Origin of the sequence: Pasteurella oralis (assembly GCF_042681465.1) — a bacterium.
GTDB classification, from domain to species: Bacteria; Pseudomonadota; Gammaproteobacteria; order Enterobacterales; family Pasteurellaceae; genus Pasteurella; species Pasteurella oralis.
In genome coordinates, this window is record NZ_JBHUFP010000027.1 from 1 (window position 1) to 57671 (window position 57671).

A 57671-nucleotide genomic window follows, 5' to 3' on the forward strand; every position below is an offset into this window, starting at 1 on the left:
GGTCGTACAGTGGGTGCTGGTGTTGTAGCGAAAATTATCAAATAATTGAATTTTCAATTAGATTGAATAATAGAGGAAGGCGTATCGAGAGGTACGCCTTTTTTTTGTGGTTGAGTGTTTTTGTGTAGTATTTTTGCTTGGTTGGATAGACTGGATAGATTGGTTATACAAAACGCATGTTTTATACTGACATGCGTTTGTACTTTTAAGAATGATGGAATGTTAACTTCTTAGGCTTTTAGCTTCGGTGTTATCATGATTCAATGAGAAGTGTGATAAAACTTCACCAAAACTGACCGCACTTATATATAGATGTAATGAATTGAGATTGGTACTAACTTAATTAAAAAATGATTCTTCTATATATGCAATCATAAAATAAAGTGCTACAATCACGCGTTCAGAAACGAATCCCTATTTTTTTAGATTAAGTAATGGATTAAATTATGGCGTTAGAAATTAAGAAAAATACGCACGAAGATGATAGCTTAAAGTCAAAAGGCCTAAATAGTTTTTTATGGATTTTAGTTGTTGCTGTCATTGCAGGGGCGGCATTAGGTAATATCTACCTTGTAGAACAATTTTCTACCCCAATTCGTGTTGTTGGTGTAGTTATTTTATTGCTTGTTGCGCTCGGTATTGCGGCATTAACAAATCAAGGCACAAAAGCACGTCATTTTTTCAGCGAGTCGAAAATTGAATTAAGAAAAATTGTATGGCCTTCGCGTCAAGAAGCAACTCAGACCACTTTTATTGTTGCAGGTGTCACAATCCTTGTTTCATTAATTTTATGGGGATTAGATTCAGTTATCGTTGCATTAATTACGTTCTTAACAGATTTGAGGTTCTAATATGACAGATACCGCACCAAAAAAACGTTGGTATGTATTACAGGCTTTTTCAGGTTTTGAAGGGCGTGTGGCAGCAACTTTACGTGAATATATTAAATTACATCAAATGGAAGATCAGTTTGGTGAAGTACTTGTCCCAACAGAAGAAGTTGTTGAGAATGTGGCTGGGAAAAGACGTAAAAGTGAACGTAAATTTTTCCCTGGCTATGTATTAGTTCAGATGGAAATGAATGATGAAACTTGGCATTTAGTACGTAGTGTTCCGCGTGTAATGGGATTTATTGGTGGTACAGCCGATAAACCTGCACCGATTTCACAGCGTGAAGCGGATAGAATTTTAAACCGTTTACAAGAAAGTTCAGAAAAACCACGTCACAGAAAAGAATTCCAGCCTGGTGAAGAAGTTCGCGTCACTGAAGGACCATTCGCTGACTTTAATGGTACTGTGGAAGAAGTGGATTATGAAAAAGGTCGCTTAAAAGTGTCTGTTTCTATTTTTGGTCGTGCAACACCAGTTGAACTTGAGTTTAGTCAAGTGGAAAAAACAAACTAGATTCTGACCGTATTTTATTAATGCTTGATGTAAGCATAAAGTGCAATCATATTTTGAGTAATTTTACTTGAAGTTTGGGCTGTATTTAATTAGAATACAGCCTTTTCGTAAACAGGGGAGCTAGTAATAGCGTTATTACCCATTCTAGAGGAAGCTAAAAATGGCAAAAAAAGTACAAGCCTATGTTAAGTTGCAAGTTGCAGCTGGTATGGCTAACCCATCACCACCAGTTGGTCCTGCATTAGGTCAACAAGGTGTAAACATTATGGAATTCTGTAAAGCATTTAACGCTCGTACTGAGAGCTTAGAAAAAGGTTTACCAATTCCCGTTGTTATCACTGTATATGCAGACCGTTCATTTACTTTTATCACCAAAACACCACCTGCCGCAGTATTATTGAAAAAAGCAGCTGGTATCAAGTCTGGTTCGGGTAAACCGAACAAAGATAAAGTGGGTAAAGTCACTTTAGAGCAAATCCGTCAAATCGCTGAAACTAAAGCGGCAGATATGACTGGTGCATCTATCGAAACTAAGATGAAATCAATCGCTGGTACTGCTCGTTCAATGGGCTTAGTGGTAGAGGAATAATACGATGGCTAAATTGACTAAAAAAATGAAAGCAATCAAGGCTGGCGTAGATTCTACTAAAGCTTATGAAATCAACGAAGCAATCACTGTATTAAAACAGTTTGCAACTGCAAAATTTGTTGAGAGTGTAGATGTTGCGGTTAACTTAGGTATCGATCCTCGTAAATCTGATCAAAACGTACGTGGTGCAACAGTATTGCCACATGGTACGGGTCGTTCTGTACGTGTTGCTGTATTCACGCAAGGTGCGAATGCAGAAGCTGCTAAAGAAGCTGGTGCAGATTTAGTTGGTATGGAAGATTTAGCAGACTTAGTGAAAAAAGGTGAAATGAACTTTGACGTCGTCATTGCTTCTCCTGATGCAATGCGTGTTGTTGGTCAATTAGGTCAAATTTTAGGTCCACGTGGTTTAATGCCAAATCCTAAAGTTGGTACTGTAACACCAAACGTTGCTGAAGCTGTGAAGAATGCAAAATCAGGTCAGGTTCGTTACCGTAATGATAAAAACGGTATTATCCACACAACAATTGGTAAAGTAGATTTCAGCGAAGCACAGTTAAAAGAAAACTTACAAGCGTTATTAGCTGCATTAGCGAAAGCAAAACCGACGACATCTAAGGGTGTATTCATCAAGAAAGTAAGTATTTCTACAACTATGGGTGCTGGTGTAGCTGTTGATCAGTCTTCACTATAATTCATAGAATTAATTAAAAAAAGACCGCACTTTATGGCTATAAAGTGCGGTCTTTTCTATGAAAAATAATTATTGGTTAACTTTGATAAGTTGCCAAAGTCTTGCCACGTTTTGTGCAGTAGAAATTAGATTTTCTCTACTTTTTTTCAAAGTAGTTTCTAAATTTTCTACTTGGCGTAGTATCGGAAAAACAGCATCAATACCAATATCATATATCACTTCATAGTCTTCCTTTAAACTTCCAACAATTGCAATGACAGGTTTGTTAAAGTGTTTTGCAACTTTAGCAACTCCAGCTGGTGTTTTCCCTTGCGCTGTTTGGCTATCCATTCTGCCCTCTCCAGTAATAATTAAATTAGCACTCTCAACTTGTCTTGTTAGATTGACGGCATTAATGACAATATCTACGCCTGATTGTAGTTGGGCATTAGGAAGTAATAACAAACCCGCCCCCATTCCACCTGCTGCGCCGCTACCAGGTTGTTCACGAATGTTAAGATGATATTGCTGCTCCACAATAGAAGAAAAATGATATAGCGCATGATCAAGCTGTTGTACCATTTCTACAGTCGCCCCTTTTTGTGGACCAAAAACGGCAGAGGCTCCGTTTGTACCACACAAAGGATTAGTAACATCACAAGCAATTTGAAGTTCTACTGCTTTTAGACGTGGGTCAAGATTGGTAAGATCAATAGCAGAAAGTTGCTGCAATGCAGCTCCGCCTAATTGAATTTCTCGCTGTTCCTGATCAAAGAACTTTCCACCTAATGCTTGTAGCATACCAACACCACCATCATTGGTGGCGCTGCCACCGATGCCGAGTATGATTTTTTTTATGCCGCTTTCAAGTGCTGCTTTAATTAATTGTCCCGTCCCAAAACTAGTTGTTTTTAATGGGTTTCGCTGCTCAGGTGGTACTAAATGTAATCCTGAGGCAGCCGCCATTTCAATGAAAGCAGTGTTTCTATCTCCTGATAGTCCCCATGTGGCAGAAATAGTATTACCAAGTGGAGCTATCACAGATGTTGAGATTAAACAGCCCTGTGTAGCATCGATAAGAGATTGCACTGTACCTTCACCACCATCAGCCATTGGTACTTTAATATATTGGGCGTGGGGAAAAATTTTCTTGAAGCCCGTTTCAATAGCATTAGCGACCTCAAGTGCGGTTAAACTTTCTTTAAAAGAATCAGGTGCAATCACAATTTTCATATTAAGATCCTATTAAACTAACACTAAATACAGCAGATAGACGGTTAAGATACCAACGATCCCCATGATAAAAGTCAGCATCGTTTGAGTACGATAGCCTTGTTGTGGCGTCATTTTACTGAAATTAGTCACAACCCAGTAGTAACTGTCATTTGCATGGGATACACACATTGCACCCGCTGCAATTGCCATTACAGTTAATGAGGCTGCAATTTCAGAAGTTAAACCTAATGCACTCATTAACGAATCACTAGCGTTGAACATACCCATAATTGATGCTGTAGTAATAATTGCTACTGTTGAGCTACCTTGTGCTGTTTTTAAAATAGCAGAAATCAGGAATGGGAAGAAAATACCCGCAGTGCTGATGATATGCGCATTTTGTTTAATATATTCAACGAATCCTGCTTCAGTAATCACTTTGCCTAATACTCCACCCGCTGCGGTAATAAAGAGAATAGGCCCCACTAATTTTAAAGTGTCATTTGTTAATGTATCAAATTCTGAGCTTTTACCAGACTGAATCAATAATAAGATGGCAAAAATAACACCAATAGCAAGAGCAATAATTGGATTTCCTAAGAACTGTAGCAATATACCCAAATTACCTTCTATTGCCATGATTTTACTGATTGAGCCTAATGCCATAAGTAAAATAGGTATAAAAATAGGTGCTAAACTTAAGAAACCACTTGGTAATTGGCCATATTGTTTGAGTAGTTCATCATAGCTTTTGCTAATGATTGGATCTGAATCATCTTCAATTAAAGTAATATTTTTACTTGTCCATTTTGCAAAAAGGTAACTAGCAAATAAGACGGGAAGTGAGACAACAGTCCCCATTCCAATGACAAGTAATAAATTATGGCTTAAACCAACCGCACCTGCTGCTGCAATTGGTCCTGGAGTTGGTGGTATAAAGACATGCGCAGCATAAAGCCCTGCACTCAACGCCACTGCCATACTTACTGGATTAGCGGCAATTTTTTTACGCAGAGCTTCACGTATCGGATTGAGAACAACAAAGCCACTATCACAAAAAACAGGGATACCAACAACCCAGCCCATGATCAGCATCGCAAGTTCAGGTTTTTTCTGACCAATGATTTTGACAACCATATCAGCAAGTTTTAGTGCAGCGCCTGTTTTTTCTAAAATGGTGCCTATGATTGCTCCAAAAATAATTACAATCCCAATACTTTTAAAGGTACCACTGAAACCATCACCTACAATACTCGGGATCTTATTGAGACTAATCCCAGCGATGAGTGCTAACGAAAGTGAGATAGTCATTAATGCTAAGAAAGGATGAACTTTGAGTTTTGCGATTAACCAAATCATAATAATGATGGCAATAACAAAACTAATAATGAGTGTAATACCGCTCATAATAACCTCCTTTATGTTGTTTAGGTTCAATCATTATTATTGTGAATTTGTACTAAAAAAGCTTTGTATAAAACTACAAGAATGTACAGGATGAAACGGAATTTATTGTTAGTTTGGCTAATTTTAAGGCAATAATAATGTACCCAAATATAAGATAAATAAATCAGTTATCTTATTGAAAGATAAACTAGTTATTTGCTCTATTTTATGGAGGCGGTAGCGCAATGTATTAATATGAATGAATAGCTTTTGGCTAGTGAGAGATAGATCACAATTTGATAAAAAATATTGTTGTAATGTTTTTCTAAGTAGGTGGTTTTGATCTTGTTGAATGAGTTTTTGGATTGGCTTGAGTAATTCTTCCGCTTGCCAAGAGCGAGTTAAATTTTGTAACAGGACAGGTAGCTGATATTGTTCAAAAAAGTAAATTGTTTTTTTAGGATGATATTGTAAACCATATTCAAGGGTCGAAAGTGCGGTTTGATAAGAATAATGTATTTTAGATTCACCAGTAAAGTAACCGCCGACAGCTATGTGATAATTGTGTAATATGGCTGTTTCTGGTAATAATTTAGCCAGCTCTTTGTGCTTAATTTGTGTTTGAGGAAGTAATAGTACAATTTTATCGAGTGCTAAAATTGCTAAATGATGAGTAAAATGAGGTTGTTGAAGATAGGTGATGAGTTCTTGTAGTAATTCTGCGCTAGTTGTAGATAATTGAATGATGACAACAATGTAAGGTTGCTGTAAATCAACATCAAAGAAATGGGCTTGTTGTTTAAGTTGTGTTATTTGTTGTGTTTCATCAAGCAGTTGCAGGATGAATTCTTCTTTATATCGATGCAGCCAACGTTCTTGTTCTAATAAAATATATTGCTCAATAATTAATTCAGCGGTCATTTTGACTAGCTCGGTATAAGATCTTACTTTATCAGGTTCACCAGAAATACCTACCGCGCCTACAATATTACCCAAATAGTTGATTGGCATATTGATACCTGGTTTAGCCTCAAAGTTCCATTTTTCTGCGAGTGTTTGATCAATTTCTACCACTTTATTTTCGCGTATCGCTACAATAGCGCCAATGTGTTTTTGGTTTACACGAGAACTGTCACCTGAAGCAATAATAATTCCATTTTCATCCATTACATTGACCGAGTTTTGGATAATGTTCATTGTACGGCTGACAATTTTTTGTGCGGTTTGTTTATTAATCTTCATCTCAATATATTGCACCTGATCACTGTATAAGACGTAATGATTTTGTATTATAGATTTCGTTGTCAAATGAGTTTTATAACAAAGTAAGCTTTATTAGCAAAACCTGAGAGAAACATCATAGCAGTAGTTTATTTTTTGATAAATTATATTTACAAAACAAGAAATTCTGATTATAATCCCGCATCTGAATTTTGCCATATAAATATAGTGGTGAAAATTGATGGTGCTTGACCAATTTCAAGCCCCGTCCAAGACCGTAGGGGAAATCAAGTGTTTCTTAATTATCCTACGTAGATGGTGAACAGAATAAGAATTTTTCTTGCTTCTGTGCACCGAAGTCGTCCTCATATTATTATTTATATGAGGTAATTTAAGTCCGAGAAATCGGAGTGTATTCAGGAGCTAAAAGCCAATGGCATTAAATCTTCAAGACAAACAAGCAATTGTTGCTGAAGTAAACGAAGCAGCCAAAGGTGCCCTATCAGCTGTTATTGCGGATTCTCGTGGTGTAACAGTAGATAAAATGACTGAATTACGTAAAGCAGCTCGTGAAAACGGTGTTTCAATGCGTGTAGTACGTAATACTTTATTACGTCGTGCAGTTGAAGGTACTGATTTTGAGTGCTTAAAAGATACGTTTGTAGGTCCAACACTTATCGCATTCTCTACTGAGCATCCAGGCGCAGCAGCCCGTTTGTTCAAAGATTTTGCAAAAGCAAACGATAAGTTTGAAATTAAAGGTGCAGCCTTTGAAGGTAAGATCCAAGATGTTGAATTCTTAGCAACATTACCAACTTACGACGAAGCAATTGCACGTTTAATGGGTACAATGAAAGAAGCTGCGGCAGGCAAACTTGTTCGCACTCTTGCAGCATTACGCGACAAATTACAAGAAGCAGCTTAATTCAGCCGTTTCTTTACTCGTTTAACTTTTTTACTTTAGGAATTGATTGTTATGTCATTAACTAACGAACAAATTATTGAAGCGATCGCTTCTAAATCTGTAACTGAAATCGTAGAATTAATCACTGCGATGGAAGAAAAATTTGGTGTTTCTGCAGCAGCGGCAGCAGTAGCTGTAGCAGCAGGTCCAGCAGAACCAGCTGAAGAGAAAACTGAATTCGACGTAGTTCTTGCAGGCGCAGGTGCTAATAAAGTAGCAGTTATCAAAGCAGTACGTGGTGCAACTGGTTTAGGCTTAAAAGAAGCTAAAGACTTAGTAGAATCTGCTCCAGCAGTATTGAAAGAAGGTATCTCTAAAGCTGAAGCTGATGCACTTAAGAAAGAATTAGAAGAAGCTGGCGCACAAGTAGAAATCAAATAATTTTGGTTAACTTGTTAGCCCTTCAAGGCTCGATGGCTGGTGGTTTTTCCATCAGCCATTTTGTGCTATCAAAACAGGAATAAATTTCTCCGTTTGGTTTTTTCTGTTTTTCTCAAATTAATTAAGTTGACATAATTTGGGGTATCCGCTCATCAGAAGTAAGGTTCAGAGTGCGGTCATCTGGAAACGGTATCTTAATAACATACATCGCATACATAGTGTTTATTTCTATAACATTATGTGTTTGGTTCACTGAAACACAGCAGAGGAACCCTATGGTTTACTCATATACCGAGAAAAAACGTATTCGTAAAGACTTCGGCAAACGCCCGCAAGTTTTAAATGTACCTTATTTATTAACAATCCAACTTGACTCTTTTGATAAGTTTATCCAAAGAGATCCAGAAGGTTTGCAAGGATTAGAAGCTGCATTCCGTTCTGTTTTCCCAATTGTCAGCAATAATGGCAATACTGAATTACAATATGTCAGTTATCAATTAGGTGAGCCAGTATTTGATGTAAGAGAATGTCAAATTCGTGGTACTACTTACGCTGCGCCATTACGTGTTAAATTACGTTTAGTCAGCTATGATAAAGACGCTGCACCGGGCACAATTAAAGATATTAAAGAACAAGAAGTATATATGGGGGAAATCCCATTAATGACCGATAATGGTACCTTTGTCATTAATGGTACTGAACGTGTTATCGTGTCGCAATTACATCGTAGCCCAGGTGTATTCTTTGATTCTGACAAAGGTAAAACCCATTCTTCAGGTAAAGTTTTATATAATGCGCGCATTATTCCTTATCGTGGTTCTTGGTTAGATTTTGAGTTTGATCCAAAAGATAACTTATATGCGCGTATTGACCGTCGTCGTAAATTACCTGCAACTATTATTTTACGTGCATTAAACTACACTACAGAGCAAATCCTTGATCTTTTCTTCGATAAAGTTGTTTTTGAGATTAAAGATAACAAATTGCTTATGACATTAGTGCCAGAGAGATTACGTGGTGAGACAGCAACCTTTGATATCGAAGCAAATGGTAAAGTTTATATTGAACGTGGTCGTCGTATTACTGCACGTCATATTCGTGCATTAGAAAAAGATAATGTTACACAAGTTGAAGTACCAACGGAATATATTGTTGGTAAAGTGGCTGCTAAAGATTATGTCGATTTAGATACTGGTGAAGTCATTTGTCCTGCCAATATGGAAATTTCGTTAGAAATGTTGGCGAAATTATCACAAGCAGGCTATAAAACTATTGAAACGTTATTCACTAATGACTTAGATCATGGTCCTTATATTTCAGAAACATTGCGTGTTGATCCTTCGAATGATCGTTTAAGTGCGTTAGTTGAAATTTATCGTATGATGCGCCCAGGTGAACCACCTACGAAAGAAGCAGCAGAAAATTTATTTGATAATCTATTCTTTTCATCCGATCGTTATGATTTATCTGCAGTGGGTCGTATGAAATTTAATCGCTCTTTAGGTATTGATGAAGAGACTGGTAGCGGCATTTTAAGTAATGATGACATCATCGGTGTGATGAAGAAACTGATTGAGATCCGTAACGGTCGCGGTGAAGTGGATGATATTGACCACTTAGGTAACCGCCGTATTCGTTCAGTGGGCGAAATGGCGGAGAATCAATTCCGTATTGGTTTAGTGCGTGTTGAGAGAGCTGTGAAAGAACGCTTGTCTTTGGGCGATTTAGATGCCGTGACGCCACAAGATTTGATCAATGCAAAACCTATTTCTGCGGCGGTGAAAGAATTCTTTGGTTCTTCACAACTTTCACAATTTATGGATCAAAATAACCCGTTATCAGAAGTGACGCACAAACGTCGTATTTCTGCATTGGGTCCGGGTGGTTTAACACGTGAACGTGCAGGCTTTGAGGTGCGAGATGTTCACGCAACGCACTATGGTCGTGTCTGTCCAATCGAAACACCTGAAGGTCCAAACATTGGTTTGATTAACTCACTTTCTGTTTACGCGCGTACTAATGACTATGGATTTTTAGAAACACCATATCGTAAAGTAGTGAATGGTCAAGTGACGGAAGAAATTGAATATTTATCTGCAATTGAAGAAGGTAAGTATGTTATTGCACAGGCGAACTCAAATTTAGATGAAGATTTCCGTTTTACTGATGCTTTCGTCACTTGTCGTGGTGAACATGGTGAATCTGGTTTATACCGTCCAGACGAAATTCATTATATGGACGTTTCAACTCAACAAGTGGTTTCTGTTGCTGCGGCGTTAATCCCATTCCTTGAACATGATGATGCGAACCGTGCATTAATGGGTGCAAACATGCAACGTCAAGCAGTACCAACATTGCGTGCGGATAAACCATTAGTCGGTACTGGTATTGAAAAAGCAGTAGCAGTGGACTCTGGTGTCACTGTTATCGCGAAACGTGGTGGTACAATTCAATATGTTGATGCTTCACGTATCGTAGTAAAAGTCAATGAAGATGAAACGATCCCAGGTGAAGCAGGTATTGATATTTATAATCTTGTTAAATATACCCGTTCAAACCAAAATACTTGTATTAACCAAGTGCCTTGTGTGTCTTTAGGTGAACCTATTGGGCGTGGTGAGGTGTTAGCTGATGGTCCTTCAACGGATTTAGGTGAGCTAGCACTTGGTCAAAACATGCGTGTCGCCTTCATGCCTTGGAATGGTTATAACTTTGAAGACTCGATGTTAGTGTCTGAGCGTGTGGTACAAGAAGATCGTTTCACAACAATTCACATTCAAGAACTTTCTTGTGTGGCGCGTGACACTAAATTAGGCTCTGAAGAAATCACAGCAGATATTCCAAATGTGGGTGAAGCCGCATTAAGTAAACTGGATGAATCAGGTATTGTTTATATTGGGGCAGAAGTTAAAGGCGGAGATATTCTGGTGGGTAAAGTGACACCAAAAGGTGAAACACAATTAACTCCAGAAGAAAAATTGTTACGTGCAATCTTTGGTGAAAAAGCATCTGATGTTAAAGATTCTTCATTACGTGTACCAAACAGTGTATCGGGTACAGTTATCGACGTTCAAGTCTTTACTCGCGATGGCGTAGAAAAAGACAAACGTGCGCTTGAAATCGAAGAAATGCAGTTAAAACAAGCGAAAAAAGACCTTGTGGAAGAATTAGAAATCCTTGAAGCTGGCTTGTTTACTCGTGTACGTAATCTCCTTATCGCTGGTGGTTTTGAAGCGAAAAATTTAGATAAATTAGACCGCACTAAATGGTTAGAGCAATCATTAAGTGATGAGTCACAGCAAAATCAATTAGAGCAGCTTGCTGAACAGTACGAAGAATTACGTAAAGAATTTGAGCGTAAGCTAGAAGTTCAACGTGGCAAGATCATTCAAGGTGATGATTTAGCACCAGGCGTATTGAAAGTAGTGAAAGTATATCTTGCTGTTAAACGCCAGATTCAACCAGGTGATAAGATGGCTGGTCGCCACGGTAACAAAGGGGTTATCTCAAAAATTAATCCTGTGGAAGATATGCCATACGATGAAAACGGTCAACCAGTTGATATCGTGTTGAACCCGCTGGGTGTTCCATCACGTATGAATATCGGTCAGATCTTAGAGACGCACTTAGGTTTAGCTGCGAAAGGTATCGGTGACAAGATCAATGCCATGATCAAGCAGCAACAAGAAGTGGCGAAATTGCGTGAGTATATGCAAAAAGCCTACGACTTGGGTCACGGTTCACAAAAAGTGGATTTAAGCACTTTCACTGATGAAGAAGTGATGCGTTTAGCACAGAACTTACGTAAAGGTTTACCGCTCGCAACCCCTGTATTTGATGGTGCACACGAAAGCGAAATCAAAGGTCTATTAGAGTTAGGTGGTTTACCGACTTCAGGTCAAATTACTTTATTTGATGGTCGTACTGGTGAGAAATTTGAGCGTCCAGTAACTGTAGGTTATATGTATATGCTCAAATTGAACCATTTAGTTGACGACAAAATGCATGCGCGTTCAACGGGTTCTTATAGCTTGGTTACACAGCAGCCATTGGGTGGTAAAGCACAGTTCGGTGGTCAGCGTTTTGGTGAGATGGAGGTATGGGCTCTTGAAGCATACGGTGCAGCATATACCTTACAAGAAATGCTAACTGTGAAATCTGATGACGTGAACGGTCGTACTAAGATGTATAAAAACATCGTAGGTGGTACACATCAAATGGATCCAGGTACACCAGAATCTTTCAACGTAATTATGAAAGAAATTCGCTCGCTTGGTATCAATATTGATTTGGATGAAGATTAATCTGACATCATAGCCAAGCTTGGTGTGAAGCAATGTACGCTCAAGTGCGGTGAAAATTTTTAAAATTTCGACCGCACTTGAATAAGTTTAACTCCGACAGGAGCAAATCTGTGAAAGACTTAGTTAAGTTTTTAAAAGCACAATCAAAAACAAGTGAAGATTTTGATGTGATCAAAATTGGTTTAGCCTCACCTGACATGATCCGTTCTTGGTCATTTGGTGAAGTTAAAAAGCCTGAAACCATTAACTACCGCACATTCAAACCAGAACGTGATGGTCTTTTCTGTGCCCGTATTTTTGGACCAGTAAAAGATTATGAATGTTTATGTGGTAAATATAAACGCTTAAAGCATCGTGGTGTGATTTGTGAAAAATGTGGTGTTGAAGTTACGCAAACTAAAGTACGTCGTGAGCGCATGGGGCACATTGAACTTGCCTCACCAGTGGCGCACATTTGGTTCTTAAAATCACTGCCGTCTCGTATTGGTTTATTATTAGATATGCCATTACGTGATATTGAGCGTGTATTATATTTTGAATCATATATTGTGATTGAGCCGGGCATGACTGATTTAGAAAAAGGTCAGCTGTTAACCGAAGAGCAGTATTTAGATGCAGAAGATCGTTGGGGTGATGAGTTTGACGCAAAAATGGGTGCAGAAGCAATTCAAGCCTTATTGCGCGATATGGACTTGCCTCAAGAATGTGAAAACTTACGTGAAGAATTACAAGAAACCAACTCAGAAACGAAACGTAAGAAAATCACTAAACGCTTAAAATTATTAGAAGCCTTTATTCAATCGGGTAACAAACCAGAATGGATGGTGATGACGGTATTACCCGTATTACCGCCAGATTTGCGCCCATTAGTCCCGCTTGATGGTGGTCGTTTTGCAACTTCGGATTTGAACGATTTGTATCGTCGTGTGATTAACCGTAACAACCGTTTAAAACGCCTTTTAGACTTAATCGCACCAGATATTATCGTGCGTAACGAAAAACGTATGTTACAAGAGTCTGTCGATGCATTATTAGATAATGGACGTCGTGGTCGTGCAATTACTGGTTCTAACCGTCGCCCATTAAAATCACTTGCGGACATGATCAAAGGTAAACAGGGTCGTTTCCGTCAAAATCTATTAGGTAAACGTGTTGACTATTCAGGTCGTTCAGTAATCACCGTAGGTCCATATTTACACCTACATCAATGTGGTTTACCGAAGAAAATGGCATTGGAATTATTCCGTCCGTTTATCTATGCAAAATTAGAAAGCCGTGGCTTCGCTTCAACGATTAAAGCAGCGAAGAAAATGGTTGAGCGTGAAGATGCGATCGTATGGGATATCTTAGCTGACGTGATTCGTGAGCATCCAATTTTATTAAACCGCGCACCAACCTTGCACCGTTTGGGTATTCAAGCATTTGAACCTTTATTAATCGAAGGTAAAGCGATCCAATTACACCCACTTGTTTGTGCGGCGTTTAACGCGGACTTCGACGGTGACCAAATGGCGGTTCACGTGCCATTGACATTAGAAGCACAGTTAGAAGCCCGTGCATTAATGATGTCAACTAACAACATTTTATCACCAGCAAACGGTGAACCAATTATCGTTCCTTCACAAGATGTGGTATTAGGTCTGTATTATATGACTCGTGATAAAGTGAACGGTAAAGGCGAAGGCATGTTGCTACAAGATCCACGTGAAGCGGAAAAAGCGTATCGTACAGGTCAAGCAGAATTACATTCACGTGTGAAAGTGCGTATTACTGAATATGCGAAAAACGCAGCAGGTGAATTTGAGCCACAAACAAACTTAGTGGATACCACTATTGGACGCGCTATCCTATGGATGATTGCACCAAAAGGTATGCCGTTTAGCTTGTTTAACCAAACCTTAGGTAAAAAAGCAATTTCTAAATTGATTAATGAAAGCTATCGCCGTTTAGGGATGAAACCGAGTGTGCTTTTCGCTGACCAAATTATGTATACTGGTTTTGCTTATGCAGCACGTTCTGGTTCATCAGTGGGTATCGATGATATGGTGATCCCAGCGAAGAAATATGAAATTATTTCTGCAGCAGAAGAAGAAGTCGCGGAAATTCAAGAACAGTTCCAATCAGGTCTAGTGACAGCAGGTGAACGCTATAACAAAGTGATCGATATTTGGGCTGCAGCAAATGAACGCGTAGCAAAAGCGATGATGGAAAATCTGTCTACAGAAGAAGTCATTAACCGTGAGGGTCAGCCAGAAAAACAAGCTTCATTTAACAGTATCTTTATGATGGCAGATTCTGGTGCGCGTGGTTCTGCAGCACAGATTCGTCAGCTAGCGGGTATGCGTGGCTTGATGGCACGTCCAGATGGTTCGATCATTGAAACACCAATTACCGCAAACTTCCGTGAAGGTTTGAACGTATTACAGTACTTTATTTCAACTCACGGTGCGCGTAAAGGTCTTGCGGATACAGCATTAAAAACAGCAAACTCTGGTTACTTAACCCGTCGTTTAGTGGACGTGGCACAAGATTTAGTGATCATCGAAGATGACTGTGGTACACACGAAGGTATCGTGATGACCCCATTAATTGAGGGCGGTGATGTTAAAGAAGCATTACGTGATCGTGTATTAGGGCGTGTTGTTGCAGAAGATGTATTAAAACCAGGTACTGAAGATGTATTAATCCCACGTAATACTTTATTAGATGAGAAGTTATGTGATGTGATTGATGAAAACTCAGTCGATAGCATTAAAGTACGTTCAGTTGTAACTTGTAATACAGACTTTGGAGTGTGTGCAAAATGTTATGGACGTGATCTTGCACGTGGTCACTTAATTAACCAAGGTGAAGCGGTGGGTGTGATTGCAGCACAATCAATCGGTGAACCAGGTACACAGTTGACCATGCGTACGTTCCATATCGGTGGTGCGGCATCTGCGGCAGCGAAAGAATCCAGTGTTCAAGTGAAAAATACAGGTACATTACGTTTAGCTAATGTGAAATTCGTGACTAACAACGAAGGTAAATTAGTATTAACTTCACGTAACACAGAACTAACGATTATTGATGCTTTTGGTCGTACAAAAGAACATTATAAAGTGCCTTACGGTGCGATCCTAAGCAAAGCTGATGGCCAAGAAGTCAATGCAGGTGAAACGGTTGCAAATTGGGATCCACATACTATGCCAGTTGTTTCTGAGGTAAGTGGTTTCGTGAAATTCATGGATATCATTGATGGCTTAACTGTAACCCGTCAAACGGATGAATTAACTGGTTTATCATCAATTGTTGTACAAGATGTAGGTGAGCGTGCAACGGCTGGTAAAGATTTACGTCCAGCGATTAAACTTGTTGATACAAAAGGCAATGATATTTTAATCCCAGGCACAGATGTAGTTGCTCAATACTTCTTACCAGGTAAAGCAATTGTGACTTTAGATGATGGTGCAGAAGTACACATTGGTGATCCATTAGCACGTATTCCACAAGAATCTGTGGGTACGAAAGATATTACTGGTGGTCTTCCTCGCGTTGCAGATTTATTTGAAGCGCGTAAACCGAAAGAACCAGCTATCTTAGCTGAGATCTCTGGTATCGTATCATTTGGTAAAGAAACTAAGGGTAAACGCCGTTTATTAATTACACCAGCGGAAGGCGAAACTTACGAAGAAATGATTCCTAAATGGCGTCAGCTCAACGTATTTGAAGGTGAAATGGTTGAGCGTGGTGACTTGATTTCTGATGGCGCAGAGACTCCGCATGATATTTTACGTTTACGTGGTGTACATGCAGTTACTGACTACATTGTGAATGAAGTTCAAGAAGTTTACCGCTTACAAGGGGTAAAAATTAACGATAAACACATCGAAGTTATTGTGCGCCAGATGTTACGTAAAGCAATTATCACCAAAGCTTATGACTCTGAGTTCTTAGAAGGTGAACAAGTTGAAGTTGCGCGTATTAAGATCGTAAATCGTAAACGCGAAGCTGAAGGTAAACCATTAGTTGAATTTGAGCGTGAATTACTTGGTATTACTAAAGCATCTCTTGCAACCGAGTCATTTATCTCAGCTGCATCATTCCAAGAAACAACACGTGTGTTAACGGAAGCTGCAGTTGCTGGTAAGCGTGATGAATTACGTGGCTTGAAAGAAAATGTCATCGTTGGTCGTTTAATTCCAGCAGGTACAGGTTTTGCTTATCACCAAAATCGCCAGAAGAAAGTCATTATGTCTGATGATGTTCCAGTCAAACTTTCTGCAGCAGATGAAGAAGAGATTGCTTCAGAATTTGTGATGACTTCTGAGGATGCAAGTGCAAGTTTAGCTGAAATGCTAAATATGGTTGAAGTTGATGATGCACAATAAGCACTAATAGCTCAAAACCCCGAACAAATGTTCGGGGTTTTTTATTCGCTAAATGACCAAATTCCTTTTATAATGACCGCACTTTATTCAGTTATTATCGCCAAAAGAGCGGTCAGTTTTTTCAAAATTTTGTGAGTTTATATGAAACCAATTCAACCTAATGACACTGGATTTTGGCTGTTAACACAAGGGTCATCTTTGCATCTCATTGAAGGTCAGCTACCACAGGGAAAAGCGCTTGATTTTAATTTACAAGGTTTAAATGCGATGGTGATTGGTGAACTAGCACGACAACCAGTGTATTTAGTTGAAGAAAAGTTATCTGATTCAAGGCAATATTTCTCTTTACGTGATCAGTTATTCTTACCTGAAGATGTATTTAATGTGTTGAGTTGCGGTGTTGAACTGAATTATTTTCTTAATACACATCGCTTTTGTGGTAAATGTGGTTCCCCCACTCAAATTACAGAAAATGAATGGGCAGTAGAATGTCAAAATATGCATTGCACATACCGTACTTACCCTGTGATTCATCCTTGTATTATTGTGGCTGTACGCCGTGGACGTGAGATTTTATTAGCTAACCATTTACGTCATAAAGGTGGAATTTATACTACATTGGCTGGGTTTGTCGAAGTTGGGGAAACCTTTGAACAAGCAGTACATCGCGAAGTTTTTGAGGAAACAGGTATTAAAATTAATAATCTACGTTATTTTGGTAGTCAGCCATGGGCATTTCCAAATTCGGTAATGGTTGGGTTTTTAGCTGACTATGAAAGTGGGGAAATTTGTTTACAAGAGGCTGAGATTTGTGATGCAAAATGGTTTCGTTATGATAGCGTTTTACCAGAGCTTCCACCACGAGGGACTATTGCATTGAAATTAATTGAGCATACATTAAAGCTTTGTGCGGAAGAAGAAAGGAAAATAAAATGACAACATTAAAAAATGATCGTTATTTACGCGCATTATTGCGCCAGCCAGTAGACATGACACCAGTTTGGATGATGCGACAAGCGGGACGTTATTTACCTGAATATAAGGCAACGCGCGCAATGGCAGGTGATTTTATGTCTTTATGTCGTCATGCAGAATTAGCTTGTGAAGTGACATTACAACCGCTGCGTCGCTACGCACTTGATGCGGCAATTTTATTCTCCGATATTTTAACTATTCCTGATGCAATGGGGCTGGGTTTGAGTTTTGGTGCTGGCGAGGGACCTAAGTTCGCACATCCTATTGAAAGTAAAAGTGCGGTTGATAATTTACCGATTCCAGATCCAGAGGGGGAATTGCAATATGTAATGAATGCGGTACGTACTATTCGCCACGAACTAAAAGGTGAAGTGCCATTGATAGGCTTTTCTGGTAGCCCATGGACATTAGCAACTTATATGGTTGAAGGTGGAAGCAGTAAGGCATTTACTAAAATTAAAAGAATGATGTATGCCGAACCGCAATTGTTGTATCGCTTATTAGATAAATTAGCAAAGGCAGTAATACTCTATTTAAATGCTCAGATTAAAGCTGGTGCACAGTCAGTGATGGTTTTTGATACATGGGGCGGCGTTCTTGGACATCGTGAGTATTTAGATTTTTCATTGCAGTACATGCATAAAATTGTTGATGGTTTGATTCGTGAAAATGAAGGTCGTAAAGTCCCTGTAACTTTATTTACTAAGGGGGGAGGTCTATGGCTGGAGGCAATGGCTGAGACGGGTTGTGATGCTTTAGGATTAGATTGGACCGTCAATCTAGCAGAAGCGAAAGCTCGAGTTGGACATAAAGTTGCTTTACAGGGTAATATGGATCCTTCTGTGTTATATGCTTCTCCTGACCGTATTGAACAAGAAGTGCGGTCGATTTTAGCCGATTTTGGACAAGGAAGTGGGCATGTGTTCAATTTAGGACATGGTATTCACCAAGATGTACCTGAGAGCAGCCCAAAAGTGTTTGTTGATGCTATTCATCACTATTCTAAAAATTACCATAAATAAAGTACGATAAATCATGAGAAATCCGATTCATAAACGTTTAGAAAATCTTGAAGCTTGGCAGCATGTCACTTTTATGGTTTGCTTATGTGAACGTATGTTGCCTAATTTTCAGTTATTTTGCCAAGTGACTGAACAAGATAGTAACGCAAAAATATATCAGAATATTCTTAATCTGGTATGGGAACATTTAACTGTGAAAGGAGCTAAAATCAACTTTGAAAGCCAATTGGAAAAATTGGAACACATCATTCCAGATGTGAATGATTATAAATTTTATGGGGTGTTACCAGCTATTGATGCTTGTGAGGGGCTTTCTGAATTGCTGCATGCTATTATTGCGGGTGCTACGCTAGAACAAGCGATTAAATTGAGCCAACTTTCTTTATATACGATTAGTACATTATTAGAAACGCAAAATGAAAGTGAATTAAGCGAGAAAGAACTCAAAGAAAGTGAGGACATACAACAAGAATTAGATGTGCAATGGCAGATATATCGTAGTTTAAAAGAGTGTGAAGAACGCGATGTATCCCTCATATTAAGTTTAAAAAATGAGTTGAGAGATAGTGGAATCTCCAATATTGGTATAAAAATTGAGCAATAATGTGATGTTTATTACAATTTTTAAAAATCTTGCTTTGTTTTATCGTTAACTTAGATTAAGCTTGCTATTGCTGTAGTTACAGTGATGATAGTTATCGGAAACACACAATGTTTTTCCTTACAATTTGAATAAAAGTAGAAGGTATTTATTTATGAATAAAACGGACTTAATCGATGCAATTGCAAGTGCAGCTGATTTAAATAAGAAGCAAGCTAAAGCAGCATTAGAAGCAACTTTAGAAGCGATTTCTGGCAGTTTAAAAGCTGGTGAGCCAGTGCAATTAATCGGCTTTGGTACATTCAAAGTAAACGCACGTAAAGCGCGTACAGGTCGTAACCCACAAACTGGTGCAGAAATCAAAATTGCTGCATCTAAAGTGCCTGCGTTCGTTGCTGGTAAAGCATTAAAAGACGCTGTAAAATAATTAAGTAATCCTTTTTACACTTTGAAAGCTCTGTGAATTATCACAGAGCTTTTTATATTGTTCTCTCACTCCAAATGATAAATTAATTTACATTTTATCGCCAACTCTATAACATGCTACTCTTCGTGATTAAATTTTTAAATTAGCAAATGTACTTATTTTATTGACAGGAAATTTAGTGTATTAGCTTTGTATTACTAAAAGAGGAAAAGCAATGTGTGGTATTGTTGGTGCGGTAGCACAGCGTGATATAGCAGATATTCTAGTTAATGGTTTACATCGTTTGGAGTATAGAGGGTATGATTCAGCAGGGATTGCAATTGTTAATGAGCAACAACAGCTACAGCGTTTACGCTGTTTAGGTAAAGTAAATACATTAGAACAGGCAATTATGATGCACCCATTGCGTGGTGGAACAGGAATTGCGCATACTCGCTGGGCGACTCATGGCGAACCTTCGGAAAATAATGCTCATCCCCATGTTTCTGCAAATTTTGCAGTTGTACATAATGGCATTATTGAAAACTATCAAGCACTACGTACTATGTTGCAAGATAAAGGTTATTTCTTTCAATCACAAACGGATACTGAGGTTATCGCGCATCTAGTCGCGTGGGAAATGCGTACTGCAGCCTCTTTACTACATGCAGTACAGTCTGTTGTGAAGCAGCTTAAAGGTGCTTATGCCATTGTGGTCATGGATTGTGAAAATCCACGTCATCTTATTGCAGCACGATCAGGTAGTCCATTAGTGATTGGGTTGGGAAACAATGAAAACTTTTTTGCTTCAGATCAGATTGCGTTAGTTAATGTAGCGAGTCATTTTATTTTTTTACAAGAAGGTGATATTGCCGAAATAACTTCTGATTCAGCGCAAATTTATGATTTAAGCGGAAAAGTGGTTTTGCGTGAAAGTCAGCACATCATTTTGACAAGTGAAACTATTGAAAAGGGCGCATTTCGTCATTTTATGCAGAAAGAAATTTTTGAGCAGCCTACCGCATTAATTAATACGATGAATGGACGAATAAGCCATGAACATATCTTATTAGAAAGTATCGGGCATAATGCAGTCGCGCTGTTAGAAAAAGTTGAACATATTCAAATTGTGGCTTGTGGTACCTCTTATCATGCGGGGATGGTTGCGCGTTATTGGTTTGAAGACTTAGCTGGAATGAGCTGTGATGTTGAAATTGCTTCTGAATTTCGTTATCGCCAAGCTGTGACACGTCACAACAGTTTGTTTATTACACTATCACAATCTGGTGAAACGGCTGATACGCTCGCTGCGTTACGTTTAGCTAAAACAAAGGATTATCTAGGCACTATAACAATTTGTAATGTAGCAGGTTCTACATTGGTAAGAGAATCGGATTTTGCTTTTATGACGCATGCTGGTGTTGAAATTGGTGTAGCTTCAACGAAAGCCTTTACGACCCAGTTAGTTAATTTGCTTATACTTGTAAGTGCAATTGGTAAAGCCAAAGGGACTATTTTGACTCAACAAGAACAGAATATTGTGCAAGCACTAAAATCGTTACCAACAGAAATTGAGAATGCATTGGCATTTGCACCAGTCATTGAAAGATTCGCGCAAGATTTTGTTGAAAAGCAACATGCCTTATTTTTAGGGCGTGGTGAATATTATCCTATTATGTTGGAAGCAGCTTTAAAGCTAAAAGAAATTTCTTATATTCATGCTGAAGCCTATGCTGCGGGTGAGTTAAAACATGGACCATTAGCTTTGGTTGATGCAGATATGCCTGTTATTGTCATTGCACCAAGTAATTTACTTTTGGAAAAAGTAAAATCGAATATTGAAGAGGTTCGGACGCGAGGTGGACAACTTTATATTTTTACAGATGAAAAGGCAGGCTTTTTCGAGAGTGAGGGGATAAAAGTTATCAGTATGCCAAAAGTGAATACGTTGACAGCACCTATTTTTTATATCGTCCCTATGCAGTTGTTAGCTTATTATGTGGCTTTGATGAAAGGGACTGATGTAGATCGACCGAGAAACTTAGCTAAAGCAGTTACTGTTGAGTAGTAAGCAATGAAATGAGCAAAACTTTGCAAAAACTGACCGCACTTTACTTCACTTTTGACTGTAATGCTGATTGACTATTGAAATCACTATTACACTCATTTAAGTTGTGATTACAATTTATCGGCATGGTGAATCATTACGAAACGTTCCCAAAGCTGCTCATTGCTTTCAATGTGTTCTGGATCCGTGATGATACAGTTGTTGATTGGACAGACTTTTTGGCAGGTCGGGATTTCATAATGCCCAACGCATTCGGTGCACAGTGCGGGGTCTATGACATAAATTTCATCGCCCATTGAAATAGCCTTATTTGGACATTCTGGCTCACACATATCGCAATTTGTGCATTTGTCAGTGATTAAAAGTGCCATGATCTTTGTCCTTTGCTATTGCTGTGTTAAAGTGAAGGCGTCTGATTATAATGAATACCGTTTAAAAGTGAAGTAGGAATTTTATGAACGAGAAAAAAACACTACAGCTTTCTATCTTTGTCGTTTGTTTTTTAATGTTTTTATTGTCTGGATGGTATTACTTTTCTAAGCAAAAACAAGCAGTTGAAATTATTGTTGATCGTAATTATGACTATGTCATGAAAAATGATCCTATTGGGCAAAATGCGAATGCACCTACTGATTATTATACTTTTGTCCTTTCTTGGTCTCCAGCCTTTTGTGAAAAACAACGTCAACGTTATGGTGAAGATTTACCTAACTCTTTGCAATATCAATGTGGTCTAACACAACAATTCGGTTGGGTGATCCATGGCTTATGGCCACAAAATGAACGTGCTAGACGAGTTTCTGATCAGCCTCGCTTTTGTAAAGGCGATTTACCTATAGTACCACAGGAAATTATTGAGCAATATTTACCAGAGTCACCAAGTGCTAGTTTACTACAGGGAGAATGGGAAAAGCATGGCGCTTGCGCTTTTATGCATGCAAAAGATTATTTTGAAAAACAGCGTGAATTATACCGCACGTTAAAGTTGCCAAATTATGAGCTTAGCCGCAATGAATTATTTCAATGGTTACGTAAAAATAATCAGCAATTGAAAAATGCATACTTAGGTGCGAGTCGTAATGAATTGTTTATTTGTTATGATTTGAATTGGAGAGTGATTGATTGCCCAAGAAGTCGAACAGGGTATTAATTTTTATTCATTAAATGATGAAAAATGTTTGATCTAACGCAGTTACACCCTAGTTAGAAAGGGGTATAATGCCAGCAGTTTTTTCGAAATTTTAATTTAACTAAATAAAAGAGGACAAGATATGTCAGTGATCAAAATGACAGACTTAGATTTAGCCGGCAAACGTGTGTTTATTCGTGCTGATCTGAATGTGCCAGTAAAAGATGGTAAAGTGACTTCTGATGCACGTATTCGTGCAACGATTCCAACTTTAAAACTTGCTTTAGAAAAAGGGGCGAAAGTTATGGTAACTTCCCATTTAGGTCGCCCGACAGAAGGTGAGTTTGATGAAGCAAGTTCTTTAAAACCTGTTGTTGATTACTTAAATACACATTTAGATGTACCTGTTCGTTTAGTGCGTGATTATTTAGATGGTGTTGAGGTTAAAGAAGGCGAAATTGTTGTATTAGAAAACGTACGCATTAACAAAGGCGAGAAGAAAAATGATCCTGAATTAGGTAAAAAATATGCGGCACTTTGTGATGTTTTTGTGATGGATGCTTTTGGTACAGCTCACCGAGCTCAAGCATCAACTTATGGCGTAGCAGAATATGCGCCAGTTGCTTGTGCTGGTCCATTGTTAGCGGCAGAATTAGATGCATTAGGTAAAGCATTAAAAGAACCAGCGCGTCCAATGGTTGCAATTGTTGGTGGTTCAAAAGTATCAACTAAATTAGAAGTATTAAATTCATTATCAAAAATTGCAGATCAAATCATCGTAGGTGGTGGTATTGCAAATACTTTTATTGCTGCAGCAGGACATAATGTTGGTAATTCATTGTATGAAGAGGATTTAATTCCTGTGGCAAAAAATTTAGCAGCAAGCACTGATATTCCAGTGCCAGTTGATGTGCGTGTGGGTACAGAATTTTCTGAAACAGCACCAGCAGTAGAAAAAGCAGTGAATGAAGTGCAAGATGGTGAATCTATTTTTGATATTGGCGATAAATCAGCAGAACAACTCGCTGAAATAATCAAAAATGCGAAAACTATTCTTTGGAATGGTCCTGTCGGTGTCTTTGAATTCCCTAATTTCCGTAAAGGAACTGAGATTATCTCTCATGCAATTGCAAATAGTGAAGGTTTCTCTATTGCTGGTGGTGGCGATACTTTGGCTGCAATTGATTTATTTGGTATCAAAGATAAAATCTCTTATATTTCAACAGGCGGTGGTGCATTCTTAGAATTCGTAGAAGGTAAAGTATTACCAGCAGTTGAGATTTTAGAAAAACGTGCACAAAGTTAATCTAAAAAATAACTAATAATGTTATGAATGATGCGCGAAAGCGTATCATCATGGAATGAAATTATAAAAGGGTGAGTGAGACACTTTATAACAACATAAAGGAAGCAGAAAAATGGCTAAACTATTAGATATTGTAAAACCAGGTGTGGTGACTGGTGATGATGTACAAAAAATCTTTGCTTATGCGAAAGAAAATAACTTTGCAATCCCAGCAGTAAACTGTGTTGGCTCTGACTCAGTGAATGCCGTATTAGAAACTGCGGCACGTGTTAAAGCACCTGTCATTATTCAGTTCTCAAACGGTGGTGCACAATTCTATGCCGGTAAAGGTTTAAAACCTACAAGTGGTGCACGTACTGATGTATTAGGTGCGATTGCTGGTGCAAAACATGTTCATCAATTAGCTGAAGAATATGGTATTCCTGTTATCCTTCATACAGACCATGCTGCGAAAAAACTGCTGCCTTGGATTGATGGTTTACTTGATGCAGGTGAAAAACATTTTGCCGAAACAGGTAAACCATTGTTTTCATCTCATATGATTGACCTTTCAGAAGAACCAATGGAAGAGAATATGGCTATTTGCCGTGAATATCTTGCACGTATGGACAAAATGGGGATGACACTAGAGATTGAGATTGGTATTACTGGCGGTGAAGAAGACGGTGTGGATAATTCTGATGTTGATGAGTCTAAGCTTTATACTCAACCTGAAGATGTGTTGTTTGTTTATGATCAATTAAATCCAATTAGCCCACGTTTCACCATTGCTGCTGCATTTGGTAATGTGCATGGTGTTTATAAGCCAGGTAATGTCAAATTGAAACCATCTATTTTAGGTGCATCACAAGAATTTGTTTCGAAGGAACGTAATCTACCGGCAAAATCATTAGATTTTGTTTTCCATGGCGGTTCAGGCTCAAGTCGCGAAGAAATTCGTGAAGCCATTAGTTATGGTGCAATTAAAATGAATATTGATACTGACACACAATGGGCATCTTGGGAAGGTATCTTAAATTTCTATAATGCTAATAAAGATTATCTGCAAGGGCAATTAGGAAATCCAGAAGGGTCAGATTCACCAAATAAAAAATATTATGATCCACGTGTTTGGTTACGTAAAATGGAAGAATCGATGTCTAAACGTTTAGAACAATCTTTTGAAGATTTAAATTGTGTTGATGTGCTATAACGTTTTAGATAAATAGAAAATTTGACCGCACTTTTAAAAGTGCGGTTTTTTTAGCTTTTTATTTAAGAGTTTAACATGGAGTAGTAATGGGTTTATCAAAAAAGAATATCATGTCGTTATGTGTTAACTTAACTGTTGGCTTATTTTTTATATTTATCTTAACTGTTAAAGATAGGCATAATATTGCGCCTATTTTTTGGGTTTTGATTGGCGCTGGCTATTTTATTACTTTTTTCTTAAGAAGAATGCATGGTCTATTTCATCGTTTGGTAACGTATTGATATTAAGTTATATCTTCTATTTTAGCTTGTTTTTATTTTCTTTTGTTTTCCATAACGGTAGAATTCGAGAACTTGATAATCCTAGCTGTTTACTTATTTTTTTACCTTTGTTACTTTTGTTTACCTACTATCCTATTCGTTTTAAAACTATAGCTATCAGTATTCTTTTTGGTGCTTTTCTTGCAAGTATTATTGCATTTTACGATTGTTTCATCTTGTCTTCTCCCATCGCTTATTCTGCCGGGATGATGCAGATTCAGGCTGGAGATATTGCAATGGATTTAAGTATGTTTTCTTTGGTCATGAGTTTATATTTTGCGGGATGTAAAAGATATTTCATAATGGCTTTTTGTCTTGTTTCGACTTTGTCAGCTCTATTTGGACGTTTTTTATCAACAGCAAGAGGCGGATGGATTGGCTTACCTATTATTGTACCGTTAATTTTGTATTGTTTTATCGCTATTACACTAATCACAATAGTCAGTGTTGCCACATTACCTCTGTTTAAAGCCATGCAGCGAGTATACCAAGCCCAAGATGAGATCACGGCATATTTTGTAGCGAATAATGGTAGTACTTCTGTTGGTGCTCGTTTTGATATGTGGAAAAGTGCTTTGCTGATGGCAAGAGAAAAACCAATATTAGGTTGGGGAGTTGAGGGCGTTGGTGAGGAAAGGAAAAGACAAGCAGAACAGCAAATTATTAGTCAATTTGCTGGGCAATTTAATCATGTGCATAACCAGTATTTAGATGATTTATCAAAACGAGGTGTTTTGTGATTGGTTGCACTATTATCTATATTTTATGGCGCGTTAAAAACATTTGAAGTAAGTCGAATATAAAAATAAAAATTTGTTTTTACTTTGTTCAATAGAGTAGTACGACTGTCCAAACAACTAACACATTCATCATTGAAATAAAAACAGCAGCAGAACCGAAATCTTTTGCTCGTCCAGAAAGTTCATGGTGATCTAAACCTACACGATCAACTACAGCTTCAATTGCACTATTGACTAATTCAAGCGCGAGTACTAACAGTAGTGAACCGAGCATCAGTGCAATTTCAATACCATTTTCAGCTAACCAAAATGCTAGAGGTACAAGAAACAAAGCAGCAAAAAGTTCATGGCGAAAAGCAGTTTCAAATTTGACCGCACTTTTCAATCCCTTAAGTGAATAACCAGTTGCTTTGATTAAATGAGTTAGACCTGTTGTTTTATACATTTTTATTATCCTAAGCTTGATGAGTTAGAGGCGTTTAGCTTCAATAACATCTTCTAATTTTGCTAATCGAGCCAGAATTTTACTCAAAATTTGGACATTATTCAGCTCAATTTCCATATCAATAGTTGCTAATTGTTTCTTAGTATCCGTTCGACTTGAGACACCTAATACGCTGATCTTATCATTTGCTAATACCGTGGTAATATCACGTAATAGTCCGTGACGATCGCTAGCAATAACACGAATGCTGATTTTGAATCCGCTGGCATAGTTTTCTCCCCAAATGGATTCTACAACGCGTTCTGGATGAGCATTTTGTAATTCGAGGAATTGTTCACAATCGCTACGATGAATTGAGATACCTCTGCCCATGGTAATATATCCCATAATGTGATCACCCGGAATTGGCTGACAACAACGGGCAATATGATGCATTAAGTTACCAACGCCTTCAACAATGACATAACCTTTAGGCTTTTCTTTTTGTTGGTTATGTGCGGCACTTTTATTTGCCACATGACGTAATATGCCTTCATCGACTTCTTGTGCTGTTGTTTTAATGAGTTTATTTTGTAAGAAGTTAATTAAGTGGTTAAGGCGAATATCTCCTCCGCCTAACCCTGCATATAAGTCTTCTAAATTTTTTAAGTTATAGCGCGGTAGTGCATGTTGTTCTATTTGCTTTAATGTAATATTTAAGCGCGTCATTTCGGCATCTAACATGTCTTTACCAGCGGGAATGTTTTTATCGCGATCTTGCTTTTTAAACCAAGCATGAATTTTGGCTCTAGCTTTTGCCGTATGTGTAAAGCCAAGATTAGGATTTAGCCAGTCACGACTCGGATTCGGATTTTTCTGTGTGATGATATCAATTTGATCACCCATTTGAAGTTGGTAAGTGAAAGGCACAATTCTTCCGCCAACCTTCGCTCCAATACAACGGTGCCCAATTTCGCTATGAATTGTGTAGGCGAAATCTAAAGGTGTTGAACCTGTTGGGAGATCGATAACTTCTCCTTTCGGTGTAAACACATAGACGCGATCGTCAAAAACTTGGCTACGCATTTCTGCCATAATCTCGCCTGAATCGGTAATGTCATCTTGCCATGCGAGTAGTTTACGTAACCAAGCAATTTTTTCTTCATAACCAGAACGCCCACCTACAGTACCTTCTTTATACTTCCAATGTGCGGCGACACCAAGCTCTGCATCATCATGCATTTGCTGTGTGCGAATCTGTACTTCAATCGGTTTTCCACCTTGTCCTAATACAACTGTATGAATAGATTGATAGCCGTTGGGCTTTGGATTGGCGACGTAATCATCAAATTCTTTAGGAATATGTTTAAAATGAGTATGTACAATGCCGAGTGCTGTGTAACAGTCTTGTAATTTCTGTACGATAATACGTACGGCACGGACATCATATAAGTCACTAAATTCTAAGTGTTTCTTCTGCATTTTCCGCCAAATACTATAAATATGTTTCGGGCGACCATAAACTTCTACATTATCAATATTGTGTTTTAGATAGCCACTTAGCTCAGTAACAAAATCGGCGATATATTGTTCACGATCTAAGCGGCGTTCTTGTAATAATTTTGCGATGCTACGGTATTGTTCAGGATGTAAATAACGGAAACAATAGTCTTCAAGTTCCCATTTTAGTTGTCCGATACCTAAGCGATTCGCTAATGGAGCATAAATGTTAGCGCACTCTTTCGCTGCCAGCACTTTATCTTCTTCAGAACAGTTTTGTTCAGCATCACGTAGGAAAGTAATACGTTCTGCAAGTTTAATAATGACACAGCGGAAGTCATCTACCATTGCTAATAGCATGCGGCGTACGTTATCGACTTGTGAATTATTGGCGGATTGGCTGACGTTAAGCTGGCGAATGTTGTCCATTTCCATGACACCTTTCGCTAATTTACTGATATTACTATCAAACTCTTCGCTAATTTGGGTGAGTTCAACCAATTTATGATTAATGATAGGGTACAGCATGGCAGTTAGTAGACTGTCTGTATCCATATTCAGACTATGCAGAATTTCAACCATTTCCACACCAGAATGTAACGAACAAATTGATTGTTCATTGATTTGAGCTGAAATTTGTTGTGAATAGTGCCAAGCGCGAATAAGGCTTTCTCTGGCTGGTTGTGGCAACTCCAATTGCCCACACCATGTTTCAATCACAAAATCTTTGGGATTGAGTAAATGAGAACTTCGTACTGCAACCATAATCTATCCTTATTCTTTTGCAAATAAACTGATGGATTCTAAATGTCCTGTATTAGGGAACATATCAATCATCGCGACTTTTTGGAGCCGATAGCCAAATTTTTGTAAAATTTCAGTATCTCGTATTAACGTAGCTGGATTACAAGATACATATAAGATTTTTTCTGCATTGAGTTCGCATATTGCATTAAGCGCAAATGCCGCACCACTGCGAGGCGGATCAAGTAAGATTTTATTAAATTGTTGGTTTGCCCATGCTTGATCAGCAAAGGACTTATCTAAATCTGCCTGGTAAAATTGGACATTATTGCATTGATTTTGTTCCGCATTTTTTTCAGCTTTTTGCACCATTGCCCTCACACCTTCAATCCCAACGACACGCTGGACTAAACGACTTAATGGGAGTGTAAAGTTACCCATTCCACAGAATAAATCTAACACATGATCTGTAGCTTTTAGTTCCAACCAGTCTAGTGCTATATTGATCATTTGTGCATTTAACTGTTTGTTTACTTGGATAAAATCGCGTACATCAAAGTGTAATTGGAGATTATTATTGAGCTGATAATAAGGTGAATTACCATAAACTTGTTGTACTTGATAATCATCTTGTAAAAACAACATTAGCTGTTCTTGTGCCGCAAAGTTGAGTAATAAAGTGCGGTCAGTTTTACTCAAATTTCCACTATAACGCAGTAGCATAGCAATACCATTATCTGCTTTTACTAGTTCTAGATGCCCTAAATTTTTAGGCATTGACCATTGTGTGAAAAGTGTATTCAATTTTGGTAACAATTGATTTAGTGCGATTTCCAATATATCACATTGTTGAATATGGACGATTCGCTGTGAATTCTTTTGTCGAAATCCAATCTCTAGTTGTTTATTATTCAGATTGTATTTCATGCTAAGTTTTACTCGACGTCGATAATGCCATTGTTCACCAGCTAACATAGGCATTAATACAGTATGAGGTTGTAATTTTGTTAAACGTTGAAATAATGCTTTTTGTTTTGCATCACGCTGGAGTTCAAGGGGAATATGTTGGCTTTGGCAGCCACCGCATTTACTATAATATGGGCATTTAGGTTGTTGTCTTTTGGGGCTTGTTTGTAAAAATTTGTGCACGATACCTTGTCCATATTGACGTTTTTCTTCAAGGACTTGAACTTCTACAGTTTCTTGTGGTAACGCATTTTCAATAAACCAAGTTTTGCCCTGTACTTTTGCAACACCTACACCTTGATAATCTAAATCAAGAATTTGTGTAATAAATTTTTGCGTGTGCTTTTGAGATTGTTTATGAGAATAAAGTAAAACCATAGTTTATTTCTGATATAGCATATATTGAGTAAATAATTCTCGGCTTTTCAAAGGTTTATTACCTAAATAAGGTTTCAATGCAATCCGAGTAAAACGCTTTGCCGCTTGTAAAGTTGTAGTATCATTAAACTGGCGAGCTTCAAATGCAAGTAGTTCACGTCCATAAAAAGTAAAATTGTCTTTGATTACTGAAGCAATAAATCCTTTTTCTTCACGATAACGATAGGTCATATTTTCATCTACAACCTCGCCTGAGCCAGCACAATGACAAAAGTCAACACCATAGCCTAAAGTATGTAGTAGTTGGAATTCAAAATAACGTAGACTCGGTTCGACTTGTTGTGGCGCACTTGCTAGACCAGTTAAACAATGGAGATAATCTTGAAAAAGTTGTGGGTACGCTGTTTCAGGTTCGAGTACACGACTAATTAGCTCATTAATGTAAAAACCACTATACAGTGCAGTATGTTGTAGTGGCAGAGCAATGGCGGCTGACTCAACTCGAGTTAATGTTTTTAATTCAGCTCGACCAGTCCAACGTAAAAGCAACGGAGTGAAAGGTTGTAATACGCCTTTTAACGAAGAGCGTTTTGCACGTGCACCTTTGGCAAGCACAGTTAAGCGTCCTGTTTCTTCAGTGAATAAGTCAACTAATAAGCTGGTTTCACTATAAGCTCTGCGATGTAGTACAAAACCACGTTGCCAATTTTCGATAATATGCCTCATTTCTGCTAAATTAAATCGTACGTATTTTAGCAGATTTTTGACCGTACTTTTTGCTCTTTATAATTTATTTTTAACAATAAAAAGATAATAAAAGTGCGGTAATGAATACCGCACTTGAGTTTGTTATATGAGCTTTAGTTAATCTTACCGAATTTACCGCTTTGTACATCATACATTGCTTGTACGATTTCATCGTTCGTATTCATTACGAATGGACCGTAACCAGCAATAGGTTCATTGAGTGGTTCACCTGTTAAAATGAGTAGTTTCACATCATTGTTTGCTTCAATATGAACATTTTCCTCACCTTTTTCAAAAGTGACCAATTCACCACGACGTGCGATATCTTTACCATTAATTTGTATTGTTCCGTCAAGTACTAGGATAATAAGGTTATGACTTTCTGGCACTGCATAAGTGTAAGCTTTAGCTGCATTCATTTTTATATCCCACATATTAATTGGGCTAAAAGTTGTAGCAGAACCAGTTACATCATTTAATTCACCTGCAATGATACGTGCAAAACCTGCATTATCAGCTAATTCAACGACAGGAATATTTGCAGATTTAATTGCTTGATATTTTGCTGGTGTCATTTTATGTTTCGCAGGTAAATTTATCCATAATTGTACCATTTCAAACATACCACCTTCGCGTGAGAATTTCTCTGAATGAAATTCTTCATGCATAATACCTGCTCCGGCTGTCATCCATTGGACATCTCCTGTACCAATAATGCCACCTCCACCAGTGGAGTCGGCATGTTGTACTTCGCCTTGATAAGCAATAGTGACAGTTTCAAAACCTCTATGTGGATGTTCGCCGACACCACGAAAATCACTTTTACGCCCACCATCAAAATGACGTGGAGGGTTGTAATCCATTAATAGGAAAGGATCTAAATTTTTATCTTTATCTTGATAACTAAACATCGATTGGACGTGGAAACCATTACCAACCCAATGTTTTGCTGGTGCATAGTGAACTTTTGCGACTTTTTTCATGTTGTCCTCTCTTAGTTACATTGTTAGGGCTTCTTAGCGTGATTATCCGCATAAGTGAGGCTATTATATATTTTCCTTATTTTTGATAAAGTCTTATTTTATTGAAATATTTTCAAATATAAGTTAATAATTTTTGAGGGGATGAACGATGATTTAATTCACTGAAAATGAGCTTTTCTGATATGATATTTAGCAAAATAACACGGTTAATTAACATTATGAGAATACCAAGAATTTATCACTCTACTTTATTGCAAGCAGTGAAATATTGTGCGTTAAGTGAAGAAGCCGCGAATCATGTTGGGCGTGTGCTACGTATGCAAGCAGGTCAACAATTGGAGTTGTTTGATGGTACGAACTATATTTATACAGCAGTTATTACGCAATCAAGTAAAAAAGCAGTAGAAGTTGAAATCTTAAGCCAGCAATTAGATGATCGTGAAAGCCACCTTAAAATTCACTTAGGACAAGTGATTTCACGTGGCGAACGGATGGAATTTACTATTCAAAAATCCGTCGAATTAGGTGTGAATGTGATTACGCCATTGTGGTCTGAACGTTGTGGTGTAAAGTTAGATGCAGAACGTATGGATAAAAAAATCCACCAATGGCAGAAGATTGCAATTGCTGCTTGTGAACAATGTGGGCGCAATATTGTGCCTGAAATTCGTCCAATGATGAAGTTGCAAGACTGGTGTACAGAAAAAGATGGGAGTTTAAAGTTGAATTTACATCCAAGAGCCCAATATTCAATTCGTACCCTACCTGAAATTCCAGCGGAAGGAGTACGTTTATTGATTGGCTCTGAAGGTGGGTTATCTGCGCAAGAGATTGCACAAACAGAGCAGCAAGGTTTTACTGAAGTGTTATTAGGAAAACGCGTATTACGTACTGAGACAGCCGCACTAGCAGCAATTACTGCTTTGCAAACTTGTTTCGGTGATTTAGGTTAAAAGAGAGATATGATGGAATTACAAGATCATTTTTTAATTGCAATGCCACAAATGGAAGATGAATATTTTTCTCGCTCTGTAGTTTACATTTGTGAGCATAATGATCAAGGCACAATGGGGTTAGTTCTCAACCAACCCACAGATCTGAGTATTGCAGAACTTTGTGCCAAGATGAATTTTATGATGAAAACTGACCGCACTTATGGTGATGATTTAGTGTTAGCTGGGGGACCTGTCAATATTGAGCGTGGTTTTATTCTACATACTAAAACTACTCGAGATTTCAAACACAGTTACAAAGTGACCGATCATTTATTCCTAACAACTTCTGCCGATATTATTGATACGTTCGGTACGCCAAATGAACCTGAAAAATATTTAGTTGCTTTAGGTTGTGCAAGTTGGACACCACGTCAATTAGAAGGAGAAATTGCTAATAATGATTGGTTAGTTGTACCTGCTAATGATCGTATTTTATTTGATGTATCTTACGAAGATCGTTGGTTAGAAGCCAATTTATTGTTAGGTATTCAACATCATAATTTGGCATATCAAGCAGGGCATTGCTAATGGGAATTACCGCACTGGCATTTGATTTTGGTACAAAAAGCATTGGCTGTGCAGTAGGGCAAAGCATTACTGGCACGGCTCGAGCATTGGCTGCATTCAAAGCGCAAGATGGTATTCCTAATTGGCAGCAAATTGAGAAATGTTTAACCGAGTGGAAGCCCGATATCATTGTAGTTGGTTTACCTTTAAATATGGATGGTTCAGAGCAAGAACTTAGTGTAAGAGCAAGAAAGTTTGCTAATCGTTTGCACGGACGTTTTGGTATTAGAGTTGAATTACAAGATGAACGTTTGACGACAGCACAGGCTCGTGCAGAGATTTTTACGCGTGGTGGTTATCGTGCATTAGACAAAAGTAAAGTCGATGGTATCTCAGCTTGCCTCATTTTAGAAAGTTGGTTTGCGCAGCATAGTGGCATCGAATAAAATCTAATCTATAACTCATCGTACCTTTTCTTAAATCCTTCCCCTTTGTATTTATTTTATCTAATTTGAGTTGATTTTATCAAAAAAACGTATAAAATTTGCGCCCCTTTAAATTTAAGGATAAATCTAAGGAGATACAATGAAAAGGTTTTTACCTAGTCTTTTATTGTTAGGTTTAGTTGCTTGTTCATCAAATCAACGGATATGTGACTGTTCTCAGCCTGAGTCTCAAACTGATTTAGCGACTAAATCTTCAACAACACAATTTCAACCCCTATTATCAAAAGCGCCTTCAACGCCATTTAATTTGCTTTCTTCATCTAACTCAGATGAGCAGCAAAAAGAAAAAATACCTGAACCTGTATTATTGAGTGGGTTAACAACTCCAACACCTAGTGTTAAAGGTGTTAATGAGCCAGTCCTTTCATCTGACTCATCAAATTTTATGACTTTGATGGGGCAGAATGGCACAGTACTGACGGTTTGGGCATTGGCAAAACGTAATTGGTTATGGGCTTATGCCAATATAGATTCTCAGAATTTTGGCACAATTCGTAATTGGAAAATGGAACATAGTAAACATCGTGAACATTTTCGTTTCGTTAACCAATCTTTAGGTACTTGTATTGAAGCTTATGGTAATGGGTTGATTCATGATACTTGTAATTTAAATAGATTAGCGCAAGAGTTTGAATTATTACCAACAGATAGTGGCGCTTTTGTCATTAAAAGTGTATCACAGGGACGTTGTGTGACTTATAACCCAGTGAGTACAACAGATTATTCAACGATTACATTATCAACTTGTGATGGAGCAACCGAACCATTACGTGATCAAACATGGTATCTCGCTCCTCCTCTATTAAAAGCTATGGCGGTTAATTAAACTAAGGAGTTAATATGCAATGGATAAAGCAATTAAGTATAGCTTTCTGTGCTGTGTTATTTAGCTTTTCAAGTTATGCTAATTTAAGTGATTTCAAAGTAGCGACTTGGAATTTACAAGGCTCTTCTGCCGCAAATGAAAGTAAATGGAATATTAATGTTCGTCAGTTATTATCGGGCGAACAAGGTGCAGACATTTTAATGGTACAGGAAGCAGGCTCTTTGCCGAGCACTGCGCTAAGAACTGCACGAGTGATTCAACATGGCGGAACGCCAATTGACGAATATACTTGGAATTTAGGTACTCGTTCTCGTCCAAATACGGTTTATATTTATTATTCTCGTTTAGATGTTGGTGCAAACCGAGTCAATTTGGCTATTGTGTCACGCCGCCAAGCGGATGAGGCTTTTGTGATACATTCCGACTCCTCAGTGCTTCAATCGCGTCCCGCCATAGGTATTCGTATTGGTACAGATGTATTTTTTACAGTGCATGCTTTAGCAACAGGTGGTTCTGATGCGGTAAGCTTGATCCGTAATATCTTTACTACTTTTAATCAAATGCCAGAGAGGCGAGGGTATAGCTGGATGGTTGTTGGTGACTTTAATCGTGCCCCTGTTAATCTAGAAGCCGCATTAAGACAGGAACCTTCTGTAAGTGAAAATACAGTTATTATTGCGCCAACAGAACCGACTCATCGTTCTGGTAGTATTTTAGATTATGCGATTTTGCATGACGCAAATTTACCACGTAGAGAGCAAGCGCGTGAGCGTATTGGTGCGAGTTTAATGCTAAATCAGCTACGCTCACAAATTACTTCTGATCATTTTCCTGTTAGTTTTGTACGTGATCGTTAAGGAGGATATAATGAACAAATATTTATTGAGCTTCTTATTGAATTTGATATTAGCGTTACCAAGTTATGCAGAATTAAACCCAGATCCAACAACTTATCCTGATGTTGAATTATCGCCTCCACCACGTGTTAGCTTACGTAGTTTATTTACTGGTGAGCCAATTCGAAATGATCACTATGGTACTCATAGCCCTTTAAATAAACATTGGGAGCTAGTGGAATATAAGGGACCAGAATATGAAGAGAACCGCGATGGTGGCACCTTAATACAATTTAAAGTAGTAGGTGCATCAAAATGCTTTGCCTTCCAAGGAGTGAGTAATTGCACAGATACAAATCATACAGTATTTAGTTTGATTCCAACAGATACAGGTTCTTTTATTATTAAAGATGTGTTATTAGGCTTTTGTTTAACAAGCCATGGTTTCAATGATTTAAATCTTGAACCTTGTGGACATACTGTAAGTGGTAAGACATTTTCTTTGGCATATCAATGGGGGATTCTACCACCTTTTGGACCAAGTAAAATTTTGGTACCACCTGCTAAAAAATAGTACAAACACTTTATTTCTGTTTTAAAACACATGTTGATATAAGTAAGAAATGAGTGACTAGGCTTTTGCTTATCTCATTTTAAAATTTGGATACAATAACACATGGAATGTGGCATGAATAAGCAAAAAAACACCGCACTAAAAAGTGCGGTGTTATTTTTTATCGTTTTATCAGCAATAAATTATGCTTGACCTTTAACGGCTTTTAATCCTAAGAAAGGTGCTTTATCACCTAATGCTTCTTCAATACGGATTAATTGGTTGTATTTTGCGATACGATCTGAACGGCTCATTGAACCTGTTTTGATTTGACCCGCCGCAGTACCTACTGCTAAATCTGCGATAGTTGCATCTTCAGTTTCACCAGAACGGTGTGAAATTACCGCAGTGTAACCAGCATCTTTTGCCATTTTGATTGCAGCTAATGTTTCAGTTAATGAACCAATTTGGTTAAATTTAATTAAGATAGAATTCGCGATACCTTTTTCGATACCTTCTTTTAAAATTTTAGTGTTAGTAACGAATAAGTCATCACCAACTAATTGAACTTTGTCACCTAAAACTTTAGTTTGGTATGCAAAACCTTCCCAGTCTGATTCATCTTGACCATCTTCGATAGATACGATTGGATATTCTTTGCATAACTCTTCTAAATAATGTGTGAATTCTTGTGAAGTGAATGATTTACCTTCACCTTTCATTTCATACATACCATTTTCTTTGTTATAGAACTCAGATGATGCACAGTCCATCGCGAGAGTGACATCTTTACCTAAAACATAACCCGCTTTTTCAACAGCTTCTTTAATACAAGCAAGTGCAGCTGCGTTTGATTCTAAATTAGGCGCGAAACCACCTTCATCACCAACAGCTGTACTTAAGCCTTTACCTTTTAATACTTTAGCAAGATTATGGAAAACTTCTGCACCGATACGTAGGGCTTCTTTTAATGTTTTTGCACCTACTGGTTGAATCATGAACTCTTGGATATCAACGTTGTTATCTGCGTGTTCACCACCATTAATGATGTTCATCATTGGTAACGGCATAGAGTATTGACCTGGTGTACCATTAAGTTCAGCAATCCAAGCGAATAATGGCATACCTTTCGCTGCTGCCGCTGCTTTTGCGTTGGCTAAAGAAACAGCTAAGATCGCATTTGCACCAAATTTAGATTTATTTTCAGTACCATCTAAATCGATCATGATTTGGTCGATTTCAGCTTGATTCGCCGCATCTTTACCAATTAATGCTTGAGCGATAGGACCGTTTACTGCTTCAACCGCTTTCAATACACCTTTACCTAAGAAACGTGCTTTGTCACCATCACGTAATTCTAATGCTTCACGTGAACCTGTTGATGCACCTGAGGGTGCTGCAGCTAAACCGACGAAGCCACCTTCTAAATGTACTTCTGCTTCAACAGTTGGGTTACCACGTGAGTCGATGATTTCACGGCCGATCACTTTAACGATTTTTGCCATTTTTATTTTCCTCTTAAATTGAAAGTAAACTATAACGAATGTGTCGTATCTTAAAATAATTCATTTCGTTTGTCTTGTGAAAAATGCTGATTAATTGATTTATATCTAGTTTTTTAAGCGAGGAAAAAGTCATTACAAAATTTAGTTTACAGCCTTTATTTAAGCCGCCTTCTAGCATAGACAATAGCCTAATTTTACGTTTTATCTACATAGCTTTCGTAACGTATTGATTACTAAACAGCACTGCAAAATTAAGTAAAAATAGACCGCACTTAGTTTGTTACAATCGTAGAAGAATGTGGTCATAGATTTAGTATATGTAAATGAAATAGAAAGAGATGAATAAGTTGTTAAGAGGAATTCACTGATTGACTATGCTCTGGATTTACGCAGTGAGAAAATAGCAAAAGGTACACAGATTATAATGTGAATGAGGGGAGATAGAGCGTGATCCAAACGGAATTAAGCGATGAGTAATAAGCGCCACAATGTTGTGACGCTTACTTTATCGTATTTATTTTTTTTGATTTTCTTTAGCTGCTTTGACAAAACCAGCAAATAATGGATGACCATCGCGAGGTGTAGATGTAAATTCAGGATGGAATTGGCAAGCAACAAACCAAGGATGGTTTGGTACTTCAATGATTTCCACTAATTTTTTATCTGCAGATAAACCTGTTACTTTCAAACCTGCTTGTTCAACTTGCGGGCGTAATACATTGTTTACTTCGTAACGATGGCGATGGCGTTCTTCAATGGTTTCTGCACCATAAAGCTGATAAGCTTTGCTTCCTTCGATTAGATGGCATTGTTGGGCGCCTAAACGCATAGTGCCTCCTAAATCAGATCTATCAGAACGCGTTTCAATATTACCTTCCGCATCTTGCCATTCTGTAATTAAACCGACAACGGGATAGTCGCAAGTGCGGTCGAATTCTGTTGAATTTGCATGAGTTAAACCTGCAACATTACGTGCGTATTCAATGTAAGCGACTTGCATACCTAAGCAAATACCTAAATAAGGTACATTATTTTCGCGTGCATATTTTGCTGTAAGAATTTTGCCTTCTATGCCACGATTACCAAAACCGCCAGGCACTAAAATACCATCCACACCTTCCAACACTTCGGTACCTTTAGTTTCTACATCTTGTGAATCAATATATTTGATATTCACGTTTAAACGATTTTTGAGACCTGCATGTTTTAATGCTTCATTGACTGATTTGTATGCATCGGGCAATTCAGTATATTTACCGACCATCCCAATAGTCACATCACCTGTTGGATTGGCTTCTTGATATAACACTTGTTCCCATTCTGAAAGATCAGCTTCTGGACAATCTAAATGGAAACGTTGGCAAATGAAATCATCTAAACCTTGTGATTTTAGTAATGCTGGAATTTGATAGATTGAACTGACATCTTTTAATGAAATTACGGCTCTTTCTGGCACATTACAGAACAAAGCAATTTTGGCACGTTCATTTGGTGGGATCATACGATCTGAGCGGCAAACCAGAACATCTGGCTGAATACCAATAGATAATAATTCTTTAACTGAGTGTTGGGTCGGTTTGGTTTTCACTTCACCCGCAGTTGGAATATATGGCACTAATGTTAAGTGCATAAATAAAGTCCGCTCACGACCTACTTGAACCGCTAATTGACGTAACGCTTCTAAAAACGGTAATGATTCGATATCGCCAACAGTTCCCCCAACTTCAACAATCGCAACATCATGACCCGCTGCACCATCAATAACACGAGATTTAATCTCATTAGTAATATGTGGAATGACTTGGATTGTAGCGCCTAAATAATCACCACGACGTTCTTTACGTAGTACTTCAGAATAGATTTTTCCTGTCGTAAAGTTATTACGTTTGGTCATTTTAGTACGAATAAAGCGTTCGTAATGACCTAAATCTAAATCGGTTTCTGCGCCGTCTTGGGTAACGAAAACTTCACCATGCTGAGTTGGGCTCATTGTACCTGGATCCACATTAATATAAGGATCAAGTTTTAACATGGTTACATTTAAACCACGAGCTTCTAAGATTGCTGCTAATGACGCTGCTGCAATACCTTTACCTAGGGAAGATACAACACCACCCGTTACAAAAATATAATTTGTAGCCATATGAAACCTAACTGTTGAGATGAAAAATAGATTGAATGAATAATCAAAGACGGGAGAGTAGTTTACAGCAAAGGGTCAATTAACTCAATCATTGTACGGTGTTTTCTGCTAAAGTCGCTTTAACATCAGACAGAAATGCTATTTATACCTATGTATTCGGTTAGGTAGTTATTGTAACACGTCTAAATATTGTACATTTTTTAGCACACTGTTGTAGGTGCTGTCGATTTTTTATAGTACAATGTCACATTTTTATATTCTGTATAGATTAAAAAAATTTTATTTCTTTTTACTTTTGAGGTTTTATATGAACAAAAACACCTTTGTAGTTGGCTTTATGTTATTTGCCATTTTTTTTGGCGCAGGAAATTTAATTTTTCCGCCCAAGTTAGGGTTTGAAAGTGGTCTGGGTTTTTGGCCTGCTATTCTTGGTTTTGTTACAACTGGAGTGGGATTGCCACTATTAGGTATTTTAGTTGCAACGCGTTATGAAGGCGGATATAAAAAAGCATTAGAAGATATTCATCCATGGATGTCAATTCTCTTACTCGGTGCAATTTATTTAACTATCGGTCCTTTCTTTGCTATTCCACGTACTGCCGCAACGGCATTTGATATGGCAGTGATTCCATTTATTGGTGAAATGGATCAAATAGCATTGTTCGTTTTCACTCTCGTTTATTTTGGTATCACGTTATGGGTGAGTTTGAATCCAACTAAAATGGTGGATCGCATTGGTGCTATTTTAACGCCTGTACTTTTAGTGGCGATTATGGCTTTAGTGGTTCGCATGGCGACTATTTTAATGGGCGGTGAATATGTGAATACCGCAGCAGGTATGAGCAACCCATTGGTAACGGGCTTTATTGAAGGCTATCAAACAATGGATGTATTAGCTTCTTTTGCTTTCTCTGTTGTTGTAATGAATGCTATTCGTGCGAAAAGTGATAAAAATAGTAGTTTTATTAAGCAGGCTACACTGGCAAGTATTGTTGCCGCTATTGCGCTTGCCTTTATTTATATTGCGATTGGTTGGATTGGTAATAATATGCCATTAAGTACAGGCATGCTTGCTGAAGTATCCGCCAAAGGTCAAAACTTAGGTGTGTTTATTTTAAATGAAGCGACAACGCAATCTTTTGGCGCGCTAGGTCGAAGCCTGCTTGGCTTAATCGTTACGCTTGCTTGTTTAACGACGGCGATTGGTCTGGTTGTTGCGACATCATCTTATTTTAATAGTATTTTCCCAAAAGTTTCTTATCGTAACTATGCGATTTTATTCACGTTAATTGGCTTTGGTTTAGCAAATCAAGGTTTGAATGCGGTGATTAGTAAATCTGTTCCTGTCTTACTGGTACTTTACCCAATTTCAATGACTGCTATGTTGCTTTTATTAGTCAATTTAGTCATGCCACTACCAAGATTAGCTAAAGGTGTTTCAATTGTTCTTGTGACAATTATTTCGATTCTTTCTGTTATGGGATCAACGCTAGTCGCCAATTTACCGCTTAAAGCTTATTCGATGGAGTGGTTACCATTCGCTATCTTAGGCTGTATAGCTGGTTTGATTATTGCAAAAGTGAAATCGAATCAAGCATTACGCAAAGCAACTGCGAAATAATTTCCTGTTTCTAAATAAAAGGCAGACAAATAGTCTGCTTTTTAATTAGGTAAAATTGAATTATGAATTATGCGAGTTCGTAAGGTAATGTTAACAAAGCTAAATCGGTCTGTTCGGTGAGTCTGAATTTTGTTCCCGCTTCCACCTGATTATTCATAACGACTTGTAACCATAATATGCCTTCGAAATTGACTGCATTGATAATTGCACCAGTTTTACGCCAGTGAGTGTCTAATTGCATTTCAATTTCACTGTTTAATTCAGGCGTGTCTTGGCTATTGCCAACAAAAGTGAGCATCGCTCGTTTATTTGCACCACGATATTTGGCACGTGCGACAATTTCTTGCCCAATATAGCAACCTTTTTGGAAGGAAATCGTATTTTCTAAGCATTGTAGATTTAAGGCTTGGGGAATAAATTCGCCTTGTGTTACTGTGCTTAACATTGGAATACCATCTTGAATATCTAACAGGTCCCATACAGAATGTGTTGCGTTAGTTGTGATATCTAACGAGGTTGGGTGAAGCAGTAATAGGCGAGGCTGTTGGCTGTTTAGATGGATGCGGATTTGAGCTTGAATTTCATCACACGCATTGATGAGCTGTTGACCAGCTAAACCAATAATATGCCAATTCAGTTCAGTGAAAGTCACTTTTGAAAAGACAGAGTATTTTTTGAGCTGTTCTAATGTAGTTGGTAACAGTTGTTTTTTGATTAAAAGACAGAAATGTTGTGCTTCCGTACGAATTAAACGGAATAATGAAGTGACTTTGCCTTTCGGATCACAATGAGCTGCTAGTGTTGAATCCCCTTCAGCAAGTTGGCTCACATCACAAGTTAATTGACCCTGTAAGAATTTTTCCGCATCTTCACCTTTAATTTCAATTAAAGTGTATTGTTGTAAATCGCAAGCAATAGTATCTTGCATTTGAGTTAATAATGAATAAGTCATATCCTTTTTCCTTACTCTAAGTTTTGAATTTGTTCACGCATTTGTTCAATTAACACTTTTAATTCTACCGCAGAATTTGTCACTTCAGTATTAATTGATTTTGACGCAAGGGTATTGGATTCACGGTTTAACTCTTGCATCATAAAGTCTAATTTACGACCAATTGCACCGCCTTTTTGTAAAATAGTTTGTGTTTCTTTCACGTGTAGTTGTAAGCGATCTAGCTCTTCTGCTACATCTACGCGTTGTGCCACTAAAACCATTTCTTGTTCCAGTCGTTGAGGCTCAGCCTGTAAATTAATTTCTTCAAAGCGTTGTAGTAAACGATCGCGTTGCCATTGTAAAATGTCTGGCATTTTTGACCGCACTTTATCCGCTTCAATAGAAATAGCGGTCAAGCGTTGTTCAATTAACGCTTGTACTTTTTCACCTTCTCTCGCTCGCATTGCAATAAAGTCAGTTAATAAAGCGTCAAAGCCGCTTAACAATTGCTGACTAATAAGATCTAGATCTTGCTCTGGTGCTTCTACGACCCCTGGATAGCGTAACACATCATTTAAATTAATTTCGCCTTCACCTGCTTGTTGTTTAATCCATTGTAATGATTGGATAACTTGTTGTGCTAAGGCTTTGTTTAAATTGAGTTCAGTTGCAGTTTGTTTTTTATTATCAATCCGCAGTGTACATTCAATTTTACCACGTGTGAGCTTTTGACGCAGTTTTTCACGTAACGTATTTTCAAGACCACGAAATTGTTCAGGTAAACGAAAAAAAGTTTCCAAATAACGTTGGTTTACCGAACGAATTTCCCATATGGCATCGCCCCACTCTTGTTTTATTTCAAGACGGGCGAAGGCGGTCATACTATAAATCATGTGAATTCCTTAAGTGTTACGAAAAGATGAACTGTTAAACTTGGCTATTGTACTTGTAAATTTCGTTTCTGTCAGTTTGTTTGCATGCTAAAATAGCGCGAATTTTTTATCAGAATAGCGAATAAAAAGGAATATCTTATGCGCCCAAATGCACGTGCAAATAATCAGCCCCGCCCAATTAAAATTACTCGTCACTACACAAAACACGCTGAGGGTTCGGTGCTTGTCGAATTTGGTGATACAAAAGTATTATGTACCGCAACGGTTGAGGAGTCTGTTCCGCGTTTTTTGAAAGGACAGAATCAAGGCTGGGTAACCGCAGAATATGGCATGTTACCACGCTCAACTCATAGTCGCATGCAACGTGAAGCAGCAAAAGGCAAACAAAGTGGACGAACTATGGAAATCCAGCGTTTAATTGCACGTTCATTACGCGCGATGGTGGATTTAGCAGCGTTAGGTGAGCGCTCGATTACCTTAGATTGTGATGTAATCCAAGCAGATGGTGGTACGCGTACGGCTTCGATTACAGGCGCTTGTGTTGCTTTATGTGATGCGATTAATACATTAGTTGCAAATGGTACATTAAAAACTAACCCGCTCAAAGGGTTAGTGGCGGCAATTTCCGTCGGTATTGTTGAAGGAGAAGCTGTATGTGACTTGGAATATGTTGAAGATTCAACTGCGGAAACGGATATGAATGTCGTCATGATGGAAGATGGCAGAATGATTGAGGTACAGGGGACGGCAGAAGGTGAACCATTTAGCCATGAGGAACTCTTAACGTTACTTGGATTAGCGAAACAAGGTTGTGATGTGATTTTTGCTGCCCAGCGCCAAGCGCTAGCAGAATAAAAGGGACTTGAGAGTGGAAGCTTATAAATTAGAATTTATTCAATTTGCGTTAAGTCGTCACGTATTGAAATTTGGAGAGTTCACATTGAAATCAGGTCGTATTAGCCCATATTTTTTTAATGCGGGTTTATTTAATACGGGCGCTGATTTAGCGCGTTTAGGTGAATTTTATGCCAAAGCGATTCAAGCCAATGGGTTGGATTATGATGTGATTTTTGGTCCCGCCTATAAAGGCATTCCCATTGCAACTACGTTATCTGTTGCGCTATTTAATCAATTTCAGGTTGATAAGCCCGTTTGTTTTAATCGTAAAGAAGTTAAAGATCATGGCGAAGGCGGTCATTTAATTGGTGCAGCTTTACAGGGTAACGTGTTATTAGTTGATGATGTGATTACTGCGGGTACAGCCATTCGCGAGTCAATGGCATTAATTGCTGCAAATAATGCGCAATTAAGCGCGGTACTTATCGCTTTAAACCGCAAAGAAAAAGGTCAAGGCGAGTTATCTGCGATTCAAGAGGTTGAGCGTGATTATCAATGCCAAGTATTGTCAATTGTTGATTTTGATGATTTGATTAGCTTCATTGAACAAGAAGCACAGTATCAACAATATTTACCCGCTATGCGTGCTTATCGGGAACAATATGGGGTGAAATAAGCGAAAAGTGCGGTCTGTTTTAAGAAAATTTTAAGCATTGTGCAATATTTTAGTAAAGCAGACCGCACTTTTGTCTATTTTGGAGAAAAAGAATGAGTTTTATTGGTAAATTTTTAGGACTGATTATCGGTTGGAAGTTTGGTGGCTTTTTCGGCGCAATCTGTGGCGTGATTTTAGGTCATTTGGGTGATAAAAAATTGTATGAGCTTGGTACGGTAAATTCGAGCTTTTTTAAAAGTAAAATTACTCGTCAGTCGCTTTTCATGCAAACGACTTTTGCCGTGCTAGGACATTTAAGTAAAGCAAAAGGGCGAGTGACAGAAAACGATATTCAATTAGCAACGCATTTAATGCAGCAAATGCAATTAGATGAGACTAATCGCCGTTTAGCTCAAGAGGCTTTTACGCGTGGTAAAGGGACTGATTTCCCTTTGCGTCAAGTGATTCGTGAATTTCGACTCGGTTGTGGACAACGCGCAGATTTGTTGAGAATGTTTTTACATGTACAAGTACAGGCGGCGTTTGCTGATGCGCAATTAGAGCAAAGCGAGAAAGACGTTTTGTATGTTGTTGCAGAAGAACTTGGTTTATCTCGTTTTCAGTTTGAGCAAATGTTGGCAATGGAATTTGCTGCGCGTCAATTTACTCGTAGAAGCTACCAACAGCAAAGTTACCAAAATGGTTATAGCTATCAACAACATAGCCAGCAAAATTATGGTGGTTACCAATCACATTCTGGTCCAACAGTAGAAGATGCTTATCAAGTACTGGGTGTGGCTGCCACAGATGATCAACAAACAGTTAAACGTGCATATCGCCGTTTAATGAATGAAAATCACCCAGATAAGTTAGTGGCAAAAGGGTTACCAAAAGAAATGTTAGAAATGGCTAAAGAAAAAACTCAGCAAATTCAAGCCGCGTATGATTTAATTTGTAAAACAAAAGGTTGGAAATAATGTTATTGCCAGCAAAAGATCGTTTTCCACTTTTGCTTGCAATGATCATTGTGCTGATTTTGGTATGGTCAGGCATTGAACCTTTCTCAAGAGCGGTATGGTATGCTGAAGTTTTACCAATATTGTTAATTTTAGGACTACTTGTAGTGACTTACCGCATTTTTCAATTTAGTCATCTTGCTTATTGCCTAATGAGTCTTTGGATGATCTTACATTTAATTGGTGCCCATTATACTTTTGAACATGTGCCATTTGATTGGGGTAATCGCCTCTTATCAGCTTGGTTAGGAGAGGAACGTAATCATTTTGATCGTGTTGCTCATTACGCGATTGGATTTTATAGCTTTCCAATGGCTGAGTGGCTATTACGCCGTAAATTATGTAGTCCAGCGCTTGCTGGCTTTTTTTCTTTGTTTTTTATTATGAGCGTTGCGGCAAGCTATGAATTAATTGAGTGGCAGTATGCTGTGATTGCTGGTGGTGAAGCCGGCGCGGCATTTTTGGGTTCGCAAGGCGATAGCTGGGACGCGCAAAAAGATATTTTGGCTGACATGTTAGGTGCTATTACGGCGTTAGTGTTGTTTTATTTAGTGAGAACTGACAAACAATGCGTGTAATTCTAGCGCCAATGCAAGGCGTACTTGATCCTTTTGTGCGCCAACTTCTGAGTGAAATAAACCACTATGATTTGTGCATTTCTGAATTTGTACGTGTCGTGGATCAACTCTTGCCTGCAAAAGTATTTTATCGTCTTTGTCCTGAGTTGTATCAGCAAGGTTTTACTAGTTCGGGTACCCCTGTTCGAGTACAGTTATTAGGACAACATCCAAAGTGGTTAGCTGAAAATGCACAACGTGCTATTGTTTTGGGTTCCCATGGAATTGACTTGAACTGTGGATGTCCTTCTAAAACGGTGAATGGTAGCCATGGTGGCGCTTCATTATTAAAGCAACCGGAATTAATTTATCAAGCAACAGCAGCCTTACGTCAAGCAGTACCTAAACATTTGCCAGTCAGTGTTAAAGTTCGCTTAGGCTGGGATAGTCTTGAACAAGCTTTTGAGATTGCTGATGCAGTGCAGCAGGGTGGGGCAACAGAAATGACTATTCATGGCAGAACTAAAGCGGACGGTTACCGTGCAGATCGAATCAATTGGGCGAAGATTAATGAAATTCGACAAAAACTGCGCATTCCTGTAATTGCTAATGGTGAGATTTGGAATTGGCAAGATGGACAAAATTGTTTAGCGATAACGGGTTGTAATGATTTAATGATTGGGCGCGGCGCACTTAGTATTCCTAATTTGAGTTTCGTCGTGAAATACAATCAACCTAAAATGGCATGGGCGCAAGTACAACAAATATTGCAGCAATATGCGCATACTGAAAATCAGTTTGATACTGGATTTTATCATGTTGCACGAATTAAGCAGTGGCTAGGTTATTTAAAAAAAGAATACCCTGAAGCACATGCGTTATTTGAATTAATTAAAACTTGCCATGATGGACAAGAACTTAGAATAAAAATAGATGGAGCAATGATTAAATGAAATACCAATGGCTTTTTTTTGATGCAGATGAAACGTTATTTTCTTTCGATGCATTTGCTGGTTTGCAAAAATTATTTGCTGATTATGGTGTTGATTTCCAACAGACTGATTTTGAAGAGTTTCAACGAGTTAATAAACCACTTTGGGTACAGTATCAAAATGCAGAAATTACGGCGGAACAATTGCAAGTGACGCGTTTTGCCAGTTGGGCTACTCGTTTAAATAAAAAGCCAGTGGAATTAAATGATCATTATTTAATTGCGATGGCAGATATTTGTAAGCCACTTGAACATGTAGTAGAAACTTTAGCAGTATTAAAAGAGCATACCAATTTAGGCATCATTACTAATGGATTTACAACCTTGCAACGTTTACGTTTAGAGAAGACTGGGTTAGCCGATTGGTTTCAGTTTATTACTATTTCAGAAGAAGTGGGAATCGCAAAGCCTGATTCGCGTATTTTTGAACATAGTTTAGAGCTAGCGAATGTCACGGATCGCAGCCAAGTTTTGATGGTCGGCGACAATCTGGATTCTGATATTTTAGGTGGACATAACGCGCAGTTGGATACGTGTTGGTTACATTATAATCGCGAAAATGCGACAAATGTTATACCGACTTACAGTATTGGTCGTTTTGATGAGCTATTGGAGATTGTTTTAGCCTAGTAAAAGGCATTGTGCTGTAAGAAAGTGAGTAAAAGAGCGGTCGATTTTTAGAAAGTTTTGAAATAAAAGTGATGCTTCTCAAAGAGCGGTACTGCGTACAATTTAGCGTGCTGGCGAGATACTCTGTATGAATGTGTTTGTATGAGCTTAATTATCACACTAAAAGTGCGGTCTGTTTTCTGAAGGTTTTGGTGACGAATAGCTATCTTCTGCCAAATGGTTGGTAAACATTACAAGAGCATGGAAATTGAGAGGCGGGTCTTGTGTCCGCCTTGATAATGAAAATGTCTGATTAATTGGTTTGCTTTTTGAGTGCTGCTGAAATACATTGCTACAATGAGAGCTGTTATAATCTGTGGATTGCTCCTTTAGCCTTTCATTATTGCTTAATTACACATCTAGACCAAGTACTTTACGTCCATTGATACTAGCAATATTTACCATGGCTTCTAAATCAGGAAAGCGACACCCTGCGGCTAGTAAGCTCAGTTCTTGCCACATATCGCCTTCGCATAATGGCACCATATAATCACAGATATTATCGGTACCGATTGCAACAGTAATCCCTTCTGGAATCATTTCATCTGCTGGCGTTAATGCATTATGAAATGGCATTAAATCTTCTTTACGATTACTATCGATCCATGCCATTGGGCACGCAATCATCATCATTTGTGCTTGACGCATTTTTTCATATAAACGGTAGCGGTAATCTTTCGAATGTGCGCCAATAGAAATGCCATGAATTGCAACGACGCGTCCTTCCATACCGTGTTCAATTGTTTTGTCACAAAGTTGTTCTGTTTCTTTTTCTTTAGGAGAGTTGAATTGATCTACATGGACATGACACATGATACCGCGAGATTTGGCTGTATCTAATAAAATATCCATTGCTTCTAAGCCTCGTCCATAATCTAATTCATCACGATAAGGTAAGCCGCCTATCATATCAACCATTTCCGCACCAATGTCAAACCATTGTCTTGCGGTTGGTTCAATTACACCTTTTAGTGTTTGGTTGGCAAATTTTAATGTAATGTCGTGTTTATATACTTCACGTGCCTTGTGTGCAGCAATAATCGCACGGTCTTCGCAGATAGGATCGATATCAACAAAAGTACCAAAGGCGGTGACACCTTGTGAGATCATTAATTCAATAGATTGGCAAAAACGAGCATAATAGTCATCTACACTGGATGTACGTTTGACTTCATCAACTAAATCCCATTTTTGTTGCAAATTACTGGTGTGATAAATTCCAATTTTTTCTGGAGTCATCGTGAAGGCACGATCTGCGTGTGCATGTGCATTTACCCACCCCCCTTTTTTAATGATTTCATCTCTAATATAAGTTTTAAAACTACGAACGTGGTTTTTCATAATAGCTCCGTGAAGGCATAAAGGTGAGAGATAAGTTAGGGATCGTAGAGATAAAAAAATCCCCAATAGCTGAGGATTTCTGATTAATCAAAAATAGAAATGGAATCAATACGTTAAAGCGATTGATGGAATAACTAGCAATGTTATGAAAAATTCTCTGATTTTTAATTAATAACATTATGTCTAAATCCTAAAAAATTGCTCGCTAGTATAAAGTGTTGAACCTGAAAAATATAATTGGTTTTGACTATTGGTCATAGCCAGTTTTCGATTATTTTTCAATGAACGAGCGATCTTGATTGAATACCTCAAGGAATAATCCTAACGGTGGGCGTTGAGAAGATTCTTTTTGGTAATCACGATTGTATTTTTGATAATTTCCTTGTTTATCAATATGGTATTGTGTGCCATCAGCTGCAACAATCACATTCCAACGATAGTTAGATACTAAAATCCAGCCTACATCTTGGTTTAAATTAAACAAATCTCGGCCTTGTGAATAGTCTGAAATTGGATTTTGCGCATGAAAAATATGTTTCATTACTGCGGGCAGTAAATCCATGTGGCTAGTTAACTTAGTTATTTGTTGTGCGGGTAAGGTGTGCCAATGAATGATCATTGGTACTTGGATTTCATCACGTGCAAAATAATGATTACGTTCTTTTTTATTTAAATCATTAAATTGATAGCCGTGTTCAGCTGTAATCGCAACAAAAGTATTGGTTAAGTCAATATCGGATAATATTGCGCTTAATAAACGATCGATTTCGGCTAATTCCAGTATATAGTTTTCAGGTGACAAATTTGGACGAATATCGAGACTTAAGTAGGCAGCAAAAGGCTTATTTTGTGTTTTTGCTGTTTGTAGCCAAGTTTTAAACAACGTAGTTTCTGATTGATTGTTAGTCTTGCGCGTTGAACGGCTGAGAGTCGGGAATAAGGCTTGACGGAATAATGTTGAATTAAACTGTGTACTAGAAAATAAACCTAATTGATAGTTTTCCTGTTTTAATTTTTCAACTAAGACTGAAGCTGTTTTATTACTGAGTAGGCTATCCATATAATTAGCGCTTAAACCATAAAATAAGCCAGTAAGCCCAGTGTTATTACTATTACCGCTACTATAATGATTAGTAAATTGAGTTGAATTTGCTGCAAACTGAGCCAAATGAGGCATTTTTGCTTCAGTGATAGCGTCATAGCGTAAACCGGAAATGGTAATTAAGACCATATTTGGTGTTTGGCTTGCAATAAAATTCAGTTTTTGTTTTGGATAGTTTACTTTTAGTGCATCTAATCGACCTTGTTGTTCAATAATTTGGTCGTATTCTTCTTTATTTAAGAAACCATGTTTCTCTAAGAATGAACGTGCGGTCATTGGGTAAGAGAGTGGAAAGTTAGAGCGCTGCATGGTTATCGGGCGATAAATAAACGCATCGGCCCAAGCATAAATTAAGTGGGTAGCGATAAAGGTACAGACAAAGAAAACACCGACTACTTTAAGCCATTTTTGACGTTCTAAACTACGTAATTTCTGCCAAGACCAGCGCGAGAAAACCATTTGAACTAGTAAAATAATCGGCATTGGGACAAAGAAAATTTGCCATGTACGTGATAGTTCACCGTTATCTGGGTTGACTAATAAATTCCACACAACGGTAGATAAGTGCAGATTAAAACGGGAGAATACTTCCGTATCCACCAATAGTAGTGTCGCCCCAATTGTGGTCAGGATCACAGTAATACCGCGGAAAGTTCGCTGATTTTTGATGATAAAACTCAGTGGAAAAATAATCAGCAAATAAAGCGCAAAAACGACAAAACTAAAATGACCTAAAATGCTAATGAAAAAATACAATTTACCTAATAATGTATCTGGCCAATCTATAATAAAGGCATAACGTGTGCCGATGGCGATTGCCCATAAGATATTAAAAAAAGCAAACCAATGACCCCATGAAATTTTTCGTGAGGTTTCTTCGCGATATTGTTTGCTTACTTTAATCCACATTATATTTACGATTTTTTGTCGCTAATTGAATGTAATAGAGCATCTGAAAAGGCTTTGGCTAATGCTGTGCGTTGATTGGTACCAACACTGCTGACTAATAAATTAGTGACCATATTACCGAGAACAACGAGTGATAAATCGACAGGTGCTTGATGTTTTTCTAAAACGGCGATCATGTCATTTAAAATCGCATCTACTTGTTTATCTTGATATTTTGAATTTTTTGCCATTCTAATTTTGCATTACGAAATAAAGTTTGTGCTATATCATAACCGATTATTTTGTATATCCCAGCATTTTTTCTTATTTATAGTTAAAAAAGTGCGGTTATAATATGACGAACTTTTTAAGGCAAAATAATGGATTAAATATGAGCATAAATGTGAACGAAATTGTGCTTCATCAGTTGATGAGAACCGGTGAAGGTGAGGCAGTAAAATTAAGCACTTTGTTACGTGAACAACTACTTACAATTACATCAGAAGTAGAACAAATGATGTTGCAACTACATCAAGCCTATCAAAATAAAAGTAAAGCCTATGGTGTATTTCAAGACACTTCCCTTTTTGCTCAAGATTTAAATCGTTTACTCGAAAATGACAATGGATTTCTCGAGTTTAGTCAAAAATCGACCGCACTTTTAGCCACAGAATTAAGTAAATATTCATTTGCAGACAACGGCACGCTAGTCTTTTGTCGTTATAACTTTTTAGCTACAGATTATCTTTTTATTGCTTTACTTGATAGTCGAGCCAGTATGTTAGTTGATGAACATTTAGATATTCATCGTACTGAATATCTTGATATTACACAGTTTGATATTGCAGCGCGTATTAATTTGACAGAGTTAAAATTAGATGCACAATCGAATCGTTATTTGACTTTTGTTAAAGGGCGAGTAGGACGCAAAATTGGCGATTTCTTTATGGACTTTTTAGGGGCAGATGAAGGGTTGAACCCTCAAGTACAAAATCAATGTCTATTGCAAGCAGTGAGTGATTATTGTGAGCAAGCGGATTTGAGCAAAGAACAAGCGCAAGCCGTGAAAAAGCAAGTATTTGAATATTGCAAAGGGCAGATTAATTGTGGAGAAGAGATTGAATTAACGGAACTTTCTGCCAATATGCCAACTCTAAACGAACGCGCTTTTGTGGAGTTTGCGAGTGAACAGGATTATGGCTTAGAGCCAAGCATTCCACCAGTACGTTCGGCATTAAAATCGTTAACCAAATATTCTGGCTCTGGTAAAGGTGTCACTATTAGCTTCGACGCAGAATTAATTAATCAGCGTATTTTTTGGGATGAAAGTACTGATACATTAACAATTAAAGGATTACCACCAAATTTACGTGACCAATTGCAACGGCAGTTGAAAGAACAGAATTGATTTGGCAATCCAGCAAAGTTTCGGTATTATCGTTCATCATTTGCAGTGTATAAAAAGGTAAAAACTATGCAATTTAAATCAGTTATCAGTGCTATTGTGCTGGCATTGAGTATCACCGCTTGTTCAAGTGTAGATAAAATCGTTTATCGTATTGATGTGCCACAAGGCAATTATTTAGAAGCTGCAGCGGTAAATCAATTACAGATAGGGATGAATGCTCAGCAAGTGCAGTATCTATTAGGTACACCTGTATTAATTGATCCTTTTAATAGTGACAAATGGTATTACGTATTTTTACAACAAAAAGCTTATCAAACGCCTGAACAGCATACATTGCTGGTAAATTTTGATAAGCGTGGGGTGGTAACGAGTTTTGATTTAGATAAACCTTTACCAGATGAAAACAAGCCTGCGGTTAATAATGCAATTATTCAAGCAGAAAATATTGCGCCAAAGAGCTGGTGGCAATTTTGGAAATAGTTAATTATTTGTCGCACTTTGTTGTTTGAATGTGCTCTTTTTCGGTTGATCAAAGTTGAGGATAGTCTATGCCTAAGATTTTGTTAGTGGATGATGATGTTGAATTGATAGAGCTTCTTGCTGAATTATTGACGCTAGAAGGTTTTGACATTGATATGGCAAATAATGGCTTACAAGCATTACAAAAACTCGATCTTAGTTATGATTTAGTCTTGCTAGATATTATGATGCCTGTGTTAAATGGGGTTGAAACGCTAAAAAGAATTCGTCAAGAATTTAGTGTTCCAGTCATTATGCTGACTGCACGAGGCGATGATATTGATCGTATTTTAGGTTTAGAGCTTGGTGCAGATGATTACATTCCAAAACCCTTTAATGATCGTGAACTGGTAGCACGAATTAAAGCAATTTTACGCCGCACACAACAGTCAACTCCTCTAGGTGTTGTTGAACTTAAAGATAATCGTAGTGAATTTATGTTCTGTGGTATTACCCTTTACCCAGGACGCCAACAAGCTTTTTATAATGATAAAGATTTAGAGTTAACTGGAACAGAATTTGCGTTGTTACAAAAATTAGTCTTAAACCCTGGACAAATTCTTTCAAGAGAATCTTTGAGTATTGAAATCTTAGGCAAACAATTAACACCATTTGATCGTGCTATTGATATGCATATGTCAAATCTACGTAAAAAATTACCACCTCGTACTGATGGTTCACCTTGGTTTAAAACCTTAAGAGGTCGTGGTTATTTGTTAGTGTCAGAAAGATAAATAAAAAGGCTATTATTTGATAATAGCCTTATGTTTGAGGACTGTATGCCATTTGCGAAAGAAAGTTACTTTAATACTATTTCATTCCGTATTTTCGCCTTTTTCTGGCTTACTTTTTCTTTGCTATCAATTCTTATTTTTTCGATTCCTTATTTTGATTCACGTATTTATTCAGAATTAAGTGAAAAAGAACTCTCATCTTACCAACAAGAAATTATTACCTCTATTCGGCATAATCAAATCGCACGAATTTTAGCAGGGGTACCGCTTTCTCATGCTGATCGCCTTGATGTTATTCGTCCTGTTTTAGTTGATGAAAGTGACACAAGTAATGTTTTAGGTGCATCAGCGGCTGAAATTCCACTTTTGTCACAATTTATGTATTCGTCATCAAATCCAGCTAAACCATTGAAAAAAGTATTTGGTGATGTACGTATTGTAGGACCCTTTTCAATTCATTTGGGTGGCGAAGCAAATAAATCTTATACTTTGTACTTTATTGATCGTGTGAGTGCACAAAAAGAAATTATGAGCTTTGTGTTCGCCAATCCTGCGGTATTAGTGGCATTGCTAATTTTAATTTCAACGCCATTATTGTGGTGGTTAGCACGAAGTATTGGTAAGCCAATTAAAAATTTACAAATGTCGGCAAAAGCTGTATCACTAGGCGATTTTAAAGTCAATAAAGATCTTGAAACTAAAGGTTCTCTTGAATTACGCCAAGTAGGGCAAAGTTTTAATCAGATGACAGAAGCATTAGAAGATTTGCTTTCCAGTCAACAAGTATTACTGTCTTCTATTTCTCATGAATTACGTACGCCGTTAACTCGTTTGCAGCTGGCTTTAGCGTTGTTACGTCGTCGATTTGGTGAAGAAAATACTGAAATTCATCGAATTGAAATTGAAGCACGCCGCTTAGATAAAATGATTAATGATTTATTATTGTTATCTCGTCAACAGTTAAATAGTCATGTAGTACGTGAAATCTTTCCGATTAATGAATTATGGGAAGAAGTGCTGGATGATGCCATTTTTGAGGCGGAGCATCGTCAACTTTGCTTCACAGTAAGACAAAATATTTCTCAGCCACAAAAATATTACATTAATGGCAATAAAGGATTATTAGTTAGTGCGGTGGAGAATATTGTACGTAATGCCTTGAAATATACACATAGTGAAATCAAAGTTTCGATTTTCTTGAAAAAGCAAGAATTAATGATTGTTATTGATGATAATGGCAAAGGACTAGATGAGTCTGAGTATGATAAGATTTTTCAGCCTTTTTATCGTGTTGATGAAACGAGAACGAGAGAAACTGGTGGGACCGGATTAGGGTTAGCCATTGTGGCAAATGTCGTTAAAGAGCATCATGGCGCAGTTTGGGCAAGTGCAAGCCATTTAGGCGGGTTATGCGTAAATTTACGGATTCCTTTATGGATTAATAGTTAGTAAAAATGCCACGTTGTTGTGGCATTTTTTTGTGTAATAATTAAGCTATTCTGGGTGTCGAAGCAAGTGCTTGGAGCTTACGTAAAATTAAATTTAATACCACACCATAAGCGGGTACGAATAATAAGATACCTATCACTAATTTAAATAAATAATCGACAAAGCCTAATTCCATCCAATGTGCCGCCATAAATGGATCGCTGCTCGCATAGAAAGCAATTGCAAAGAACAAGAACGTATCAGCCATTGAACCAAAAATCATCGAGCTAGTTGGCGCAATCCACCAAGTTTTTAATTGACGTAAGCGATTAAACACTAATACATCCAATAATTGACCAAAAACATAAGCAAAAAAGCTTGCAATTGCAATACGGAAGACAAACATATTGAATGTGCTCAGCGCATTTAAGCCTTGGTATTGGCTATCAGAAAATAACGTAGAAATTACATAGCTGATAATGAGTGCGGGAATCATCACAACAAAGATGATCCATCTTGCTTCTTTGGCGCCAAATACACGTACTGTTAAATCGGTGGCAAGAAAAATAAATGGAAAAGTGACAGTTCCCCAAGTGCTATGAAAGCTAAAATCTTCACTTGCACCAAACGCACTTAATGGAAGCTTAACTTCAAATGGGATTTGTACCAGATAGTTACTCGCAGCAATAATAAAAATATGAAAAAAACTCAAAATAATTAAAGCTCGACGAGTTTGTTGATCGCTAAAGATCGAAAATGAATGTTTCATTGTAATACCTTTTTGATTGTTAATTGGGGTGAGGGAACCCAAAAGTGAATAATAAATTGTTATTCGCTATTTGCGAGGTCGCCATCATACGCATTTCGGCTCAGAATGCAAGCTTGTTTATTGATTAAACGTTTGCACCTAGAAAGAATCTCGCTACAATAAGTTTGGTTTTCATATTTTAGGTCAATTATGTTTATTCTTTATACATTGATTGCGCTCGCTGCAGGTGTCGCACTTGCTTCTCAGGCGGCAATTAATTCTCAATTAGCAAAAGCAATGGGTGATGAACCTTTAATCGCAACCTTTATTTCTTTTGGTACTGGCGCCTTGCTTTTACTGGTCATTAGCTCAATTAAAACAGATTTGCTGACTCAGCTTGCTACAGTGACACAGCATTCTTGGTGGAAATTTATTGGAGGGTCTCTTGGGGTGCTAGTAGTATTCACCACTATATTGCTTTCTCCTAAAATGGGGATTACCAATATGCTGTTCTTTATCATTGTAGGTCAGTTAATTATGGCAATGATTATTGATCATTATGGTTTAATTAATATGCCTGTACGCGAAGTGAATATATTCAAGTTAATTGGCTTAGCCATTGTTGGTATTGGGCTTGTGACTTTCTTTTTTGGTGATAAGCTAATGAAGTTGTTTCATTAGCGTTGACAGCGTAAAAGTGCGGTCGATTTTGTGAGAGTTTCGTTGAGAGGCAGCATATATCATACAGCAAAATTTATATCAAGATGGAGTTAATTATGCAAAAAGTAACATTAAGAATCGAAGGAATGCATTGTGGTGGTTGTGTAAAAAGTGTCACGCGTATTTTACAAGAATTTGATGGCGTTGCTATTGCCAATGTGAATCTAGAGGCAGCTAATGCAGAGGTCACATTTGATCACACTAAAGTAAGCGTTGCTGATTTAATTGATGCAGTGGAAAATGCAGGCTTTGATGCACAACAAGCATAACACTTATGCAATAGAAATAGACTGTGTGTTCAGTCTATTTTTTTATCGAAATTAACTGTACACAAATGGAATAACGCATGCAGCAAAAAATTACTATTCAAATCGAAGGAATGACCTGTCAAGCTTGTGCAAGCCGTATAGAAAAAGTGTTAAATAAAAAACCTTTTGTGCAACAAGCTGCGGTTAATTTTGCCAGTGAGCAGGCACAAGTGATGTTCGAAGATAGTACACATTCAGTGCAGGATATTTTGCAGATTATTCAAAATACAGGTTTTGCGGGGACGCTCAAAACAGATGATGAAGTTGTGCTTGTGGAAAAGCAGGTAAGTCATTGGTGCCTATGGCTTTTGTTGTTAATTAACTTCCCTTTTGCTGTCGGCATGCTAGGTATGTTATTGGGACAACATCATTGGATGTTACCTGCATGGTGGCAATGTGCCTTAGCTTCAATTGTACAATTTT

54 protein-coding genes (1 of these 54 running past the window's edge) are annotated in these 57671 nt (G+C 37.8%); 37 read left to right on the plus strand and 17 right to left on the minus strand.

The window, feature by feature from the left end; genetic code table 11:
- Positions 1-446 precede the first annotated feature (446 nt).
- The 4 genes from secE to rplA all read left to right on the plus strand — a co-directional run bounded on the left by secE (position 447) and on the right by rplA (position 2687).
- Positions 447-851, plus strand: a complete 405-nt coding sequence (gene secE / locus ACFSAV_RS11230; RefSeq protein WP_101775172.1) for a preprotein translocase subunit SecE — start codon at positions 447-449, stop codon at positions 849-851.
- 1 nt (position 852) lies between these two features.
- Positions 853-1404 (plus strand): transcription termination/antitermination protein NusG, encoded by a 552-nt coding sequence (gene nusG, locus ACFSAV_RS11235; protein WP_101775173.1) that lies wholly within the window; start codon positions 853-855, stop codon positions 1402-1404.
- A 160-nt stretch (positions 1405-1564) separates the two neighbouring features.
- Positions 1565-1993 (plus strand): 50S ribosomal protein L11, encoded by a 429-nt coding sequence (gene rplK / locus ACFSAV_RS11240; RefSeq protein ID WP_005763439.1) that lies wholly within the window; start codon positions 1565-1567, stop codon positions 1991-1993.
- A 4-nt stretch (positions 1994-1997) separates the two neighbouring features.
- Positions 1998-2687 carry a 50S ribosomal protein L1 gene (gene rplA / locus ACFSAV_RS11245; protein ID WP_101775174.1) on the plus strand — a complete coding sequence of 230 codons (690 nt, stop codon included), beginning with the start codon at positions 1998-2000 and terminating at the stop codon, positions 2685-2687.
- A gap of 69 nt (positions 2688-2756) precedes the next feature.
- Here the strand turns inward: rplA and ACFSAV_RS11250 are convergent, their stop codons facing one another.
- From ACFSAV_RS11250 to ACFSAV_RS11260, 3 genes are all read right to left on the minus strand, one after another.
- Positions 2757-3899 carry a glycerate kinase gene (locus tag ACFSAV_RS11250; RefSeq protein ID WP_379099733.1) on the minus strand — a complete coding sequence of 381 codons (1143 nt, stop codon included), beginning with the start codon at positions 3897-3899 and terminating at the stop codon, positions 2757-2759.
- Between the two features lie 12 nt (positions 3900-3911).
- Positions 3912-5288: a GntP family permease gene (locus ACFSAV_RS11255; RefSeq protein ID WP_379099736.1), complete on the minus strand. Its 1377-nt coding sequence runs from the start codon at positions 5286-5288 to the stop codon at positions 3912-3914.
- 123 nt (positions 5289-5411) lie between these two features.
- The gene (locus ACFSAV_RS11260) at positions 5412-6509 is read right to left on the minus strand and encodes a sugar diacid recognition domain-containing protein (protein ID WP_101775177.1); all 1098 of its coding nucleotides are present in this window, start codon (positions 6507-6509) and stop codon (positions 5412-5414) included.
- A gap of 412 nt (positions 6510-6921) precedes the next feature.
- On the opposite strand from ACFSAV_RS11260, the gene rplJ reads away from it, so the two are divergent.
- The 9 genes from rplJ (at position 6922) to glmS (ending at position 21579) form a co-directional block, all read left to right on the plus strand.
- Entirely contained in the window at positions 6922-7413 is a 492-nt protein-coding gene (gene rplJ, locus ACFSAV_RS11265; protein WP_049214725.1) for a 50S ribosomal protein L10, read from the plus strand.
- A 51-nt stretch (positions 7414-7464) separates the two neighbouring features.
- Positions 7465-7833, plus strand: coding sequence for a 50S ribosomal protein L7/L12 (rplL, locus tag ACFSAV_RS11270; protein WP_379099740.1), 369 nt, complete (start codon positions 7465-7467; stop codon positions 7831-7833).
- 275 nt (positions 7834-8108) lie between these two features.
- Entirely contained in the window at positions 8109-12137 is a 4029-nt protein-coding gene (gene rpoB / locus ACFSAV_RS11275) for a DNA-directed RNA polymerase subunit beta (RefSeq protein WP_379099742.1), read from the plus strand.
- 110 nt (positions 12138-12247) lie between these two features.
- A complete protein-coding gene (gene rpoC, locus ACFSAV_RS11280; RefSeq protein WP_379099745.1) occupies positions 12248-16507 on the plus strand; it encodes a DNA-directed RNA polymerase subunit beta' in 4260 nt (1419 codons plus the stop codon).
- Positions 16508-16648: 141 nt separating this feature from the next.
- A complete protein-coding gene (nudC, locus tag ACFSAV_RS11285) occupies positions 16649-17443 on the plus strand; it encodes an NAD(+) diphosphatase (RefSeq protein ID WP_379099748.1) in 795 nt (264 codons plus the stop codon).
- The gene (gene hemE / locus ACFSAV_RS11290; protein ID WP_379099751.1) at positions 17440-18504 is read left to right on the plus strand and encodes a uroporphyrinogen decarboxylase; all 1065 of its coding nucleotides are present in this window, start codon (positions 17440-17442) and stop codon (positions 18502-18504) included. Before nudC ends, hemE begins: the two co-directional genes overlap by 4 nt.
- 13 nt (positions 18505-18517) lie before the next feature.
- On the plus strand, positions 18518-19108 hold the full coding sequence (locus ACFSAV_RS11295; RefSeq protein WP_101775182.1) for a YjaG family protein: 591 nt from the start codon (positions 18518-18520) through the stop codon (positions 19106-19108).
- Positions 19109-19259: 151 nt separating this feature from the next.
- Complete coding sequence (locus tag ACFSAV_RS11300) at positions 19260-19532, plus strand: HU family DNA-binding protein (protein ID WP_049214718.1); 273 nt, start codon at positions 19260-19262, stop codon at positions 19530-19532.
- A gap of 214 nt (positions 19533-19746) precedes the next feature.
- Positions 19747-21579 carry a glutamine--fructose-6-phosphate transaminase (isomerizing) gene (gene glmS / locus ACFSAV_RS11305; RefSeq protein WP_379099755.1) on the plus strand — a complete coding sequence of 611 codons (1833 nt, stop codon included), beginning with the start codon at positions 19747-19749 and terminating at the stop codon, positions 21577-21579.
- Between the two features lie 110 nt (positions 21580-21689).
- Here glmS and ACFSAV_RS11310 read toward each other — a convergent pair whose 3' ends face one another.
- The gene (locus ACFSAV_RS11310; protein WP_101775184.1) at positions 21690-21950 is read right to left on the minus strand and encodes a YfhL family 4Fe-4S dicluster ferredoxin; all 261 of its coding nucleotides are present in this window, start codon (positions 21948-21950) and stop codon (positions 21690-21692) included.
- Between the two features lie 83 nt (positions 21951-22033).
- On the opposite strand from ACFSAV_RS11310, the gene ACFSAV_RS11315 reads away from it, so the two are divergent.
- The 4 genes from ACFSAV_RS11315 to ACFSAV_RS11330 all read left to right on the plus strand — a co-directional run bounded on the left by ACFSAV_RS11315 (position 22034) and on the right by ACFSAV_RS11330 (position 26266).
- Positions 22034-22729: a ribonuclease T2 family protein gene (locus tag ACFSAV_RS11315; protein WP_101775185.1), complete on the plus strand. Its 696-nt coding sequence runs from the start codon at positions 22034-22036 to the stop codon at positions 22727-22729.
- A 121-nt stretch (positions 22730-22850) separates the two neighbouring features.
- Complete coding sequence (gene pgk / locus ACFSAV_RS11320) at positions 22851-24014, plus strand: phosphoglycerate kinase (RefSeq protein ID WP_101775186.1); 1164 nt, start codon at positions 22851-22853, stop codon at positions 24012-24014.
- Between the two features lie 112 nt (positions 24015-24126).
- Positions 24127-25206: a class II fructose-bisphosphate aldolase gene (fbaA, locus tag ACFSAV_RS11325; protein ID WP_379099760.1), complete on the plus strand. Its 1080-nt coding sequence runs from the start codon at positions 24127-24129 to the stop codon at positions 25204-25206.
- A 622-nt stretch (positions 25207-25828) separates the two neighbouring features.
- The gene (locus tag ACFSAV_RS11330) at positions 25829-26266 is read left to right on the plus strand and encodes an O-antigen ligase family protein (RefSeq protein ID WP_379099763.1); all 438 of its coding nucleotides are present in this window, start codon (positions 25829-25831) and stop codon (positions 26264-26266) included.
- Between the two features lie 88 nt (positions 26267-26354).
- Here the strand turns inward: ACFSAV_RS11330 and ACFSAV_RS11335 are convergent, their stop codons facing one another.
- The 5 genes from ACFSAV_RS11335 to ACFSAV_RS11355 all read right to left on the minus strand — a co-directional run bounded on the left by ACFSAV_RS11335 (position 26355) and on the right by ACFSAV_RS11355 (position 32008).
- A complete protein-coding gene (locus ACFSAV_RS11335; RefSeq protein WP_379099766.1) occupies positions 26355-26711 on the minus strand; it encodes a diacylglycerol kinase in 357 nt (118 codons plus the stop codon).
- Positions 26712-26735: 24 nt separating this feature from the next.
- The gene (gene relA, locus ACFSAV_RS11340) at positions 26736-28955 is read right to left on the minus strand and encodes a GTP diphosphokinase (protein ID WP_379099769.1); all 2220 of its coding nucleotides are present in this window, start codon (positions 28953-28955) and stop codon (positions 26736-26738) included.
- 9 nt (positions 28956-28964) lie between these two features.
- Positions 28965-30278 carry a 23S rRNA (uracil(1939)-C(5))-methyltransferase RlmD gene (gene rlmD, locus ACFSAV_RS11345; RefSeq protein WP_379099772.1) on the minus strand — a complete coding sequence of 438 codons (1314 nt, stop codon included), beginning with the start codon at positions 30276-30278 and terminating at the stop codon, positions 28965-28967.
- A 3-nt stretch (positions 30279-30281) separates the two neighbouring features.
- Positions 30282-31004 carry a DNA repair protein RecO gene (gene recO / locus ACFSAV_RS11350; protein ID WP_379099775.1) on the minus strand — a complete coding sequence of 241 codons (723 nt, stop codon included), beginning with the start codon at positions 31002-31004 and terminating at the stop codon, positions 30282-30284.
- A gap of 134 nt (positions 31005-31138) precedes the next feature.
- Positions 31139-32008 (minus strand): pirin family protein, encoded by an 870-nt coding sequence (locus ACFSAV_RS11355; RefSeq protein ID WP_379099778.1) that lies wholly within the window; start codon positions 32006-32008, stop codon positions 31139-31141.
- A gap of 218 nt (positions 32009-32226) precedes the next feature.
- On the opposite strand from ACFSAV_RS11355, the gene rsmE reads away from it, so the two are divergent.
- The 6 genes from rsmE (at position 32227) to ACFSAV_RS11385 (ending at position 36252) form a co-directional block, all read left to right on the plus strand.
- Positions 32227-32961 (plus strand): 16S rRNA (uracil(1498)-N(3))-methyltransferase, encoded by a 735-nt coding sequence (gene rsmE / locus ACFSAV_RS11360; RefSeq protein WP_379099781.1) that lies wholly within the window; start codon positions 32227-32229, stop codon positions 32959-32961.
- A gap of 12 nt (positions 32962-32973) precedes the next feature.
- Positions 32974-33531, plus strand: a complete 558-nt coding sequence (locus ACFSAV_RS11365; protein ID WP_101775196.1) for a YqgE/AlgH family protein — start codon at positions 32974-32976, stop codon at positions 33529-33531.
- Entirely contained in the window at positions 33531-33956 is a 426-nt protein-coding gene (gene ruvX, locus ACFSAV_RS11370; RefSeq protein ID WP_101775197.1) for a Holliday junction resolvase RuvX, read from the plus strand. Before ACFSAV_RS11365 ends, ruvX begins: the two co-directional genes overlap by 1 nt.
- Before the next feature lie 139 nt (positions 33957-34095).
- A complete protein-coding gene (locus ACFSAV_RS11375; protein WP_101775198.1) occupies positions 34096-34842 on the plus strand; it encodes a cytolethal distending toxin subunit A/C in 747 nt (248 codons plus the stop codon).
- A gap of 14 nt (positions 34843-34856) precedes the next feature.
- Complete coding sequence (locus ACFSAV_RS11380) at positions 34857-35699, plus strand: cytolethal distending toxin subunit B family protein (RefSeq protein WP_379099785.1); 843 nt, start codon at positions 34857-34859, stop codon at positions 35697-35699.
- 10 nt (positions 35700-35709) lie between these two features.
- The gene (locus tag ACFSAV_RS11385; RefSeq protein ID WP_379099788.1) at positions 35710-36252 is read left to right on the plus strand and encodes a cytolethal distending toxin subunit A; all 543 of its coding nucleotides are present in this window, start codon (positions 35710-35712) and stop codon (positions 36250-36252) included.
- 182 nt (positions 36253-36434) lie between these two features.
- Here the strand turns inward: ACFSAV_RS11385 and eno are convergent, their stop codons facing one another.
- Positions 36435-37736 carry a phosphopyruvate hydratase gene (gene eno, locus ACFSAV_RS11390; protein ID WP_101775201.1) on the minus strand — a complete coding sequence of 434 codons (1302 nt, stop codon included), beginning with the start codon at positions 37734-37736 and terminating at the stop codon, positions 36435-36437.
- Positions 37737-38250: 514 nt separating this feature from the next.
- Positions 38251-39879 (minus strand): glutamine hydrolyzing CTP synthase, encoded by a 1629-nt coding sequence (gene pyrG, locus ACFSAV_RS11395; protein ID WP_101775202.1) that lies wholly within the window; start codon positions 39877-39879, stop codon positions 38251-38253.
- 307 nt (positions 39880-40186) lie between these two features.
- Here pyrG and brnQ point away from each other — a divergent pair, with 307 nt between their 5' ends.
- Positions 40187-41500 (plus strand): branched-chain amino acid transport system II carrier protein, encoded by a 1314-nt coding sequence (gene brnQ / locus ACFSAV_RS11400; RefSeq protein WP_101775203.1) that lies wholly within the window; start codon positions 40187-40189, stop codon positions 41498-41500.
- 67 nt (positions 41501-41567) lie between these two features.
- Here the strand turns inward: brnQ and ygfZ are convergent, their stop codons facing one another.
- Together ygfZ and ACFSAV_RS11410 are read right to left on the minus strand one after the other, a co-directional pair.
- Complete coding sequence (ygfZ, locus tag ACFSAV_RS11405; protein WP_379099793.1) at positions 41568-42452, minus strand: CAF17-like 4Fe-4S cluster assembly/insertion protein YgfZ; 885 nt, start codon at positions 42450-42452, stop codon at positions 41568-41570.
- Between the two features lie 11 nt (positions 42453-42463).
- Positions 42464-43327, minus strand: a complete 864-nt coding sequence (locus ACFSAV_RS11410) for a YicC/YloC family endoribonuclease (protein WP_379099796.1) — start codon at positions 43325-43327, stop codon at positions 42464-42466.
- 138 nt (positions 43328-43465) lie between these two features.
- Between ACFSAV_RS11410 and rph the strand changes: the two genes are divergently transcribed.
- The 6 genes from rph (at position 43466) to yjjG (ending at position 48013) form a co-directional block, all read left to right on the plus strand.
- A complete protein-coding gene (gene rph / locus ACFSAV_RS11415; RefSeq protein WP_379099799.1) occupies positions 43466-44182 on the plus strand; it encodes a ribonuclease PH in 717 nt (238 codons plus the stop codon).
- A 13-nt stretch (positions 44183-44195) separates the two neighbouring features.
- Positions 44196-44840, plus strand: coding sequence for an orotate phosphoribosyltransferase (gene pyrE / locus ACFSAV_RS11420; RefSeq protein ID WP_101775207.1), 645 nt, complete (start codon positions 44196-44198; stop codon positions 44838-44840).
- Positions 44841-44932: 92 nt separating this feature from the next.
- Positions 44933-45796 (plus strand): co-chaperone DjlA, encoded by an 864-nt coding sequence (gene djlA, locus ACFSAV_RS11425; RefSeq protein ID WP_379099802.1) that lies wholly within the window; start codon positions 44933-44935, stop codon positions 45794-45796.
- Positions 45796-46413 carry a DUF2238 domain-containing protein gene (locus tag ACFSAV_RS11430; RefSeq protein WP_379099805.1) on the plus strand — a complete coding sequence of 206 codons (618 nt, stop codon included), beginning with the start codon at positions 45796-45798 and terminating at the stop codon, positions 46411-46413. The genes djlA and ACFSAV_RS11430 overlap by 1 nt, the downstream gene beginning before the upstream one ends.
- Positions 46404-47345, plus strand: a complete 942-nt coding sequence (dusC, locus tag ACFSAV_RS11435; RefSeq protein ID WP_379099808.1) for a tRNA dihydrouridine(16) synthase DusC — start codon at positions 46404-46406, stop codon at positions 47343-47345. Before ACFSAV_RS11430 ends, dusC begins: the two co-directional genes overlap by 10 nt.
- Positions 47342-48013, plus strand: coding sequence for a pyrimidine 5'-nucleotidase (gene yjjG, locus ACFSAV_RS11440; protein ID WP_379099810.1), 672 nt, complete (start codon positions 47342-47344; stop codon positions 48011-48013). Before dusC ends, yjjG begins: the two co-directional genes overlap by 4 nt.
- Positions 48014-48403: 390 nt before the next feature.
- Here the strand turns inward: yjjG and ACFSAV_RS11445 are convergent, their stop codons facing one another.
- From ACFSAV_RS11445 to ACFSAV_RS11455, 3 genes are all read right to left on the minus strand, one after another.
- The gene (locus ACFSAV_RS11445) at positions 48404-49393 is read right to left on the minus strand and encodes an amidohydrolase family protein (protein ID WP_101775212.1); all 990 of its coding nucleotides are present in this window, start codon (positions 49391-49393) and stop codon (positions 48404-48406) included.
- A gap of 271 nt (positions 49394-49664) precedes the next feature.
- Positions 49665-51404 (minus strand): DUF3413 domain-containing protein, encoded by a 1740-nt coding sequence (locus ACFSAV_RS11450; protein WP_379099813.1) that lies wholly within the window; start codon positions 51402-51404, stop codon positions 49665-49667.
- A gap of 5 nt (positions 51405-51409) precedes the next feature.
- On the minus strand, positions 51410-51634 hold the full coding sequence (locus ACFSAV_RS11455) for a YejL family protein (protein ID WP_379099816.1): 225 nt from the start codon (positions 51632-51634) through the stop codon (positions 51410-51412).
- A gap of 140 nt (positions 51635-51774) precedes the next feature.
- Between ACFSAV_RS11455 and yejK the strand changes: the two genes are divergently transcribed.
- The 4 genes from yejK (at position 51775) to cpxA (ending at position 55493) form a co-directional block, all read left to right on the plus strand.
- Positions 51775-52791 (plus strand): nucleoid-associated protein YejK, encoded by a 1017-nt coding sequence (yejK, locus tag ACFSAV_RS11460; RefSeq protein ID WP_379099819.1) that lies wholly within the window; start codon positions 51775-51777, stop codon positions 52789-52791.
- 66 nt (positions 52792-52857) lie between these two features.
- Positions 52858-53271 carry an outer membrane protein assembly factor BamE gene (gene bamE / locus ACFSAV_RS11465; protein WP_379099822.1) on the plus strand — a complete coding sequence of 138 codons (414 nt, stop codon included), beginning with the start codon at positions 52858-52860 and terminating at the stop codon, positions 53269-53271.
- A gap of 68 nt (positions 53272-53339) precedes the next feature.
- Positions 53340-54044 carry a response regulator gene (locus ACFSAV_RS11470; protein WP_379099825.1) on the plus strand — a complete coding sequence of 235 codons (705 nt, stop codon included), beginning with the start codon at positions 53340-53342 and terminating at the stop codon, positions 54042-54044.
- 45 nt (positions 54045-54089) lie between these two features.
- Positions 54090-55493, plus strand: coding sequence for an envelope stress sensor histidine kinase CpxA (gene cpxA / locus ACFSAV_RS11475; RefSeq protein WP_379099828.1), 1404 nt, complete (start codon positions 54090-54092; stop codon positions 55491-55493).
- A gap of 40 nt (positions 55494-55533) precedes the next feature.
- Here cpxA and ACFSAV_RS11480 read toward each other — a convergent pair whose 3' ends face one another.
- A complete protein-coding gene (locus ACFSAV_RS11480) occupies positions 55534-56241 on the minus strand; it encodes a 7-cyano-7-deazaguanine/7-aminomethyl-7-deazaguanine transporter (protein ID WP_379099831.1) in 708 nt (235 codons plus the stop codon).
- Between the two features lie 189 nt (positions 56242-56430).
- Between ACFSAV_RS11480 and ACFSAV_RS11485 the strand changes: the two genes are divergently transcribed.
- The 3 genes from ACFSAV_RS11485 to ACFSAV_RS11495 form a co-directional block, all read left to right on the plus strand.
- On the plus strand, positions 56431-56901 hold the full coding sequence (locus tag ACFSAV_RS11485) for a DMT family transporter (protein WP_379099834.1): 471 nt from the start codon (positions 56431-56433) through the stop codon (positions 56899-56901).
- 95 nt (positions 56902-56996) lie between these two features.
- Positions 56997-57209 (plus strand): heavy-metal-associated domain-containing protein, encoded by a 213-nt coding sequence (locus ACFSAV_RS11490; protein ID WP_101775221.1) that lies wholly within the window; start codon positions 56997-56999, stop codon positions 57207-57209.
- 77 nt (positions 57210-57286) lie between these two features.
- A protein-coding gene (locus tag ACFSAV_RS11495; protein WP_379099837.1) for a heavy metal translocating P-type ATPase crosses the window boundary here: on the plus strand, positions 57287-57671 show its start. 1778 nt of this gene lie beyond the right edge of the window; only the first 385 of its 2163 coding nucleotides appear in the window; its start codon is at positions 57287-57289; its stop codon lies off the right edge, out of view.

Excerpts from the sequence above, each read along its gene's own strand:
- secE (WP_101775172.1), top strand. The coding sequence starts at position 447 with ATGGCGTTAGAAATTAAGAAAAATACGCACGAAGATGATAGCTTAAAG.
- nusG (WP_101775173.1), top strand. The coding sequence starts at position 853 with ATGACAGATACCGCACCAAAAAAACGTTGGTATGTATTACAGGCTTTT.
- rplK (WP_005763439.1), top strand. The coding sequence starts at position 1,565 with ATGGCAAAAAAAGTACAAGCCTATGTTAAGTTGCAAGTTGCAGCTGGT.
- rplA (WP_101775174.1), top strand. The coding sequence starts at position 1,998 with ATGGCTAAATTGACTAAAAAAATGAAAGCAATCAAGGCTGGCGTAGAT.
- ACFSAV_RS11250 (WP_379099733.1), bottom strand. The coding sequence starts at position 3,899 with ATGAAAATTGTGATTGCACCTGATTCTTTTAAAGAAAGTTTAACCGCA.
- ACFSAV_RS11255 (WP_379099736.1), bottom strand. The coding sequence starts at position 5,288 with ATGAGCGGTATTACACTCATTATTAGTTTTGTTATTGCCATCATTATT.
- ACFSAV_RS11260 (WP_101775177.1), bottom strand. The coding sequence starts at position 6,509 with ATGAAGATTAATAAACAAACCGCACAAAAAATTGTCAGCCGTACAATG.
- rplJ (WP_049214725.1), top strand. The coding sequence starts at position 6,922 with ATGGCATTAAATCTTCAAGACAAACAAGCAATTGTTGCTGAAGTAAAC.
- rplL (WP_379099740.1), top strand. The coding sequence starts at position 7,465 with ATGTCATTAACTAACGAACAAATTATTGAAGCGATCGCTTCTAAATCT.
- rpoB (WP_379099742.1), top strand. The coding sequence starts at position 8,109 with ATGGTTTACTCATATACCGAGAAAAAACGTATTCGTAAAGACTTCGGC.
- nudC (WP_379099748.1), top strand. The coding sequence starts at position 16,649 with ATGAAACCAATTCAACCTAATGACACTGGATTTTGGCTGTTAACACAA.
- hemE (WP_379099751.1), top strand. The coding sequence starts at position 17,440 with ATGACAACATTAAAAAATGATCGTTATTTACGCGCATTATTGCGCCAG.
- ACFSAV_RS11295 (WP_101775182.1), top strand. The coding sequence starts at position 18,518 with ATGAGAAATCCGATTCATAAACGTTTAGAAAATCTTGAAGCTTGGCAG.
- ACFSAV_RS11300 (WP_049214718.1), top strand. The coding sequence starts at position 19,260 with ATGAATAAAACGGACTTAATCGATGCAATTGCAAGTGCAGCTGATTTA.
- glmS (WP_379099755.1), top strand. The coding sequence starts at position 19,747 with ATGTGTGGTATTGTTGGTGCGGTAGCACAGCGTGATATAGCAGATATT.
- ACFSAV_RS11310 (WP_101775184.1), bottom strand. The coding sequence starts at position 21,950 with ATGGCACTTTTAATCACTGACAAATGCACAAATTGCGATATGTGTGAG.
- ACFSAV_RS11315 (WP_101775185.1), top strand. The coding sequence starts at position 22,034 with ATGAACGAGAAAAAAACACTACAGCTTTCTATCTTTGTCGTTTGTTTT.
- pgk (WP_101775186.1), top strand. The coding sequence starts at position 22,851 with ATGTCAGTGATCAAAATGACAGACTTAGATTTAGCCGGCAAACGTGTG.
- fbaA (WP_379099760.1), top strand. The coding sequence starts at position 24,127 with ATGGCTAAACTATTAGATATTGTAAAACCAGGTGTGGTGACTGGTGAT.
- ACFSAV_RS11330 (WP_379099763.1), top strand. The coding sequence starts at position 25,829 with ATGGCTTTTTGTCTTGTTTCGACTTTGTCAGCTCTATTTGGACGTTTT.
- ACFSAV_RS11335 (WP_379099766.1), bottom strand. The coding sequence starts at position 26,711 with ATGTATAAAACAACAGGTCTAACTCATTTAATCAAAGCAACTGGTTAT.
- relA (WP_379099769.1), bottom strand. The coding sequence starts at position 28,955 with ATGGTTGCAGTACGAAGTTCTCATTTACTCAATCCCAAAGATTTTGTG.
- rlmD (WP_379099772.1), bottom strand. The coding sequence starts at position 30,278 with ATGGTTTTACTTTATTCTCATAAACAATCTCAAAAGCACACGCAAAAA.
- recO (WP_379099775.1), bottom strand. The coding sequence starts at position 31,004 with ATGAGGCATATTATCGAAAATTGGCAACGTGGTTTTGTACTACATCGC.
- ACFSAV_RS11355 (WP_379099778.1), bottom strand. The coding sequence starts at position 32,008 with ATGAAAAAAGTCGCAAAAGTTCACTATGCACCAGCAAAACATTGGGTT.
- rsmE (WP_379099781.1), top strand. The coding sequence starts at position 32,227 with ATGAGAATACCAAGAATTTATCACTCTACTTTATTGCAAGCAGTGAAA.
- ACFSAV_RS11365 (WP_101775196.1), top strand. The coding sequence starts at position 32,974 with ATGGAATTACAAGATCATTTTTTAATTGCAATGCCACAAATGGAAGAT.
- ruvX (WP_101775197.1), top strand. The coding sequence starts at position 33,531 with ATGGGAATTACCGCACTGGCATTTGATTTTGGTACAAAAAGCATTGGC.
- ACFSAV_RS11375 (WP_101775198.1), top strand. The coding sequence starts at position 34,096 with ATGAAAAGGTTTTTACCTAGTCTTTTATTGTTAGGTTTAGTTGCTTGT.
- ACFSAV_RS11380 (WP_379099785.1), top strand. The coding sequence starts at position 34,857 with ATGCAATGGATAAAGCAATTAAGTATAGCTTTCTGTGCTGTGTTATTT.
- ACFSAV_RS11385 (WP_379099788.1), top strand. The coding sequence starts at position 35,710 with ATGAACAAATATTTATTGAGCTTCTTATTGAATTTGATATTAGCGTTA.
- eno (WP_101775201.1), bottom strand. The coding sequence starts at position 37,736 with ATGGCAAAAATCGTTAAAGTGATCGGCCGTGAAATCATCGACTCACGT.
- pyrG (WP_101775202.1), bottom strand. The coding sequence starts at position 39,879 with ATGGCTACAAATTATATTTTTGTAACGGGTGGTGTTGTATCTTCCCTA.
- brnQ (WP_101775203.1), top strand. The coding sequence starts at position 40,187 with ATGAACAAAAACACCTTTGTAGTTGGCTTTATGTTATTTGCCATTTTT.
- ygfZ (WP_379099793.1), bottom strand. The coding sequence starts at position 42,452 with ATGACTTATTCATTATTAACTCAAATGCAAGATACTATTGCTTGCGAT.
- ACFSAV_RS11410 (WP_379099796.1), bottom strand. The coding sequence starts at position 43,327 with ATGATTTATAGTATGACCGCCTTCGCCCGTCTTGAAATAAAACAAGAG.
- rph (WP_379099799.1), top strand. The coding sequence starts at position 43,466 with ATGCGCCCAAATGCACGTGCAAATAATCAGCCCCGCCCAATTAAAATT.
- djlA (WP_379099802.1), top strand. The coding sequence starts at position 44,933 with ATGAGTTTTATTGGTAAATTTTTAGGACTGATTATCGGTTGGAAGTTT.
- ACFSAV_RS11430 (WP_379099805.1), top strand. The coding sequence starts at position 45,796 with ATGTTATTGCCAGCAAAAGATCGTTTTCCACTTTTGCTTGCAATGATC.
- dusC (WP_379099808.1), top strand. The coding sequence starts at position 46,404 with ATGCGTGTAATTCTAGCGCCAATGCAAGGCGTACTTGATCCTTTTGTG.
- yjjG (WP_379099810.1), top strand. The coding sequence starts at position 47,342 with ATGAAATACCAATGGCTTTTTTTTGATGCAGATGAAACGTTATTTTCT.
- ACFSAV_RS11445 (WP_101775212.1), bottom strand. The coding sequence starts at position 49,393 with ATGAAAAACCACGTTCGTAGTTTTAAAACTTATATTAGAGATGAAATC.
- ACFSAV_RS11450 (WP_379099813.1), bottom strand. The coding sequence starts at position 51,404 with ATGTGGATTAAAGTAAGCAAACAATATCGCGAAGAAACCTCACGAAAA.
- ACFSAV_RS11455 (WP_379099816.1), bottom strand. The coding sequence starts at position 51,634 with ATGGCAAAAAATTCAAAATATCAAGATAAACAAGTAGATGCGATTTTA.
- yejK (WP_379099819.1), top strand. The coding sequence starts at position 51,775 with ATGAGCATAAATGTGAACGAAATTGTGCTTCATCAGTTGATGAGAACC.
- bamE (WP_379099822.1), top strand. The coding sequence starts at position 52,858 with ATGCAATTTAAATCAGTTATCAGTGCTATTGTGCTGGCATTGAGTATC.
- ACFSAV_RS11470 (WP_379099825.1), top strand. The coding sequence starts at position 53,340 with ATGCCTAAGATTTTGTTAGTGGATGATGATGTTGAATTGATAGAGCTT.
- cpxA (WP_379099828.1), top strand. The coding sequence starts at position 54,090 with ATGCCATTTGCGAAAGAAAGTTACTTTAATACTATTTCATTCCGTATT.
- ACFSAV_RS11480 (WP_379099831.1), bottom strand. The coding sequence starts at position 56,241 with ATGAAACATTCATTTTCGATCTTTAGCGATCAACAAACTCGTCGAGCT.
- ACFSAV_RS11485 (WP_379099834.1), top strand. The coding sequence starts at position 56,431 with ATGTTTATTCTTTATACATTGATTGCGCTCGCTGCAGGTGTCGCACTT.
- ACFSAV_RS11490 (WP_101775221.1), top strand. The coding sequence starts at position 56,997 with ATGCAAAAAGTAACATTAAGAATCGAAGGAATGCATTGTGGTGGTTGT.